Source organism: Microseira wollei NIES-4236 (assembly GCF_020521235.1).
Classification (GTDB): domain Bacteria; phylum Cyanobacteriota; class Cyanobacteriia; order Cyanobacteriales; family Aerosakkonemataceae; genus Microseira; species Microseira wollei.
The window spans coordinates 1-55,216 of record NZ_BLAY01000054.1; the positions used below are offsets into that span (position 1 = coordinate 1).

The 55,216-nt window shown below is 45.7% G+C and carries 61 protein-coding genes, 1 tRNA gene and 9 pseudogenes; 31 read left to right on the forward strand and 40 right to left on the reverse strand.

From position 1 onward, the window contains the following. A partial coding sequence (locus MiSe_RS18580) for a nuclease/transposase family protein (protein ID WP_507770150.1) occupies positions 1-968 on the forward strand: 968 nt, incomplete at its 5' end. A gap of 20 nt (positions 969-988) precedes the next feature. Beyond that, positions 989-1,114, forward strand: a complete 126-nt coding sequence (locus MiSe_RS51045; RefSeq protein ID WP_264196572.1) for a hypothetical protein — start codon at positions 989-991, stop codon at positions 1,112-1,114. Positions 1,115-1,439: 325 nt separating this feature from the next. Here the strand turns inward: MiSe_RS51045 and ltrA are convergent, their stop codons facing one another. Next, positions 1,440-2,864, reverse strand: a complete 1,425-nt coding sequence (ltrA, locus tag MiSe_RS18585; RefSeq protein ID WP_226583346.1) for a group II intron reverse transcriptase/maturase — start codon at positions 2,862-2,864, stop codon at positions 1,440-1,442. A 1,048-nt stretch (positions 2,865-3,912) separates the two neighbouring features. On the opposite strand from ltrA, the gene MiSe_RS18590 reads away from it, so the two are divergent. The 3 genes from MiSe_RS18590 to MiSe_RS18600 are packed head-to-tail and all read left to right on the forward strand — an operon-like array spanning position 3,913 to position 5,094. Next, complete coding sequence (locus MiSe_RS18590; protein ID WP_226583349.1) at positions 3,913-4,116, forward strand: caspase family protein; 204 nt, start codon at positions 3,913-3,915, stop codon at positions 4,114-4,116. Further along, complete coding sequence (locus tag MiSe_RS18595; protein WP_226583352.1) at positions 4,117-4,275, forward strand: hypothetical protein; 159 nt, start codon at positions 4,117-4,119, stop codon at positions 4,273-4,275. A gap of 18 nt (positions 4,276-4,293) precedes the next feature. After that, positions 4,294-5,094, forward strand: coding sequence for a caspase family protein (locus MiSe_RS18600; RefSeq protein WP_226583355.1), 801 nt, complete (start codon positions 4,294-4,296; stop codon positions 5,092-5,094). 203 nt (positions 5,095-5,297) lie between these two features. Here the strand turns inward: MiSe_RS18600 and MiSe_RS51050 are convergent, their stop codons facing one another. The 8 genes from MiSe_RS51050 to MiSe_RS18635 form a co-directional block, all read right to left on the reverse strand. Next, positions 5,298-5,420, reverse strand: a complete 123-nt coding sequence (locus MiSe_RS51050) for a hypothetical protein (RefSeq protein WP_264196573.1) — start codon at positions 5,418-5,420, stop codon at positions 5,298-5,300. A 61-nt stretch (positions 5,421-5,481) separates the two neighbouring features. Beyond that, positions 5,482-5,958: a hypothetical protein gene (locus MiSe_RS18605; protein ID WP_226583371.1), complete on the reverse strand. Its 477-nt coding sequence runs from the start codon at positions 5,956-5,958 to the stop codon at positions 5,482-5,484. 369 nt (positions 5,959-6,327) lie between these two features. Continuing rightward, positions 6,328-6,675 carry a hypothetical protein gene (locus tag MiSe_RS18610; protein ID WP_226583373.1) on the reverse strand — a complete coding sequence of 116 codons (348 nt, stop codon included), beginning with the start codon at positions 6,673-6,675 and terminating at the stop codon, positions 6,328-6,330. 1 nt (position 6,676) lies between these two features. Then, positions 6,677-7,396, reverse strand: coding sequence for a hypothetical protein (locus MiSe_RS18615; protein WP_226583376.1), 720 nt, complete (start codon positions 7,394-7,396; stop codon positions 6,677-6,679). Positions 7,397-8,105: 709 nt separating this feature from the next. Further along, positions 8,106-8,792: a hypothetical protein gene (locus MiSe_RS18620; protein ID WP_226583379.1), complete on the reverse strand. Its 687-nt coding sequence runs from the start codon at positions 8,790-8,792 to the stop codon at positions 8,106-8,108. Positions 8,793-8,865: 73 nt separating this feature from the next. After that, positions 8,866-9,177: a glycosyltransferase gene (locus tag MiSe_RS52750; protein WP_226583382.1), complete on the reverse strand. Its 312-nt coding sequence runs from the start codon at positions 9,175-9,177 to the stop codon at positions 8,866-8,868. Between the two features lie 65 nt (positions 9,178-9,242). Next, a complete protein-coding gene (locus tag MiSe_RS18630; protein WP_226583385.1) occupies positions 9,243-9,659 on the reverse strand; it encodes a hypothetical protein in 417 nt (138 codons plus the stop codon). A gap of 10 nt (positions 9,660-9,669) precedes the next feature. Further along, a complete protein-coding gene (locus MiSe_RS18635) occupies positions 9,670-10,032 on the reverse strand; it encodes a peptidoglycan-binding domain-containing protein (protein ID WP_226583388.1) in 363 nt (120 codons plus the stop codon). 826 nt (positions 10,033-10,858) lie between these two features. Between MiSe_RS18635 and MiSe_RS18640 the strand changes: the two genes are divergently transcribed. The 6 genes and pseudogenes from MiSe_RS18640 to MiSe_RS18665 all read left to right on the forward strand — a co-directional run bounded on the left by MiSe_RS18640 (position 10,859) and on the right by MiSe_RS18665 (position 14,371). Then, a complete protein-coding gene (locus MiSe_RS18640) occupies positions 10,859-11,254 on the forward strand; it encodes an HAD family hydrolase (protein ID WP_226583390.1) in 396 nt (131 codons plus the stop codon). Positions 11,255-11,589: 335 nt separating this feature from the next. After that, complete coding sequence (locus MiSe_RS53865) at positions 11,590-12,114, forward strand: hypothetical protein (RefSeq protein ID WP_444980518.1); 525 nt, start codon at positions 11,590-11,592, stop codon at positions 12,112-12,114. Beyond that, a pseudogene (locus MiSe_RS18650) lies at positions 12,030-12,236 on the forward strand (zinc ribbon domain-containing protein); the annotation flags it as partial. The gene MiSe_RS53865 and the pseudogene MiSe_RS18650, both read left to right, overlap by 85 nt. A 164-nt stretch (positions 12,237-12,400) precedes the next feature. Beyond that, positions 12,401-12,472: transfer RNA gene (locus tag MiSe_RS18655), tRNA-Gly, on the forward strand. 218 nt (positions 12,473-12,690) lie between these two features. Beyond that, positions 12,691-13,101, forward strand: a complete 411-nt coding sequence (locus MiSe_RS18660; protein ID WP_226583393.1) for a hypothetical protein — start codon at positions 12,691-12,693, stop codon at positions 13,099-13,101. Between the two features lie 4 nt (positions 13,102-13,105). Then, entirely contained in the window at positions 13,106-14,371 is a 1,266-nt protein-coding gene (locus tag MiSe_RS18665; RefSeq protein ID WP_226583396.1) for a glutamate-5-semialdehyde dehydrogenase, read from the forward strand. Between the two features lie 142 nt (positions 14,372-14,513). On the opposite strand, the gene MiSe_RS18670 is transcribed toward MiSe_RS18665, so the two are convergent. Then, entirely contained in the window at positions 14,514-15,350 is an 837-nt protein-coding gene (locus MiSe_RS18670; protein WP_226583399.1) for an acyl-CoA desaturase, read from the reverse strand. 80 nt (positions 15,351-15,430) lie between these two features. Between MiSe_RS18670 and MiSe_RS18675 the strand changes: the two genes are divergently transcribed. Further along, a complete protein-coding gene (locus MiSe_RS18675) occupies positions 15,431-16,660 on the forward strand; it encodes a methionine gamma-lyase family protein (protein WP_226583402.1) in 1,230 nt (409 codons plus the stop codon). A gap of 269 nt (positions 16,661-16,929) precedes the next feature. Here MiSe_RS18675 and MiSe_RS18680 read toward each other — a convergent pair whose 3' ends face one another. The 4 genes from MiSe_RS18680 to MiSe_RS18695 form a co-directional block, all read right to left on the reverse strand. Next, positions 16,930-17,334 (reverse strand): hypothetical protein, encoded by a 405-nt coding sequence (locus tag MiSe_RS18680; protein ID WP_226583405.1) that lies wholly within the window; start codon positions 17,332-17,334, stop codon positions 16,930-16,932. 129 nt (positions 17,335-17,463) lie between these two features. Continuing rightward, positions 17,464-17,802 carry a hypothetical protein gene (locus tag MiSe_RS18685; RefSeq protein WP_226583407.1) on the reverse strand — a complete coding sequence of 113 codons (339 nt, stop codon included), beginning with the start codon at positions 17,800-17,802 and terminating at the stop codon, positions 17,464-17,466. Between the two features lie 174 nt (positions 17,803-17,976). Continuing rightward, the gene (locus tag MiSe_RS18690; RefSeq protein WP_226583410.1) at positions 17,977-18,123 is read right to left on the reverse strand and encodes a hypothetical protein; all 147 of its coding nucleotides are present in this window, start codon (positions 18,121-18,123) and stop codon (positions 17,977-17,979) included. Positions 18,124-18,224: 101 nt separating this feature from the next. Then, positions 18,225-18,458: a helix-turn-helix domain-containing protein gene (locus tag MiSe_RS18695; protein ID WP_226583412.1), complete on the reverse strand. Its 234-nt coding sequence runs from the start codon at positions 18,456-18,458 to the stop codon at positions 18,225-18,227. Between the two features lie 260 nt (positions 18,459-18,718). Here MiSe_RS18695 and MiSe_RS18700 point away from each other — a divergent pair, with 260 nt between their 5' ends. The 3 genes from MiSe_RS18700 (at position 18,719) to MiSe_RS18710 (ending at position 19,848) form a co-directional block, all read left to right on the forward strand. Then, the gene (locus MiSe_RS18700) at positions 18,719-19,054 is read left to right on the forward strand and encodes a hypothetical protein (RefSeq protein WP_226583415.1); all 336 of its coding nucleotides are present in this window, start codon (positions 18,719-18,721) and stop codon (positions 19,052-19,054) included. Between the two features lie 162 nt (positions 19,055-19,216). Beyond that, a complete protein-coding gene (locus tag MiSe_RS18705) occupies positions 19,217-19,447 on the forward strand; it encodes a hypothetical protein (protein WP_226583418.1) in 231 nt (76 codons plus the stop codon). Further along, positions 19,447-19,848, forward strand: a complete 402-nt coding sequence (locus MiSe_RS18710; RefSeq protein WP_226583421.1) for a type II toxin-antitoxin system VapC family toxin — start codon at positions 19,447-19,449, stop codon at positions 19,846-19,848. Before MiSe_RS18705 ends, MiSe_RS18710 begins: the two co-directional genes overlap by 1 nt. Before the next feature lie 65 nt (positions 19,849-19,913). On the opposite strand, the gene MiSe_RS18715 is transcribed toward MiSe_RS18710, so the two are convergent. Continuing rightward, positions 19,914-20,324, reverse strand: coding sequence for a hypothetical protein (locus tag MiSe_RS18715; RefSeq protein WP_226583424.1), 411 nt, complete (start codon positions 20,322-20,324; stop codon positions 19,914-19,916). A 197-nt stretch (positions 20,325-20,521) separates the two neighbouring features. Here MiSe_RS18715 and MiSe_RS18720 point away from each other — a divergent pair, with 197 nt between their 5' ends. Next, positions 20,522-20,734: a helix-turn-helix transcriptional regulator gene (locus MiSe_RS18720; protein WP_226583427.1), complete on the forward strand. Its 213-nt coding sequence runs from the start codon at positions 20,522-20,524 to the stop codon at positions 20,732-20,734. A 132-nt stretch (positions 20,735-20,866) separates the two neighbouring features. On the opposite strand, the gene MiSe_RS18725 is transcribed toward MiSe_RS18720, so the two are convergent. Further along, positions 20,867-22,933 carry a pentapeptide repeat-containing protein gene (locus MiSe_RS18725; RefSeq protein WP_226583430.1) on the reverse strand — a complete coding sequence of 689 codons (2,067 nt, stop codon included), beginning with the start codon at positions 22,931-22,933 and terminating at the stop codon, positions 20,867-20,869. Between the two features lie 764 nt (positions 22,934-23,697). Here MiSe_RS18725 and MiSe_RS18730 point away from each other — a divergent pair. From MiSe_RS18730 to MiSe_RS18755, 6 genes and pseudogenes are all read left to right on the forward strand, one after another. Continuing rightward, positions 23,698-25,274, forward strand: a pseudogene (locus tag MiSe_RS18730) (cation:proton antiporter). A gap of 18 nt (positions 25,275-25,292) precedes the next feature. Further along, positions 25,293-25,616: a hypothetical protein gene (locus MiSe_RS18735; protein WP_226583431.1), complete on the forward strand. Its 324-nt coding sequence runs from the start codon at positions 25,293-25,295 to the stop codon at positions 25,614-25,616. An 80-nt stretch (positions 25,617-25,696) separates the two neighbouring features. Next, positions 25,697-26,974, forward strand: a complete 1,278-nt coding sequence (locus MiSe_RS18740) for a DUF389 domain-containing protein (RefSeq protein ID WP_226583434.1) — start codon at positions 25,697-25,699, stop codon at positions 26,972-26,974. A 20-nt stretch (positions 26,975-26,994) separates the two neighbouring features. Then, a pseudogene (locus tag MiSe_RS18745) lies at positions 26,995-27,456 on the forward strand (potassium channel protein); the annotation flags it as partial. 147 nt (positions 27,457-27,603) lie between these two features. Next, positions 27,604-27,951: pseudogene (locus tag MiSe_RS18750) on the forward strand (ion channel); the annotation flags it as partial. A gap of 70 nt (positions 27,952-28,021) precedes the next feature. Beyond that, the gene (locus MiSe_RS18755; protein WP_226583442.1) at positions 28,022-28,714 is read left to right on the forward strand and encodes a type 1 glutamine amidotransferase domain-containing protein; all 693 of its coding nucleotides are present in this window, start codon (positions 28,022-28,024) and stop codon (positions 28,712-28,714) included. Positions 28,715-29,100: 386 nt separating this feature from the next. Here the strand turns inward: MiSe_RS18755 and MiSe_RS18760 are convergent, their stop codons facing one another. From MiSe_RS18760 to MiSe_RS18780, 5 genes and pseudogenes are all read right to left on the reverse strand, one after another. Then, a complete protein-coding gene (locus MiSe_RS18760) occupies positions 29,101-29,544 on the reverse strand; it encodes a type II toxin-antitoxin system VapC family toxin (protein ID WP_226583445.1) in 444 nt (147 codons plus the stop codon). Next, positions 29,541-29,822 carry a hypothetical protein gene (locus MiSe_RS18765; RefSeq protein ID WP_226583448.1) on the reverse strand — a complete coding sequence of 94 codons (282 nt, stop codon included), beginning with the start codon at positions 29,820-29,822 and terminating at the stop codon, positions 29,541-29,543. The genes MiSe_RS18760 and MiSe_RS18765 overlap by 4 nt, the downstream gene beginning before the upstream one ends. 36 nt (positions 29,823-29,858) lie before the next feature. After that, positions 29,859-30,011: pseudogene (locus MiSe_RS18770) on the reverse strand (helix-turn-helix domain-containing protein); the annotation flags it as partial. Positions 30,012-30,313: 302 nt separating this feature from the next. Continuing rightward, the gene (locus MiSe_RS18775; protein ID WP_226583453.1) at positions 30,314-30,754 is read right to left on the reverse strand and encodes a hypothetical protein; all 441 of its coding nucleotides are present in this window, start codon (positions 30,752-30,754) and stop codon (positions 30,314-30,316) included. A gap of 415 nt (positions 30,755-31,169) precedes the next feature. Then, a pseudogene (locus MiSe_RS18780) lies at positions 31,170-31,319 on the reverse strand (zinc ribbon domain-containing protein); the annotation flags it as partial. An 84-nt stretch (positions 31,320-31,403) separates the two neighbouring features. Here MiSe_RS18780 and MiSe_RS18785 point away from each other — a divergent pair. After that, entirely contained in the window at positions 31,404-31,763 is a 360-nt protein-coding gene (locus MiSe_RS18785; RefSeq protein WP_226583456.1) for a CpcT/CpeT family chromophore lyase, read from the forward strand. A gap of 81 nt (positions 31,764-31,844) precedes the next feature. Beyond that, entirely contained in the window at positions 31,845-32,150 is a 306-nt protein-coding gene (locus MiSe_RS18790; protein WP_226583458.1) for a PEP-CTERM sorting domain-containing protein, read from the forward strand. Positions 32,151-32,239: 89 nt separating this feature from the next. Here MiSe_RS18790 and MiSe_RS18795 read toward each other — a convergent pair whose 3' ends face one another. After that, positions 32,240-32,830 carry an O-methyltransferase gene (locus MiSe_RS18795; protein ID WP_226583461.1) on the reverse strand — a complete coding sequence of 197 codons (591 nt, stop codon included), beginning with the start codon at positions 32,828-32,830 and terminating at the stop codon, positions 32,240-32,242. A 386-nt stretch (positions 32,831-33,216) separates the two neighbouring features. Between MiSe_RS18795 and MiSe_RS18800 the strand changes: the two genes are divergently transcribed. Together MiSe_RS18800 and MiSe_RS18805 are read left to right on the forward strand one after the other, a co-directional pair. Then, positions 33,217-34,065: an AraC family transcriptional regulator gene (locus MiSe_RS18800; protein WP_226583464.1), complete on the forward strand. Its 849-nt coding sequence runs from the start codon at positions 33,217-33,219 to the stop codon at positions 34,063-34,065. Positions 34,066-34,074: 9 nt separating this feature from the next. Beyond that, positions 34,075-34,662, forward strand: coding sequence for a YdeI/OmpD-associated family protein (locus MiSe_RS18805; RefSeq protein ID WP_226583467.1), 588 nt, complete (start codon positions 34,075-34,077; stop codon positions 34,660-34,662). A gap of 237 nt (positions 34,663-34,899) precedes the next feature. Here MiSe_RS18805 and MiSe_RS18810 read toward each other — a convergent pair whose 3' ends face one another. The 5 genes and pseudogenes from MiSe_RS18810 to MiSe_RS18830 all read right to left on the reverse strand — a co-directional run. Next, positions 34,900-35,778 (reverse strand): nucleotidyltransferase domain-containing protein, encoded by an 879-nt coding sequence (locus tag MiSe_RS18810; RefSeq protein ID WP_226583483.1) that lies wholly within the window; start codon positions 35,776-35,778, stop codon positions 34,900-34,902. Between the two features lie 130 nt (positions 35,779-35,908). Beyond that, positions 35,909-36,562 (reverse strand): Cap15 family cyclic dinucleotide receptor domain-containing protein, encoded by a 654-nt coding sequence (locus tag MiSe_RS18815; RefSeq protein WP_226583486.1) that lies wholly within the window; start codon positions 36,560-36,562, stop codon positions 35,909-35,911. 313 nt (positions 36,563-36,875) lie between these two features. Beyond that, on the reverse strand, positions 36,876-37,895 hold the full coding sequence (locus MiSe_RS18820; RefSeq protein WP_307731463.1) for an amidase: 1,020 nt from the start codon (positions 37,893-37,895) through the stop codon (positions 36,876-36,878). After that, the gene (locus tag MiSe_RS18825; protein ID WP_226583489.1) at positions 37,864-39,072 is read right to left on the reverse strand and encodes an RNA-guided endonuclease InsQ/TnpB family protein; all 1,209 of its coding nucleotides are present in this window, start codon (positions 39,070-39,072) and stop codon (positions 37,864-37,866) included. The genes MiSe_RS18820 and MiSe_RS18825 overlap by 32 nt, the downstream gene beginning before the upstream one ends. Positions 39,073-39,299: 227 nt before the next feature. After that, a pseudogene (locus MiSe_RS18830) lies at positions 39,300-39,809 on the reverse strand (amidase); the annotation flags it as partial. A 70-nt stretch (positions 39,810-39,879) separates the two neighbouring features. On the opposite strand from MiSe_RS18830, the gene MiSe_RS18835 reads away from it, so the two are divergent. The 3 genes from MiSe_RS18835 to MiSe_RS18845 all read left to right on the forward strand — a co-directional run bounded on the left by MiSe_RS18835 (position 39,880) and on the right by MiSe_RS18845 (position 41,602). Beyond that, the gene (locus MiSe_RS18835; RefSeq protein ID WP_226583495.1) at positions 39,880-40,482 is read left to right on the forward strand and encodes a TetR/AcrR family transcriptional regulator; all 603 of its coding nucleotides are present in this window, start codon (positions 39,880-39,882) and stop codon (positions 40,480-40,482) included. A 345-nt stretch (positions 40,483-40,827) separates the two neighbouring features. Further along, positions 40,828-41,370: a P-loop NTPase family protein gene (locus MiSe_RS18840; protein WP_226583498.1), complete on the forward strand. Its 543-nt coding sequence runs from the start codon at positions 40,828-40,830 to the stop codon at positions 41,368-41,370. Between the two features lie 28 nt (positions 41,371-41,398). Next, positions 41,399-41,602, forward strand: a complete 204-nt coding sequence (locus MiSe_RS18845) for a hypothetical protein (protein WP_226583502.1) — start codon at positions 41,399-41,401, stop codon at positions 41,600-41,602. A 130-nt stretch (positions 41,603-41,732) separates the two neighbouring features. Here MiSe_RS18845 and MiSe_RS18850 read toward each other — a convergent pair whose 3' ends face one another. After that, on the reverse strand, positions 41,733-42,284 hold the full coding sequence (locus MiSe_RS18850) for a GrpB family protein (RefSeq protein ID WP_226583505.1): 552 nt from the start codon (positions 42,282-42,284) through the stop codon (positions 41,733-41,735). Positions 42,285-42,486: 202 nt separating this feature from the next. Then, positions 42,487-42,987 (reverse strand): GNAT family N-acetyltransferase, encoded by a 501-nt coding sequence (locus tag MiSe_RS18855; RefSeq protein WP_226583507.1) that lies wholly within the window; start codon positions 42,985-42,987, stop codon positions 42,487-42,489. 298 nt (positions 42,988-43,285) lie between these two features. Here MiSe_RS18855 and MiSe_RS18860 point away from each other — a divergent pair, with 298 nt between their 5' ends. Continuing rightward, positions 43,286-43,882: a DUF2087 domain-containing protein gene (locus MiSe_RS18860; RefSeq protein WP_226583524.1), complete on the forward strand. Its 597-nt coding sequence runs from the start codon at positions 43,286-43,288 to the stop codon at positions 43,880-43,882. Positions 43,883-43,933: 51 nt separating this feature from the next. Here MiSe_RS18860 and MiSe_RS18865 read toward each other — a convergent pair. The 7 genes and pseudogenes from MiSe_RS18865 to MiSe_RS18895 all read right to left on the reverse strand — a co-directional run. Then, positions 43,934-44,566, reverse strand: a pseudogene (locus tag MiSe_RS18865) (N-formylglutamate amidohydrolase); the annotation flags it as partial. 15 nt (positions 44,567-44,581) lie between these two features. After that, entirely contained in the window at positions 44,582-44,836 is a 255-nt protein-coding gene (locus MiSe_RS18870; protein ID WP_226583552.1) for a hypothetical protein, read from the reverse strand. 45 nt (positions 44,837-44,881) lie between these two features. Continuing rightward, entirely contained in the window at positions 44,882-45,535 is a 654-nt protein-coding gene (locus MiSe_RS18875) for a Rieske (2Fe-2S) protein (RefSeq protein WP_226583527.1), read from the reverse strand. Between the two features lie 23 nt (positions 45,536-45,558). Beyond that, positions 45,559-46,224: a glutathione S-transferase family protein gene (locus MiSe_RS18880; protein ID WP_226583529.1), complete on the reverse strand. Its 666-nt coding sequence runs from the start codon at positions 46,222-46,224 to the stop codon at positions 45,559-45,561. A gap of 64 nt (positions 46,225-46,288) precedes the next feature. Then, complete coding sequence (locus MiSe_RS18885) at positions 46,289-46,879, reverse strand: TetR family transcriptional regulator C-terminal domain-containing protein (protein WP_226583532.1); 591 nt, start codon at positions 46,877-46,879, stop codon at positions 46,289-46,291. Between the two features lie 222 nt (positions 46,880-47,101). After that, positions 47,102-47,314: a hypothetical protein gene (locus MiSe_RS18890; protein WP_226583535.1), complete on the reverse strand. Its 213-nt coding sequence runs from the start codon at positions 47,312-47,314 to the stop codon at positions 47,102-47,104. Positions 47,315-47,322: 8 nt separating this feature from the next. Beyond that, positions 47,323-48,535 (reverse strand): annotated as a pseudogene (locus tag MiSe_RS18895) (RNA-guided endonuclease InsQ/TnpB family protein). A 64-nt stretch (positions 48,536-48,599) separates the two neighbouring features. Between MiSe_RS18895 and MiSe_RS18900 the strand changes: the two are divergent. Beyond that, positions 48,600-48,755: a ribbon-helix-helix domain-containing protein gene (locus MiSe_RS18900; RefSeq protein WP_226583538.1), complete on the forward strand. Its 156-nt coding sequence runs from the start codon at positions 48,600-48,602 to the stop codon at positions 48,753-48,755. 51 nt (positions 48,756-48,806) lie between these two features. On the opposite strand, the gene MiSe_RS18905 is transcribed toward MiSe_RS18900, so the two are convergent. From MiSe_RS18905 to MiSe_RS18920, 4 genes are all read right to left on the reverse strand, one after another. Further along, complete coding sequence (locus tag MiSe_RS18905; RefSeq protein WP_226583541.1) at positions 48,807-50,918, reverse strand: caspase family protein; 2,112 nt, start codon at positions 50,916-50,918, stop codon at positions 48,807-48,809. A 141-nt stretch (positions 50,919-51,059) separates the two neighbouring features. Next, positions 51,060-52,451, reverse strand: coding sequence for a CHAT domain-containing protein (locus MiSe_RS18910; RefSeq protein WP_226583545.1), 1,392 nt, complete (start codon positions 52,449-52,451; stop codon positions 51,060-51,062). Beyond that, positions 52,448-53,644, reverse strand: coding sequence for an RNA-guided endonuclease InsQ/TnpB family protein (locus MiSe_RS18915; protein WP_226583546.1), 1,197 nt, complete (start codon positions 53,642-53,644; stop codon positions 52,448-52,450). Before MiSe_RS18915 ends, MiSe_RS18910 begins: the two co-directional genes overlap by 4 nt. Before the next feature lie 151 nt (positions 53,645-53,795). Then, positions 53,796-55,216 (reverse strand): tetratricopeptide repeat protein (locus MiSe_RS18920; protein WP_226583549.1); only part of this gene is annotated, 1,421 nt, incomplete at its 5' end.

Sequence of the window (55,216 nt, forward strand, 5' to 3'; positions counted from 1 at the left end):
GAGAGTTGAATGGCAAACGACGTTGGTACATTCAACTAATTAACTCAGGAATGCCATATCAGAAAGAAAAAAACTATGTAGCTGATGGAGTCATTGGTTTAGATTTGAATATTTCCAATATTGCCTTTGTTGGAGATAACAAAGCTGGAATACTCCCATTCGCGGAGCAAGTGCCAACTTACGAACAAGAGATCAAAGCCTTACAGCGTCAAATGCAACGCTCCCAACGTTGTTCAAACCCTCAAAACTATGAACCAGACTTTACCGCTAGTGTAGGACGCAGGTCAGCGATCAAAAAAGGTAAGCACAAGAAAGGAAAACAACAATGGAAAAAGTCTAAAACCTATTCCCGGATCGCCAGGAAGAAGAGAGAGCTAGAACGCCGCAAGAGTGCCTATGCCAAGTCTCAAAACCGTAGAATTGTTAACGAAATCTTGAGGTGCGGTAAACATATCAAAACCGAAAATGTATCGGTGAGATCGTGGCAAAAGCGATATGGCAAGGCAATTAGAGCTAAATCTCCTGGTTTTGTCCAGTCGGAATTGGCTCGTAAAGCTGAAAATGCTGGCGGGTCATTCACTACTTTTTCTACCCAAAAAACGGCACTGTCACAAACCCATTTAACTGGTGAACGGATCAAAAAGAAGCTTTCAGATCGCGTTCATTACGACCAGACGGGATTTGCGATGCATCGCGATCTATGGAGTGCCTATTTGGGTAGATTTGTCAATGAGGAAGGTGTCCTTCTATTGCATCTCGCTGTGCAACAGTGGGAAAGGTCGGAGCCTTACTTGCACGAGGCTTGGAAGGATTTTCAAATAAACCGCGAACGATTAGGCGAGTCCGAAAGTAGGCAGTCTCATTCTCCCTCGGAGCGGTTCTCGGCACAGTCAGGAAATGTTAACCAGATAGCTATTGAAGGGCGAAAAGTTAACTTTAATTCCTGGCCTGAATCCCCGTCTCTTTAGAGCGGGGTGTGGCTCAAAAAATGTCACCCTTGATTGCCGAACAAGAGTTTAAACTCTGCGGTTTCCAACAAATATCTAAAAAATCTCTTGGACCAGTCGATGCACCGCAATACCAAAGCTTCTTTGTCTATGAGTTAGGGATTTAAAGTAACACTCGGTAAGACAATAGTACTGAAATGATTGAGTTTCTCAAGTATCGGACTTAGTTCGAGCAGAAAAGCTCGCTTAATGCTTGAGTTGATCGCGTTTTTCTTGCTCTTTATTGAAAATCGGGTAATGATTCGGTAGTAGTGGTGAGTCATATTGCTTACCTGGTAAGAAGTGTGTAAAATAACAGCCAAATTATTTGGTAACGAGTACGTTCTATGGGGTTAGATGCACTGGCTTTAGTTGATTTCTAGTTCCTCCACGCTCAGATGAGGAGCTATTTTTAATTGTCTAGACATATCGGCTGCGATCGCACAGTATTTTTCACACCCCGCCATGCACTACCGATGCCACCGGATATGATATTATTGGTAAGTCTCCGAGTTTCGTTAGGATTAGGTTTTTCCTCTTCCCACTTCTGTCGTTAACTATTGCGTGAAAGCTCCATTTCCTGCCGTTAGCAGTGATGAAATACTTTCCTGCTACCCACTTCTTCCCCTTGCTTGGGTGTCTGCTTAGTGACCATTTCCAGATTGCCTGGAAAATTTGGTGGTCAACATAGCTGAACACTTCGCTACTTGCCCCGTGTTTATAGTAGTTTCCCCATCCCCTGATTCGGGGGTTTAGGTATTGGATCACTGCTTCTGGGCTGGCGTGTTTGTTGGATTTGAGCCAATCCCTTATTTCTCTAAGGAATAGTTTTACTTTTTCCTTTTGAGGTTTTACTAGACAGCTTCCCTGGAAGTGGCGGACATTGAACCCCAGAAAATTGAATCCTTGTTCTACATGAACAATATTGGTTTTGTCCTCATTTAACTCCAGTCCTCTTGTTTTGAGGAGTTCCTTTACCGAGGGAATTATTTCCTCAATATCCTCTTTTGTTTCGGCGGTAATGATGAAATCGTCAGCGTACCTAACGAATCCATATTTGGGCGATCTAGGCGATTTGTTCTTCCCTTGCCTTTTCTTAAATTGGCTTAGGACTTGCTCGATTCCGTCCAGCGCGTTAGCTAATAGAGGTGAGATTATCCCCCCTTGTGGTGTTCCGCTTTCCGTTTCATGGAATATTTCGGATTCTACATAACCTGCTTTCAGCCACTGTTTAATTAACTCTCTTCCCGGTATTTCTCCGATAGCTTTGAGTATAAACTTGTGGCTGATGTTGTCGAATGCTCCCTTGATATCTGCGTCTAATACCCATCTGTCGTTGCCTTGTTTATTAAGGCGAACCCAGGTGTGTTCTATGGCATCATGACAGCTTCTACCAGGTCCCAAACCATAACTGCTGCCCTCCATTCGGGCTTCCCAACTAGGTTCTAATGCATTCTTGACTATTGCTTGTGCTACGCGGTTTTTGACTGTTGGAATCCCTAATGGTCTTTGTTTTCCGTTGGCTTTTGGAATATATACCCTTCTAGCGGGGTGAGCTTTCCATAGGGTGTAATCCTTCATTTCTTCGGCAAGTTTTACTCTTTCTGCGGGGGTGACTGCCGTCTGACCGTCGATGCCCGCCGTCTTCTTCCCCTCGTTTTCTTGATTTACTCTTCGCACAGACAATAGTAGATTGGAGTAGCTACGTATCATTAGCTTCATAAGGCTACGCACCTTATTCCACTGTCCATTCTGAGTTGCTCGATAAATTCTCTGTCTTAGGTTTTTAATCCGTCTATTCACGAGTTTCCAATTAATGGATTCCCATGTCTTTAGCGGTTCCTTCGTTCCGATGTCATTACTGACTCTATCTTTCACTAAGGTTCAATCGCTTTACTTTGATTTATCGTTGAAGACCCGCCAGAAGTCTGCCACCTTTCGGTGTGAGGCAAATTTTGCACCCCTATCCAAGGCATTACCCTTGACTTTCGCTTTCTCTGGCATCCTTTACCCCCTTGGCGGTTCCGTCTCCCTTGCGGTTGACCTACTTGGGCTTTTCGACCTTACCCAAGAGCCAGTGGGGTTTTCCGTGTTTCGTATGTGTGACCTGCGGAGGGTTCGGGTTCCATCTATACTCCGGCAGGAATTTTACTCCTTCGTTATTGAAAATCCGTACTTCAATAACTTACCTGCTTGCCTTTTGGCATGGCGTATCAGCTCTTTTCGCCCTAAATTTTCGTTTCACGGAGCTTACGATGATTCACTTGCGTTAACCCTTACCCTCCTTTCCCTTGCAGAATATATCAAACTCGCTGTCCGTATTTCCGCTTTTGTGCCTTGCATTCCCTTGATTTCATTACTTACTATCTTGGTAGGCGGGGTACTAGACCCTTTTACATGGGAATATAGGGAAGGAGTCCTATAGAGGAGACGGTTCCTCAGTCATTAATGCTGATGCACCTACACACGACTTTCACGTCGCGCACCCACGAAACGAGCAGTACGAATCATCTCGTCTAGGATGGCGTACTGCGAGTCTGTTCTGCGTAACTTGGCGTCGAATACTAACATGGCAGCTTTAACTCTATGTCAGTTATCCTAGAATAGGACGAAGAGATTGTAAAAAGCAGGTACACCCTTGTACCTGCTTTTTACTTGGGGGAGTCCATGTACCGGAGGCTTACTCCACTTCGTTCCGTTGAAGCCTCTGTCCTATAGCTCCCCCAAACCCCCACGTTACGATAGGGTAGGGGCGGGTTTAAACAGATATCTCTTTAAACCCGCCCCTACTATGCATGAACGCAACTTGGGATAAAAAAACCACTTTCTTTGCGAAACCGGGTTTCTAGATGTTTGCTTTCTGGACATCTAACGCGGTCATCAATTGAGCTAAAATACCGAACAAGCAGTTATAGAGAGAACTATCATGTCCCACCTCTCTCGTCGTCAGTTCTTCCAATTGGTTGGTTCTGCACTGGCAACTGTGGGATTCGGTCAGCTTAACTTTCAAAAACAAGCTGACAGCTACGGCAAGGTTTTGGCTCAAAGTACCCCGCGCAAACTGGCTTTACTTGTGGGGATTAATAGCTATCCCTCACACCCCTTACGCGGCTGCGTGAATGATGTGTAATTGCAGCGGCTGCTTTTAATTCACCGCTTTGGTTTTAATCCGAAATATCTTCTAATTTTAACTGATGAACAAGCCACTCGTCAAGGTATTTTAGCAGCATTTGAAGAACATTTGATTAAGCAAGCGAAGCCGGGAGATGTGGTTGTATATCACTATTGAGGACATGGTTCTCGCATTTTGGATCCAGACCCGATAGTTGTTAGTTCCACGACGGATAATAGCGGATTAAACGGTACTTTTGTTCCGGTTGATGGTAACTTACCGGCTGGCTATCCTGAACAAGGTGGGGTGGTTAAAGATATTATGGGACACACTTTGTTTTTGTTGATGTCAGCGGTCAAGAGTGAAAATATTACGGTTGTTCTCGATAGTTGTTTTTCTGGAGGTGCGACGCGAGATCGACGGGTGCGTTCCCGCGATGGCGGCAGGAATATCCGCACATCTCCGGAAGAGAAAGCTGCTCAACAAATGTGGCTGTCACGCCTGAATATTTCGCGGGAAGACTTTATTAAAGGATATCGGACGGGCGTTGCAAAAGGTGTTGTATTAGCGGCAACTGAGCCGAATCAATTCGCGATAGATGAACGTTTGAATGGTTTCGATGCAGGCGCTTTTACTTACCGTTTGACTCAGGCTCTGTGGCCAGAAAATAGCAATGTTGAAAGCGCGAGCGCTTACGTAAGAGAACAAATGCCTGAAATCTACAACCAAACTCCTATTTATGAAGTGAAAGTGGGCAGCGGCTATGAAAGACAACCGCTATATTTGATTAATAATCCACGTCCGACGGCTAATGCAGTGGTAACTGAAGTGACAGGAAATCGAGCAACTTTATGGTTGGGTGGATTTGATGCAAAAGGGTTGGCAAGTTTAGAGGATGGGACGGTGTTGGGGAGTGTTGGCGCGACGGGGAATCGTGGGGGGAAAGTGACGATGCGTTCGCGAAGCGTGCCGGAGGCATATCGCGCGATGGTTTAGTCGGAATAGGCATGGTGGAGGGAGTGGTAGCGCCAGGGACGCTGTTGCGGAAAGCGGATTGATTTTGTGCGGTCGCGCTTGCGGGTGGTATCGTAGTTTGAGGTGGCGAGACTCGTCGATCAAGTTCCCAGATTCGTTGGCGAACTGCAAAAACTCGTTGCTCAGATTTTTAGACTCAGGCACGAGTTTCTCAGACTCGTTGCTCAGATTCCTAGACTCGTTGATTGGTTTCCCAGACTCATAAATGAGATTTCTAGACTCAGGGGCGAGTTTCCCAGACTCATGGATGAGATTTTATGCCTCAACAACGAGTAGGGGCACGGCATTATCAATATTTTGGGTTTGCCCCTTGATATTATTCATGCCGTGCCCCTACCAAGCGACAACCTAAGCGGCAGTATTAACCTTGGTAGCTTTACTGCGAATTGCTTTAAAGCGTTCCCCTAACTGTTCGGCGATGATTTTTAGTTTGGGTCTCTTTTTCGCTGCTGTCTTAACGTAATCATAAACCGTCAAACTGCTGCTCATAGCTTCGCTGCTGACTGCCATTAGCGTGTCGTCTACTTTCTCAGTTAGTTGTTCGAGTCGAAAGAAGATATCGGTGAGAGTCGTAGCGAGTTTATAGTCTTGCGCAAACTCTTCCAAGTCAAAACTAGCAGGAAGGATGTCCGGGTTAGATTGGGCGGCGGTGAGACTGTTGTTGACGAAAGAAAGGCTTTTAGCGCCCATCTTGGAGAGTTTGCGTCGTTCTTCTGCTGACAGGGTAATCAGGAAGGGCAGCTTTTGTTCGATGGTTTGAAGTGCGGCTTTGATTGCTTGCACGTCGGCTTCTGAAACAGAGGCGGTAATGTTTTGATAGGGCATTTTAGGATTCCTATTAGGTTTGTATTAGAATGCCCAGGAAAGAGAGCGATCGCACATCTTGCCCCTGAAACAGACAGAACATTTTTGCCAGCAGTTTAATCCCAAAGCCTGCATCAGCTCCACGCTCCCAGAGATAATCTACCTCAGACGGCTAATGCAGGCGCTGGTTTAGTGGGAGTAGAGACTGCCCTATAGTGGTGTTTGATCGATTGATATCATGTCCGGTCGATTACCCTTAATCGGGTGTAGTGTAGGTCGTCACATGTCTTGAGACTCATTTCATATGGTTTGATTTTTCACATGATTTGAGACGATTTGTTATGATTTTTTGACACAGAGTATTGCCTTACTTTCAGTTTTATGGTATAATTATTGGTCTGGCTGCCAATCTTTCCATGCCTGCTGATTGATTTCTGGGTCTACTACGGTTTGTAAGTACAAGTAAAGCTGTTGATCAGGATCTAACCCTTGATTTTCCATCAAAGGCTTAGAGTACCATTTTTGAAAATCTTCTCCCTTTAGGGTATAAAGCAAGCTTTGCACTGGGTACAATTGCTGGTTGCTTGCGTCTTTGCTTAGGTATACATCCACGGTAAATAGTGCTTCTAGTTTAGATTTATTTACGTCAGAAATTCTGCCAATTTTAGCGTAGAAGCTTGAGCCGCTATGCCCATAGCGCTCGGTGTATATTTTCCCTATTTTGAGTATTAATCCCATATTAATTAAACAAATCGTGGTGATCTCTTAAAATAGTTATCAATGAATTTAGGGTGTTTATAACATCAGACAAGGAAGCGCTAATTTCAAGATTGTTGATAGCGGTTGATGATTTAGCGTTAACAACTCTATCGTTGTTAACAAAATAACCTTGCTCGGTGCGAAAACTAAATCCATGTGCCTCTACTCGACGAGCATGGTTAATTGACAACCGTTTAGTTCCTTGGACGGAAAAACACAAAATTCCATCCGCCTCAAGGTACATGCCGTCATCCTCTCCCCAATTCCAATAGAAACTGTAATGCGGTCGGGCTGGGTTGCCATACCCAGACAAACAACTTACTTGAATAACGTTTTGAGACGGTATTCTAAACGCTGCGATATTGTTTCGTTTAAAGATTAAATCAACGTTGTTCAGTGTGCCTACAAAGTGCTGATTGCTATCAACATTGTTATTCCCAGTACTGAGCCATCCGTTTGACTGATTGTCGGCACTAATGCTTAAAAATCTATTCCAACTTCGTGGGGGGTTTCCTCGTGTAGCTCTGCACCACAAACGATTGAAATTGTTCCAAAAACCTGCGGCAATTTGCAGGGCACATTCCGAATTATTACTGTAGCGACAATCGATTAAGTGCTGCCACGAGTTAGCACCTGGATAAAAATTAGAAGGAGAGTCTGTCTCAAAAAATCCACTTTGTTTAGCGTATAACGTTCCCACTGCGCCAGGGTTATCTTTTCTTTCTGTACGCGTGTTATTTAACCCCTAACCAATAGATCCGTTGTTTAAATCTAAATGGTATTCGGGAGCGAATCTGCCATTTAAACTAATTCCAGCCCTGTTTCCCAAATTGGTGGAGTAACCTGGTGCAACAATTGAGAGCAGCGTCTGCCAGTATTTTGAATACCTAAATGTGGGTTGAAATCCGTACTTTCTATGTAACCAATTTGAAAGTATCGCCCATAATTGGCTTGGGCAAAATTCCAATGCCTTGCGTTGCTGGAATTTTCTTGAATCAGTTCAGCAAAAGATAACCCATTTCCATGATTACCGTTTCCTGTTTGGTTGGAAACTAAATATATATGAGGATAAAATCCGGCAAAAACAAAATTTTTACGATGGTTTTCATCGATAGGATAGCCAAGGTTGTCAAAATTAAAATTAGTTTTGTGCGTGACAAATAAGCTTCGATTGAGCAGGTTTAGCGATATTTACAACGCTGGCTCGCAGTATTTGACCAGAGGTAATCAATTCATGCCTTGCAATCCCGCTCGTAGTTTTTATAATCGCTACAGGGTTGCGGTTGATCGAAGCATTACTATCTATCCCTAAATAATTGCCTTGAGTGACCAATTTGGGTTTTTGTATCTGTTGCTTCCTGCCTAAAGAAGCATTTCTAGTTAGCATCTTACGCCTTTGGAGCAGGCTATTAACGTCTGGCATTGGATGGTGTCCAAGTACTTATCCCTATTATTTTAGCGATCGCTTGCTGCGCTGGTCTAAGACCCGCCCCCCGGATTGGCACTGGAACTTCCACCTCTTCCCCCAGGTTGCAAGACTCAGACAACTGCTGCGGGTCTTCGAGGCGCGATCGCATCTTGACTTTTGCCGCAATCGCATCTTCGGATAGCCCCTCGATCAGCACCCTGTCCAGCGCTTTAGTTTCGCCTCCTTCTTGAGTGATTGGTTGATCCAGTTCGATTTTTGTAAATCGCATCCGTTTGATTACGTTTGTATGGTTCTTTGCGAAATCCTCCGATGATGCATATAGTTGTAAGCATGGATCTGAGACAGGAGGATTTTGATACGGTTGCGGCAATACCAGCCACTCAACCGACCAATCTTTCTGCCAGTCTAATATCTCTCCGTCAACCTCTGGGATGGGTACGGAATCAATCGCTTCGTACACTTGGGATTCAAGCTTTACCCGTTTGTTTGCGACATCTTCTGATGCGGTTGCCCTTAGTATTTTGCACCATACCTTCACGGGTTCGTCAAGCCTAAATCTTTGAATTTTAGCTCTAAGTGCCTTTCTCTCTTCATCGGAAATATCTCTTTGCCCAGATTTAACTGTTATTAACCCTTCATTGTCTTTCCAGCATAAACAGGGCATCATTGCAGCATCTCTTAGGATGAAAAATGGGTTTCTTCTCAAGCCATCAGCCAGCATTTAAATGCAAAACTCTGTTTTATTTGGCGGCATTAAGTAGACTATGATCAAAGTTAATTACCCGAATTTTAGAGTTAGGGAAGACCTGCAACAATCGCTCTATTATGATATCCGCCCAGATTGATACTTCAAGCTGGCTTTCTATTTTGTGGCGCCAAAGGTAATCATCTGCGTCCAACAACTGTACAAATTTAAAACCGTAATACTTCGCCCGATTAACCAAGGGTTGTCTGGTTGTTCCAACTCCGATGTTGCTACTGTTTTGTAATATCTCTATAGGGTATTCTTTGGCGATATCTAGTGAGATATCCCTAGAGGCATCATCACACAAAATTACAGGATATTCTTAGATTCTAAACACTGTCTAAGGTGAGGTGATGCATTGTAGCAAGGTTGTTACTGCCTCAAGTTTTCTGGAATCGATACACCGATGTATTTTCCTACTTCATAATCCTTCTCAAATGTTGGAATATTAAGCTTAAATACTTTGGTTTTTTGCGTTATCGATTGGTTGTTGTCCGGTTTTTGATAAGTGATATTAAGCGTTTGGTCGGTTGTTCGTAAAGCGTAGCTTATTGTCGGAACAGAGACAGGAAAATTGACAATGATTACCTCATGATTGTCTGGTAATAAAGCGCCGGGTGGCGCATAATCTATGGGTTGAATTCGATAATTTTTGACGTAAATATATCGGGTCGTACACCAGCCTCCTGTAACTCGCGTTCCGTAGTGGATCTTGAAGTGCCATTCTGCTATGTCTGCATCTCCTTTTCCGATTGAGTATTCAATAGAAAAAGGCTCGTTGATTCGCATCCTTAATAATTCAACAGGCGGGAAGATAGCTCCACTTATTGAGATAACGATTGGCTTTGACAACCACAAAATATTTCTTTGCTCGCATATATTTAACAATCCTGCTAGCCAAATCCTGCCCCAAGCTCAGCATAATATCTGTCTTCAATCCCAACAAATATTCAGCCGTTCGCACCCCTAAACCACTTTCATCAATCCGCATCCATCTTTGAAAATTCTTCAGATACTGTGCAGACATTGGCGCAAATTTACCATCAGCCGGAGGAGCGAGAAAGCCCAATCGCGTTAGTTGACTTTGAACCTCACTAGCAAGTGTTGAATTGTTAGTAAGCTCACTGAGAGAAATCACCTGCTCAATCTGGTTTAAATTCATATCGCTCCTAAGAATAAACAGTTAAGGAGCAATGTCAGCTTTGAGCTATTCATCTAAAACAGCAGTGCTGACTAACTTTTCAGCATCATCCTTATTTCGACCAGGAAAACCCTTGGGCGTGTAAATTATTTCTGAGGCATTATATCGTCCCCAAAACCCTGCCACAGTAGCAGCAACAATTCGGATAATTGCAAAAACATCTGCTCAAACCAAATACCCATCACTCAAAGCATCCTCTAGATGGCTTGCAACACCTTCAATCGCGAGAAAAAATACCGCCCAGAAAGTTGTGCTGCAAAAACAGCTTTTGTATCTAGAGCCAAGCAAAATATCAGTTGATTTCGATCTTGTTCGCATTTAAGTAGGATCAGAACACGTAGTAGTACGACATCCTCTACCTTCCCTGCACACTCGGCAAGAGAATTTAGCAGCAGCTTGAAAATCACCGCTCGGCTGAGTTTTAAAGTTTTTACTCTCTTCTAGTCGTTCCACTCGCTTTTTCAACGACTCAATTTGTTCAGTTTGATATTTAAGATCCTTGTCATGCAACATAGCAAAAACTTAACACCTCAAATAGTACTTGAAAGCCAACGAAAAGTTTTTATATTCAATAGGAGACAGCAATGAATATCTGATTCCTTGATATTGATGGTACAGTCACTGAAACTATTAGCAGAAACCAGTTTAAGCAACACCCGCATGACGTAAAACTGCTACCAGGGGCAGCAGAAGCGATCGCCCACTACCATTTACAAGGGTGGTTGATAATTGGAATTTATAATCAAGAAGAAATAACAGCCGGTTATAAAAATATTCAACAGAAGAAATGCGATTTATCTTAAATCTTGTTCCTGAATTGCCATCAGTATTTTTGGCCAGGATTAAAGGAAAAATTTGTTGTTATAAAATTCATATCATTTTTTTACCAATCAACTTCAATCTGGAATACACTAATCAAGCAGTCAACATAAATTTCCGCAAACCGAAAGCAGGCATGATAGAACTTGCTTATAACGAAATAGCAAGTATGAAAACGAATCCAATTCTTTTATCACAAAGTCAGAATTGGATGGTAGGCGACAGACCCGAAGACCAGCGCGCGGAAAGCGCAGGTATAAATTTCTGCCCAGCCGATGTATGGCGCCAGCATTTTTTGAAAGGAACGCAAGAGTTCAATGTCACGCCAGCGCAGTTAGAATTTTTAACAGGAGTAAAACTTTAATGAAAGTCAAAAACCTAAGCAAACAGGTAATCATAGACCAGAAGCAAATTCCACGCTGTACTTTACGTTCGCTTACAACATCTGAAGTTATTGAATTGAATAATATCTAGATTTGAAATAATTTTATGGTTAAATTTCAATTATCAAATCATTTGAAAAGCTCAAACCAAGTGAAAAATCGATTTCACACTTGCTCAAACCATTTGAAAAAGCGTCCAATTTGATAAAACGACTGAAAGTCTTACTATCCCAGCATTTCCCCCATTATCCCGCCTAGTCTCAAAAATCTCACACCATCTGAAGACCTACAGGCGCTAGAGTTCTACAATCAATCGTTGCCTCTATCCCGTGCCGTGGGCGACAAGACAGGGGAAGCTGTTACCCTGTATAATTTCGCCTACCTCGAACGCAACAGAGGCAATCTCAACGCAGCGCTGACTCAGATGGAAGCAGCCATTGAAATTATGGAAGACCTCCGCACCAAAATAGCCAGCCAGCAACTTTGCGCCTCCTACTTTGCCACCGTGCAGTTTTATTACCAGTTCTACATCGACCTGCTAATGCAATTGCACAAAACCAACCCCACCAAAGGTTACAACGCAATGGCACTGCACGCATCAGAACGCTCTAAAGCCCGCAGTCTCCTAGAACTCCTCGCCGAAGCTAGCGTTAACATTCGCTCAGGTGCAGACCCCCAATTACGAGAGCAAGAGCGCAACTTGCAACAGCAACTCAACGCCGCAGAACAAAGCCGAATCAAACTCCTAGAAGGTTCCTATACAGAAGAACTCATAGATGTCCTCATTGTGGGCATATACAAGACCGAGACCCGAATGCAGCTATCAACATACTTGAGTTAGCACTCCGTACCGTGGGGCACAGGGGAACGTTAAACGCCTCTTTTGACATCGACCTCTGCTTGGGTGGGGCAACTCCTCTAAGTAAGCCGAGTCGTGGAAAGAGGAGAGCCAGCAAGAAGTGATTCTTGGAATCCCCTTGCCTTCAGGCATGGGGAGGATGTCAAAAGAGAAAAAGTCTTTGTACCATGCTGTGCCCGCCCCTCATCCCTCAGCCAGCCAAATCTAAAATCCAAAAACCCTTGACAAATCAATTTGATTCTGAGATGCTAGATAAGGTAAAGCAAGTGCGGGCATAGCTCAGCGGTAGAGCGTCACCTTGCCAAGGTGAATGTCGCGCGTTCGAATCGCGTTGCCCGCTTTGAAATATAATAGGCAAAGGTTAAGGCTAAGCAAGCTGACAACCTAAAATAGTCATACAATTTTTAGCCACAAAAGTTTCAGGGCTAAAATAATAAAAATACCATCGTTGCCCGTTGGGGCAAAAGGAAACCCACGTAGCACTAGATGGGGAAAAGGACGGCTCTCGGCCTTTTTCGTTCTAGATTAATATAGAATCGGTTTAATATACGACCGCTTGTGTCATCTCCAAAATCTGAAAAAATTGATTTAAATACAGACTACCCCTGTCCCTGCGGACGGAGGGGGCGTTTAGTGCCGATAACGCTGACAGAAGCTTTTGGCTGTAATAAATGTCAGCAGATTTTTGTGGTGGAAGAGAATGGGCAAGTCATCGAGCAACTATCGACCACCTACCCGTACAAGAAAGCTTGGCTGTGGACGGGGAGTCGGTGGCAGCGCGCCCATTCGGGTTTAAAAGAGCACTATTTACCCTTGACGATTGTTATACTCTTAGTGCCGCTAGTGATATGGCTGCCGCTGGCGTGGCGCTCGGCTTCGGGGTCGGCGAATATCGTCCCCTGGGTATTGCTGGCGCTGATCTTAGCGGTATTGCCAGCGCTGATTCTCTGGCTAGCTTATAGGCGTTAGGGTTATGACGGGTGATTCATCGCGTGCTGCACCGGATCTGATCGCGATAGTTCGTCGCGCCTATCAAGCTGCTTTGGAATTGGGGACAACTAGAGGCGCGGATCGCTCCCGTGCGGTGCGATCGCTGGCGCAAGCGCTGAAGCATTCGGCAGATGATATTTTGGAAGCGAACACCCTAGACTTGGAAGCAAGTCGGGAAATGGCAGTGCCGGAGTTAATTTTAGACTGGCTGAAGTTGACGCCGGAACGCCTCCAGACGACGATTCAAATGCTGGAGAGGTTATCCGAGTTATCCGATCCGATCAGGAAGGTGATGAATGCGTCGTATCAGCTGGAACACTCGCAAACTTATTGTCAGCTAATGCCATTGGGAACGATCGCGTTAATCTACGAAGCGTTTCCGGAGTTAGGAGCGATCGCGGCGGGGTTATGCATCAAAACTGGGAATAGTCTAATTCTGCGAGGTGGTAGCGAGGCGAGCCATTCCAACGCGGCGATCGCCGAAGCGTTAAAATTAGCCTTGGATGATTGCGGGATGCCCCCAGGATGTCTGGAGTTGCTACCCGCCGAGCAAGGATCTTCCCTACAAGATTTAGTCACCCAAGATCGTTATGTGAATCTGGTGATTCCCTACGGTCGTCCTAGTTTAGTACAGCAAGTCGTGCGCTGTGCAACGACGCCCGTTTTAAGATCGGCAATGGGTAACTGTTACCTATATTGGTCGCCTTCCGGCAGTTTGGAACTCGCTCGCTGGATGATTTTAGACTCGCATCAAAGCGAACCCGATCCGGTGAATGCGATTGAAAAGGTTTTGATCCATAGCAACCAAAAACCCTCGTCCTTAGCGATGCTTTGGAATAATTTAAAGGAAAAAGGCTTTAAAATTCGAGGGGATGCCGAGCTGGTGGCTGAGTTCCCGGAATTAACCCTAGTAGATGATAAGGAATGGAGCGAACCTTATTTAACCAAGACGGTGGCGTTTAAGCGAGTCGAGAGTTTAGACGCAGCAATCGCCTGGATTAATCGATACAGCAGCGGTCATGCCGACTGCATCGTCACCGAATCTTACCAAGAAAATCGCCAATTTGCTCTAGGGGTCAATAGCGCTTCGACTTATATTAATGCCAGTCCGCGTTTTTCCCGCAATCCGTCGCGAGGCGACGCCGTTTTTTTAGGCATGTCGAATCAAAAAGGACAGCGGCGCGGGTTTATTAGCTTAGACGCTTTAACCACGCTCAAGCATATCGTGCAGGGAAATGGAAGATTTTAGCTAATGGCTAATGGCTAATGGCTAATGGCTAATGGCTAATGGCTAATGGCTAATGGCTAATGGCTAATGGGGCAAGGAAGAGGAAAATCCGAAATCTTCTACCTCTCCCTCTACCAATTAGCAATTAGCAATTAGCAATTACCTATTTTTCCACCAATTTGACTTTTGTTGCCAAACCGAGTGCTTGTAGCAATTGAATTGTCATCCAAGTGATGTCAATTTCCCACCATTGCATCCCGTGACGGGCAGAATATTGGAAGGTGTGGTGATTGTTGTGCCAACCTTCACCATAGGATACTAACGCCACCCACCAGCAATTTGTAGAGCGATCGCCAGATTCGTAAGTACGATAGCCAAACTTATGGGTAGCGCTATTAACGAACCAAGTGCAGTGAAATGTTACCACGAGGCGAACAAAAATGCCCCAAACTACGAAAGACCAACCGCCTAATAAGTAAAGGACAACCCCTAAGGCGACTTGAATCGGGATAAAATTTTTCTGGAAAAACTGATAAACTGGGTCATCAGCGATATCTTTGGTGTAGCGATCGATTTCCTGCTCGGCGTGGCTCTCATAAAACAACCAAAGAATGTGACTCCACCAAAAACCTTTATTAGAATCGTGCGGATCTAGACTTTGATCGGAATATAGGTGATGCTGACGGTGTTCGCCAACCCAATCAATCACTCCCCCTTGACAAGAGAGCGCGCCGCAGAATACAAAGAAATACTCCAACCACTTAGGGAGAACAAAACTGCGGTGAGTGACCAAACGATGCCATCCTAAAGTAATTCCCAATCCACCTGTAACCCAGTGGAACAGAACAGCTATCCCGACTGCTGTCCAACTAAAATTACTTGGCAATAAAGCGAACAACGCGGCGATGTGGATGGCTGCCATAAACAAAATAACACCCCATTTGGGGCGAGTTGGCAAAGTTGGGAGCGATTGTTCTTCAGTTGTAGTCGCGACAGTCATGCAATAACCTATAAACGATTTTTCCAGTTCCGTATGCGCGAACAGAAAATCCGCACACTTTTAGTTTGAATGAGGAATCAATGAACAGCTTTGAACAGCTGCTGGGAGCAGAACAGGCACTATCTCCAATTTTTTCTGGTATTGACGCTCAGGTCAAGCAAAATCTCAAAAGAGTTTTGGATGCTTTTCGCCGCCATCGGGTAGGCGCGCATCACTTCGCGGGTGTCAGCGGATACGGACACGATGACATGGGACGCGAGGTGCTGGATCAAGTTTTTGCGGATGTGATGGGGGCGGAGGCGGCGGCTGTACGGGTACAATTTGTTTCCGGTACCCACGCGATCGCTTGCGCCTTATACGGGGTTTTGCGTCCTGGGGACGAAATGCTATCGGTTGTGGGTTCTCCTTACGATACGTTAGAAGAAGTCATCGGCTTGCGGGGGCAAGGACAAGGTTCTTTAATCGATTTTGGCATCCAATACCGCGAATTGCCTCTAACTGGAGAAGGACTTGTCGATTGGAAAGCGCTTTCTACGGCAATTAAAGACAATACTCGTCTAGTTTTAATTCAGCGTTCTTGCGGTTATTCTTGGCGTCCGAGTTTATCAATTGCGGAAATCGAGAAGATAGTTTATTTGGTAAAACAACAAAATCCTAATACTGTTTGTTTTGTCGATAACTGTTACGGCGAATTCATCGAAACGCAAGAACCCACCCACGTTGGTGCCGATCTAATGGCGGGGTCGTTGATTAAAAATCCCGGCGGGACAATTGTAACGGCAGGTGGCTACGTTGCGGGTAAAGCAGATTTAGTCGAAGCTGCTGCTTGTCGCCTTACTGCACCGGGAATTGGCAGTGCTGGCGGAGCGACGTTTGACCAAAATCGATTGCTGTTTCAAGGATTATTTTTAGCACCTCAAATGGTGGGGGAAGCGATGAAAGGCAATCATTTAACCGCCTATGTTTTCGATAAATTGGGTTATCCAGTTAATCCATTGCCTTTAGCACCAAGGCGGGATGTAATTCAAGCGATTAAGTTGGGTTCTGCGGCAAAACTTATTGCTTTTTGTAAGACTATTCAACAGCATTCGCCGATTGATTCTTATGTAGAACCGATTCCTTGCGAAATGCCGGGTTATGAAAGTCAAGTCGTCATGGCGGGGGGTACGTTTATTGAAGGGAGTACGTTAGAATTTTCCGCCGATGGGCCGTTGCGGGAACCATATATTGCATTTTGTCAAGGGGGGACGCATTGGTCCCATGTTGCGATCGCATTAGAAGCTGCGATTGAAGCGATTGGGCCTGCGTAGATTTGAAAGAAACCGGGTTTGTTAAACTCACATCTTGCACCGTCCACAACCGCCAGAGAATAAATTCTCTGGCTAATAGCGAAAGTCCATTAAAATGGACTGAAATCCCATACACAGTCCACTTAAGTGGACTTAAGCTATGAGCCGTGGACTTGAGTCCACGGCGGGCGAAAAACACAGGTGCAAGATGTGGGTTAAAGACATCTGGTTTCTCAGTTGAAAATCGGCTATGCAGGCGAAATTGGGTCAACAAACGCGGTTTATGGGACTCAGTCAGCCGATTTAATTATCAAAGGAGAGTCGATATTTATCTGCCAATTTTCATCAACAAATTGCAGATTTTCATTATAAGTTATGGTCAGTTTGCCAAGATTTTGTGTCGCATTAGCATTTGACCAATCTTCAGAAGCTATTCTGTCAGCTTGGAGAACAAATTTAAGTTGAATCCAACGTTTTTTGCCTGTCCGACCAATCGAACTGCTGACTAACTCGGCAGACAGAGAACAAGGTAAGGAAATCTCTTGATAAAATTCATCTTGTTCATCCCAGTAACCGCAGACTTTATAATCGCATAATTCCAGATGTTCTGTTACAAGAGAGTTGGCATCTAGATTTTCTAATAGTTCAGTTAAATCTTGCCAAACTGGGTGATTTTTTAACTCAATTATCGTCATAATTCGTTGACGAATGGCATAATTTTCAGCCAGAAAGGTTAGCCATCTCTAAAGAGCGATCGATTGCGTTAAGCATGGGTTCTGGAGATAAAGCTTCTACATCCATAAGTTCTTTGACTTTCTCAAATATTAAAACTTCTTTTTTATCTGCTTATCGTAAAAATAGGGATCGGAAAACTGTTGAAATGCGTTTAATAAGCCATTATTAGAAACTTTAAACCTCCAATACTGAGACATTCTGTTGTCAACCATCTCAAATAAAGGGCCTGGAGTTTGTATTGGATAGTACCTAGAGTTATCGTCGCAAATATAATACCAAACATTTCGCTGCCATTGTTTGAGAGCATCAACAGTATATTCTTTGCCAACTGTTAGCGGAAACTCGGTTTCTTGTTTATACCCTCGTGCCGGAGCGATGTAACTTGAGGGAAGAGATTCACCAGTATTAGCTAGACAACGAATCCTCATAATTGAGTTACCTCATTGGTTTTTAGGTGCTGTTTTAGCCTACTGTCGTTTGAATTTAAATTCAACATCTTGGAGCGTTGTAATGTTGCCCAACCAATGCACTTGTACCGATGCTCCATCAATGACAAAGGCTTGGTCACTTGTCATTTTATACCAATCTTCAGGATTTCCCCCCTAGTTTGCTACCAATCTAGGAGCATCTCCGAGTGGATCGTCTATTCCACCCTGAATTGTTCTACCATTGCCAGCTTTAGCGTCTTGCAAGAGGAGTTGCTCTTTTAAGTTGCTAGGAGTCTCATCGGGAATTGCACCTATAGTCACGATGGGTTAATGATAAGGGTTTGGCGATCGCCCGTCTCAAAAAATATAGCGATGGTAAGAAAAAGGAAACGTCAACGGCAACCAGAGAATAAGTTGCCGTTTCAGAGACTAGGGAAATTTACCCCAAATTCAACACCTAACACCGCTTCAATCTTCCGCAGTGTTTCTTCTGGGACACTTTCATTCTTCTCTTGCTCGATTCTGTACCAGTTAGCTGTAGACATGCCAACTAAGCCGCAAATTTGCGTGAGCGATCGCTTGTCTGCTTCTCTAGCTTCCTTAATCTTGTTCCCCAGCCCAGGGACTTCCACCGCTTGAACTCTTTCTACTTTCATGATTTTTTTCCTTTCTTAAAATATGCATATAATATAGCATACAACAGTTGACAAGTGCAAAGCATTCAGTAGATAATCAGTCATAAGAGAGGGGCGATCGCTCCGGCCAAGAAGTGAATCGCCCACTCTCACCCCCATTATTAAAGGGCTTACCAATTATGCCTCAAAAACTCGAAGATAGTTGCACTTCCCATAACGGTCAAATCGAAATTAAGCTAGATTATCCCTTCACTTAGCCTTGGTTCTTTATCGGAGCGAGGGTGCAAGCGACTGCCGACACCAACTCGTTGCCAGGTCAAATCGTTGGGGTCAAACTCGCGGAACAGGGATGGTCTTATCTGATCCGCTGTCAGTGTTTAGAGTGCTGGTGCGCTGAGGAAAATCTCATCCCGGTTTTTGAAGGACAGGGAGGGATTAAATATAAACACCGATGGTTTATTACGGCTCAATCTTGGGGAGATGCGTTCGTCTACAAGATTTATGACCCCCAAACCGAACTGGAATCTACGGGATTGAGCCTTCATGGTAGTTATGCGGATGCGATCGCTGGGGCGAGGAAGTTCTTAGATCGAGAGTTTCTTTTTGTTGCTGCATAGCTAGCTTTGAAATCAGTGGAGCGATCGCGGTGGGAAAATGTGCGCGATATGCCTCCGGCACGCTACGCGAACGCGCACATTTTGATAAATAGCGAAGTGGCTGGATCGATAATGCTAAAATAGGCTATTCAAAAACTCAACTGTGAAGCGGACGGAAAAGTCATGACGCTACAAGAAGTTGTAAATCTCGTGAAGCAGCTTTCTCTGGTGGATAAAGTGCGCTTGATTAAGCAAGTAGTTCCTGAAATAGAAAAGGAATTAATTGCTAAGAGTTCTACTCCTCGTCGATCGTTATGGGGCTTATGTGCTGATTTAGGAAAAGCTCCATCTGCTGATGAAATTGATCGGGTTCGTCGGGAAGAATGGGCTAGTTTTCCAAGAGAGGATTTCTAATGCTCGGTGCTGTTGCTGATACTCATGTAGTTATCTGGTATATTTTTGCCGATCCGCGACTTTCTGCTACTGCCAGAACTACAATTGAACAGATAGCTGCTGATGGAAATCAGGTAGCTTTTTCATCGATTACGCTAGCTGAAATTGTCTACCTAACTGAGAGAGGACGTATTGATGTAACTACCCTCGATCGCTTGTTGGAAGCGCTTGAAGGGGATAATGCTCTACTGGTTGAAATTCCGTTTGACCGCAATATAGCTCAAGCTTTGAGGCAAGTTGACCGAGTGCAGATTCCAGACTTGCCCGATCGGATTATTGCTGCTACAGCAATGTATTTAAATGTGCCTATTATTAGTCGCGATCGCAGAATTCAGCTATCGGATATAGAAACAATTTGGTGAGAGCGATCGCCATCAATTTTAGGACAATGTTAGAGTTGCGATCGCTCTGGCAAACTAGGAGCAAATTAAGAGTCAACAGCAAAATATTTAACCAAGATGCTCATCACTTCACTCGGATTTTGAGTGGGGACAATAGGACTCCAGTCGGAAACCTGGGCAAAATTTGCGTGATGTAAAGAATGAATGGTACGGTTGACAACTTTTCGGGAGCTAATAATGAGAATTTTGAGCATTTCTCTGTTAACTGGTGCAGACAAGTTTGGCTTTTTAGCAGAGACTTGAGCAATATTGGGAGTGGGATTTTCCCAGCTGACCTCAAAAGCAAGTATTAACTGGGCATCTGGCAGCATTTGTCGAATGATTTTCAAGGAAGATTCTGCATCGTTGCGACTGCGAAATTGTGCGACTGGCAAACGTTGAAGGTTGGGCAAAAGTCGGTAAATTACCCAGGTATTGGATGTTTCTTGAGCGTTCATGACTGTATCCTAAATTGAGTATGCTTGCCCATAGCAAAGCGACAGGTCTACACCTTTTGTTTTTGGTGCAGTCTGTCCAATCTATGGCTGTGCCTACCATAAGCGCAATATTTAATCGCTTAATTTAGGCGATTAAACTAGGTTCCTATAATGGTATGGTAAGGAAAAGGAAACGTCAACGGCAACCAGAGAATGAGTTGCCGTTTCAGAGACTGCGGGAGGAGGCTAATTTGAGCCAAGAAGAGTTGGCGGTGCGGATCGGGGTATCTGCCTCGACTATCCGGCGATGGGAAAAAGGTGATGAACCAACGATGAGTGTGTGGCAAATGAGAGAGTTTTGCCGCGCTGTGGGGGTATCTTTTGATGAGTTACCTCCGTACCTCAGTCAGTGGGGAGATGAGGAGGGATAGCAAGGAATAAGTGGGGCGATCGCATTATAGTTTCTCATTTCTCATGGGGAAGCGATATGCCTCCGGCACGCTTCGCGAACGCATCTACTCAAACACCCTGCCATCTATTTCGCCTTCAAATGGTGCAAGATGTCAATTTCCTGTTTGCCACCCATCCAAAGCTGCTAGCAGGATATTAATTAACGGATGATCTACTAACTCTTTTATTGCTTCAACTCCACCTGATTTAATCGCGCCCAATACCCGTTCTTTCAAAGTTGGATTGCCTTCAATCTGCTTAATCGCTTCTGCGACGAATACCATTTTTTCAGATTGGGTGTTGGTGGGATAAGTTTGCTCCAATTGTTGTAGTAGCTGCTGAATATCTGCTGCGGCTTCTGCTAGATTTTGTTCAGCGGCGTAGTTATGCTGTGTACCTATTTGAGTGCCGTGGTTTGTCCCGATATTACTGCCTGATACTGTGGCATCTCGCAGGTTGTATTGATTGGTTTCTTGCACGGGGTTACTCTCCGATGTTGCTCTAACTTCATTATTAACATTAACTTGATGAGACTGGCTAGCTAATAATTTAACAATTTCGTGCATATCTGAATATTTTTTACGCTGATCTTCGTATAATTCTTTATATTTCTCTATCTCTTTAAGTGCAAGTTGGTAATTTTGCATAAAATCGCCATGAATCTTTTCCTTGTTGGCATCGGGAGGAACGCTGACTCTGACGACAACCACGCCATCGCCTTTGTTTTCAATACTCTGGATGGCGAGTTCGGTGTCTTCATTTTCGACTTGCACTTTTTTGAAGGCGGTGACAAAGGCTTTCCAGTCAACGCCATTTCGGAAAATTAAATCGACGGTATTTAAAACCTCTTCAAACAGCTTGGTAAATTCTCCCGGTTTAAATTCGCCGCTGCTGGGACGGCGTTCGCGGTCATCGGTTCCTGGTTTGGGGTTTTCTAGGAGATAAACAAATCGACAATCGACATTATCTAATTTGGTGCTATTTTCAATATTCCATGCTTCCAAACAAGCGCCAGTCATTTGAGCGTTGGTAAAGTCAGTGCCAATTGCTTGAGTCAGAGTCAGGTTTGCCCATTCTAAATTGGCTCCCTGGAATGTTGCTTCAACGATATCGGCTTCTTTGAGATTGGCATTTGTGAGGTTTGCACCTATCAGGTTAGCGCCTCTGAGATTAGCGTGAGTGTATGATTTATCTCTGCCATTGCCGCTGATGAGTAAATTGAAAATAGCTTGGTTTGCTAATATTGAATCGCCAAGTCTGGCAAGGTTAAGTTTTCGTGCCTCATAAAAGCGAGTGCGAGTCAGATTTGCGTTTCTAAAATCTGTGTTTTTTAGTATTGCTTGATTGAAATCGGCATCGGTTAAATAAGCACCGCGAAAACTTGTGCCACCTGTAGCAGCGAAGATAACAGCAATGGTGCGAACAAAGGCGTGTTTCTCATCTCCAGCTAAGGCACGCCAAGCTATGTAAATACCCACTACTACCATTACCGCTGCCACTGGTGTTGCCACTGCCGCTGCCGCTGCCACTACCCCTACCCATGTCAGTGTCGCTGCCGCTAACACTACCCCTACCGCTGTCAGTGTCGCTGCCACTAACACTGCCGCTAACTCAGTCACTGCCGCTGCCGTTGCCACTATCGCCGCCACTGCCACTGCCGCTGCCACTGCCGCTGCCACTATTATTGGCGTTAGGATTGTGATTGTCGCTGCCGCATCCCTTGGCACTATCGTTGCCAATGCTATTGACACTACCGCTGTCATCGGCACTGTCATTGCCCATAACACTACCACTGCCCTCAGACCTTTGCGAATAGTGGCAATAAAGAAAGCTGCAAGCACTATTAATATCAACACACCAGGAATAATCGTGTAGTCTTTCATCACGGTAGGAGTGAAGAAAAGTGCTACCAAAAAACCAGCCAAGACTGAAAGTAATCCCGATAGTACGGATAGAATTAATGAAATTATTAGCAGAACAATTGCCCAGCGGTGTTGCAGTCCCGCTTTGGCATGGCTGAAGTTTGCACCTTTTAAGATGGCATTGGTAAAATTTGCACCTCGGATATCTGCGTGGGAGAAGTTCGCACCTGTGAGGTCTTGACCTTTGAAATTGCGTCCTCGGAGATTTCTGCCGGAAAAGTCCTGGGGCATCGCTGAAGGGGGAAGACTGGATTGCATATTTATACAGGCAGACTCAGCGATAATCCGGAATGTTGTAGCGATCGCTTGCTTTTTGCAGGTTGGACGGGATCAATTCGGGACTTACGCACAGAAACCAGGTTTCTATGAAAAGTCGTCGCTTTGGGAACTAAAGATCTATGCAGAAACCCGGTTTCTAGGCTTCTCGTGGGTAAGTCCTGTTCATATTCAGCAGGTATAAAATCAAGGGCTGCACTTTGTTTAAGTATGAGAAAAAGTAAGCGATATGAGATCTTTCACCTGTGGCATTACCCCGCCAGGGAATAAATTCCCACAGCGAGTAGCAGAAGTCCACTTAAGTGGACTAAATACTTATGATTAAAGGCTGTCAGTCCATTTTAATGGACTTTCGCTACTCGCCTTGGAAATTAATTTCCGGGCGGGCTAATACCACAGGTGCAAGATCTGAGCGATCGCACAACAATCTGCTGAAGATATCCCAGCATAATTAATTATGTAAACTTTGATCGATTTTTCGCTCTTGACCCCTCTTTTGTTCTACTGAAATCCATCTCACATCTACGCCGACACCCTGAAGGGTGCGGCTACACAGACGAAGCCCGCCTGCGCGGGCTAAAGCTTTTAAAGCCTGCGAAGGCAGGCTTTGTTTGTGTAGCAACACCCTTAAGGGTGTCAGCTACTGGCAGATTCCTACCTTTAGAGGGTCGCCTGCAACGCAATGTTCTGATTAAAATCGGTGTTTGACACTCACCTGAAAACAGATCGTAGCAACTGAGAAAGCAATGAGCGAAGTCGCAATTGAAGAAAACCTGAAGCAATTTCTGCTAGTGTTGGCAGTTTCCCTAAGCGTCGCCACACTGCCACAAGTTTTTAGTTGGTTTCGCCGCATTCCCTATACCTTACTACTGGTAATCGTGGGATTGGGACTAGCATTGGTTGATGTGCGCTTAATCAATCTCTCACCTGGATTAATTTTGTTCATTTTTTTACCGCCGCTGTTGTTTGAATCGGCTTGGAATTTAAAATGGTCGGATGTCAAACACGATTTAGTGCCAATTTGCCTTTATGCGATTATTGGAGTTGTGATTTCAATTGCGGGTGTTGCTTTTGGTTTAAACCAACTCGCTGGTATTTCCCTCACTACTGCTTTGCTGATTGGGGCTAGCCTTTCTGCGACCGATCCGGTTTCGGTGACGGCGCTGTTTCGAGAGTTGGGAGTTGGAAAGCGCCTCTTAACATTAATGGAAGGCGAAAGCCTTTTTAATGATGGGATGGCAGTGGTTGCCTTTAATTTTTTGTTGGCGTTTTCTTTGAAAACAACCGACCTGACTCTGCAACCGATTCTGGTTGAGTTTTTTACTGTTGTGGGGATTGGGATTGGCGTCGGTAGTTTGATTGGTTTTGGGATTTCTTATTTAACCCAACGCTTTGATTTACCCTTAGTAGAACAGTCTTTTACTTTAGTTTCTGCCTATGGGACTTATTTAATTACCGAAAATTTGGGCGGTTCGGGGGTAATTGGGGTTGTCACGGCGGGGATGATTTTGGGTAATTTTGGTTCGCGGATTGGGATGAATCCCCGCACTCGACTTATTGTTACCGAGTTTTGGGAGTTTCTAGCTTTTTTTGTTAATTCGATTGTTTTTTTATTGATTGGCGATCAGATGCACTATGTGGTTTTAGGGGAAAACTTGCCTGCGATCGCTCTCACCATAGCCGGGATGATTGTAACGCGCGCGATCGCTATTTACCTACTCAGCAGTTTGAGCAATCGCCTCGTCGCGTCGTCCATTCCTATCCCCGAACAAACCGTGCTTTGGTGGGGAGGATTGCGCGGATCGGTGGCGTTCGCGAAGCGGAAGGGAGGCATATCGCTCTGGCATTAAGCGTCCCCGCCATTCTACCAGAGCGGGAAAAGATCGTTGCTACTGTCTTTGGTGCAGTGTTGTTTACCCTGCTGGTGCAAGGATTCACGATCGAACCTTTGTTAAAAAAGCTACAGCTATTGGGCGACCAACCATTGCGTCAGCGATATTTAGAAATAACTGCTCGTCAGGCTGCCTTAAATCGGGTGCTGCAATACCTCGCTCAAAGAGAAAAGCCTGCGGGTATTGAGCCAGAGTTCTATAACTACCAGGAGTCGCTAATTAAAGGAGAATTGGCACGCCTAGAAGCAGAAATTAAACAGTTACTCCTTGAATATCCGAATTTGCGAAACTTTACGGCTGAGCAACTAAAAGCGGAATTGCTGGCAATTGAAGCCGATACCTATGCTGAGTTTCTCCGTACTGGTCGGTTAAATAAAGAACTTGCTCCTTTTCTATCAGAGGAGTTGGTAGAAAGCGAGAAACCCAGTTGAAAAATCAGGATTTATAAGATGTCCGTTCAATTGCCGATAATTAAAAAAATTCCACCGCGTCGTTGCGTAGGGACACGGCATCATAGATATCTCGGACAAACAGATAACGTTAATAATGCCGTGTCCCGGCTGATGATTATGGGTAATCTTAAGGACATGATATTACGCAAGAAGATCCCAGAAACCGGGTTTTTTCGCAGACGATTTTTCCTAGAAACCCGGTTTCTTTGCCTAAGTCCGCAAAATATTCCCTTAGTTAGGAGACTTGGCTGCAAAAATCCGCGAACCTTACAGCTGATTGCACTCTTTGTAAGGTACAGCCTTAAGGCTTCGTTTGTGTAGCGGCACCCTTAAGGGTGCCGCTACACAAACGAAGGTTTACCCGATCCGACTGAAATCCGCTGTAGCGGCAGGAGGGCGATATGCGTCAGCTAATTATCGAAGTGCCACCCGGTTGCGGACAAACGGTTCTCGATATCGCTAAGTCTCACAATGCCGCTAACGTGGCACTATTTGAGGCAAAAGGTAGCCATCAGCCAATCGACTTAGCAATTGTCCACGTTTCTAACCGACAGGTCGAGAAGCTTTTGGCAGAGTTGCAAGACTTGCCCTCATTACACATTACCCTGCTTCCTACGGGCGTAATAGCATTAAAACCCCCCGCAAACGAAGCACCGCAGCAAGTCACCAATGTTGAGGAACGCAGTCCGATTGAAATTTTTCTCTCCGGGTTGCAAAGTGTTGGCTCTTGGCGCGGGTTTTTGGGGTATGCAGTCGTTGCAGGTTTTGTGGTCTGGATTGGGTTGTATACGAATACAAGTTACCTGCTGGTAGCGGCGATGCTGATTGCGCCTTTTGCAGGTCCGGCGATGAATACAGCCATTGCTACCCCACGAGGCGATCGCATCCTCTTAGGTCGCAGTCTTCTCCGTTATTTTGCGGCATTTGCTGTCACAATTGCGACAACTTGTTTACTGAGCCTGATACTGCGGCAAGAAATCCCTACGAGTCTGATGCTCGATAGCAGCCCGGTTTCAGCGGTAGCGGTGCTTTTACCGTTAACTGCTGGGGCTGCTGGGGCGCTGAATTTGGTACAGTCAGAGCGCAGTAGTCTGGTATCTGGGGCAGCTGCTGGGATGTTAGTTGCGGCATCTTTGGCTCCTCCGGCGGGTATTGTCGGCATGGGGACTGCGCTTGGCAGGTGGGATTTGGTAATCGATGCGCTGTTTTTGCTTTTGCTGCAATTAGGCGGTATAAATTTATCCGCTGCTTTATTATTCCGAATTTATGGATTATCCACTCAAGGAACTCGCTATCAACGCGGTCAAAAATGGGTGACCCGTTCTGCGCTTGCGATTACCGTTATAGCACTAATCGGTCTTTTAACCTGGCAGTTTTCTAATTCTCCTAATCTAGAACGTTCTAGCCGCGCCCAACAAGCTAATGCAGCAGTTGAAAACGCGGTCGAGCAAGTTGGTTTAGCACAATTAGTGGAGTCGAATGTGCGGTTTACTCGGCGCAATATTCCAGGACAAAATACCCTACTTAGCGTCGTTTATGTCCAGCGTAAACCGGGTGTTAAGCAATCGGATGAAGAGATTAGTAACCGGATTAAGAGTGCAGTTCAAAAGCGCTTAAAAGAGCAAGGGTTTAATGTGACACCGTTGATTGATGTAACTGTGTTGGAGCCTGGTAGATGAGATTTGCGATCGCGTAAAATATGACCAACCCAAACCTTGCCGAAAAACAAGCCTTAGAACAAGAGCGCAACGAGATTTTACAACAGCTAGAAGATTGGCTGGAAACTCCGATGCTGGTGCTGGCATTTGTGTGGCTAGCCCTATTTATTATTGAATTAATTTGGGGATTAAACCCGCTGCTAGAAGTCGTTAGCACTACTATTTGGGTTATCTTTATTGCAGATTTTATAGTTAAATTCGCCTTGGCTCCCCGCAAGATTTCCTATATCAAAAGCCATTGGCTCACCGCTTTTTCTTTGCTGTTGCCTGCTTTGCGTACCTTTCGGATTGTACAAGTTGTGCGAGCCTTCAAAACAACAAGGGCTGTGCGAAGTTTGCAGCTGTTGCGAGTCATGACTGGTACTAATCGAGGGATGCGGGCATTAGCTGCGAGTGTTAGCCGTCGCGGATTTGGTTATGTCGTAGCACTAACGATAATTATTAACGCAAGTTGCTAGTTATCTTTATTAGGGCTGCTAACAGCTAATGGCTAATAGCTAATGGCTGGTAGAACTCAAAAATATGCCCACGATCAATTAGCAATTAGCAATTAGCAAGACCGAATTTTATAACTAGCAACTTGAGTTATTACCTTGGTAGGTGCAGCGGGAATGTATGCATTTGAAAAAGATGTTGCCGATGGTTCCTCTGGGTTAAATAATTACGGCACTGCCTTATGGTGGACGGCAATGCTGATGATGACAATGGGTTCGGAATATTGGCCCAAAACGCCTGAAGGTCGCATACTTTGCCTTGTTTTGGCACTCTATGCTTTTGCGGTTTTTGGTTATGTTACTGCTACTATTGCGACGTTTTTTATTGGTCGCGATGCAGAGGATGACGCAGCAGAATTAGCAGGAGCAAAATCAATTGCAGCACTTCAAAGTGAAATCGCTGCTTTGCGGGCTGAAATTCAGCAATTGTTGAATCAGCGGTGACGGTGCGTTACACTTCTCTTGAATCAGCGGTGACTACAATCAGCCCAGAGCAAAACAGTGAGGTGACATCATGTGCCAGAAAATACTTGTTGTTCTAACCAGCATTGAAAAATATCCAAACATGAACCGGGCTACCGGATTGTGGCTGGGAGAAGCTGTCCATTTTGTCAAGAAAGTCGAAGAGGCTGGCTATAAAGTTGACTATGTCAGTCCTCTAGGCGGATATACACCGATTGACCCACACAGTCTGGCGATGGCAGATCCAACTGATTGGGAGTGGTATCAGAAGAAAGAATTTATGAATCGTCTTGGGACTACGCTAAAACCAAGCGAGGTTAATCCGGATGATTACGTTGCGATCTACTATGCTGGTGGTCATGGTGTAATATGGGATTTCCCTGAGAACGAGGCACTACAGTCTATCAGCCAAAAAATTTATGAAAATGGTGGGTTTGTCTCTTCGGTATGTCATGGTGCCGTAGGCTTGCTTAATATCAAATTGTCAGATGGAAGGCTGCTGGTTAAAGACAAAGAAGTAACTGGTTTTTCAAATGAAGAAGAAAAACTTGCCGGACTGGATGACTTTGTTCCTTTCTTGACGGAAACCGAATTATTAGCGCGAGGAGCTATTTACAAAAAAGCCGATGAACCTTGGGCTGCTTTTGCTGTTGAAGATACGAGGATCGTCACTGGTCAAAATCCAGCATCTGGCGGTGCTGTTGCTGACTTACTGATTGCGGCATTAAAGCGAGATAAAATTTAGAACTTAGGCTCAAATGGATCGCTCGTTCCAAGGTTCCACCTTGGAATGCGGCTTTTTTTATTGGTCGCGATGCAGAGGATGATGAAGCAGAATGAGCTGATATCAAATCCGGCTCGACAACCCCTATAATCTTCTTCTTGGCGTTCTACTCAACGAGTGCGCCTCTGAAAGCGTCTATGGCGTCTACCCTACGGGAAGTCGCGCTTCGCGCCTATGGCGGTTCATTTAAAAAGGGGGTCATGGAAGCGGATTTGGTATGAGATTCAGCAATTATTGAATCAGCGGTGACTTAGCAGATCTTGCTTCCAAGTCTTTTGATAGGTGAATAGCTCATTGGGAATGATTGAACTGCGATCGCACATGCATCGTTTAACCTCCTATGATATTCAGCCTGAAATCTGACGAGGATCGACTGTGGTAATTTCAGTGAATCGTTGGAAATCATCGGTATTGAAGGTGAGCAGATGGGTGATTTGATGAACGACCATTGCAGCCACCAGTCGTGTATCGTGAACTTGTTTACCCATCACCTGATGAGCGATAACAAGTTGCTCCCATATCGGCAAGATTTCTGGGGTGTCGGGTTGAAGCACAAATAGCTGTTTCATCTGAGTTATTTCGCCAGATGCGAGATCGATCGATAACCCTAACCCGTTGACATTGACAGGTCTAGTAGCAACTGCCCAGAACTCAACAATATTTTGCGGCACAATGGTCAGTGTTTCACCTGGCGATCGCAATGTTGAGTAGGCATTACGAGCATATTGCTGTAATGGACTGGTACTCTGAGCCAAACGCAGCAGGAAATTCGGATCAACCAAATAGCTCATAGCTGGCTATCTTCCCGTTCGCGATAGATGCTTTCGCGGCTAATGGCTTCGTCTGATAGAGGTGGAACATTTGCCAGAGCAGGATTGTTGCAAAATGCTTCTAGTAGCTCAACCCACTCTTGTGTGGTTTCTGTTTGGGGTAGCGATCGCTCTATTTCAGGTGTTAAGTTAGTTTCAATCCAAGATTCGAGATATTGCTCTACAGAGATACCTTTTGCAGTAGCTTGGGCTATCAAATGGGCTTCCATTTCTGGCTTCAGATTAAGTTGAATGGTCATTACTGTTACCTCCTGGCTATCCAGCTTAATTGTAAATCAACGCTGACGGTAGGCTTTGGGAGTCATCCCCGTAAATTTGCGCAAGTGTTTATTCAAATGGGTTTGATTGGCAAATCCACACTCTAAAGCAATATCTACGATCGCTCTCTCTTCCTCTTTCAACAATTGCTTTGCCCGTTCCACAGATTGTTAACTAATGCTGGTAAGTTGTAGGTTGGCATGAGGGACGAAACCCAACTTGTTAGCCCGGAGAAGGTTGGGTAACGCTATGCTCAACCTACATATACAGGACTTACGCAAGGGCGTTGCCAGAAACCCGGTTTCGACCTTGATTTCTCGTTCCCAAACCCAGGATTTTTTGGATCACCAAAGTTTCTTTGCCTAAGTCCTGATATAAATTTATCAACCTCAGTACGGGAGAGCTAGTCTTTATTCAACGGTGACGGTGCCGTACACCGCTGATAACGCACCCTACATGCTACTACATGCTACTAACGTGTTGCGGCGGCTTTGTTGCCATTTTTGTTGCCGTTGGTGCTGCGGTTATCATTCCCAGTGGCGATTACTTGCTCAGAACTGGGGGTTGGCGACTCGCCTCGCAGTCTCTTGCGGCGCTGGTTTTTGGGTACTCCTCCTGCCATGCCATACTCGACGCTGCTTTTGCCATAGCGGGTAGCTACACCCAATAGCATGTGTTCTGCCATATCTGCCAACTCGCGCTCGGTTTGGAGCATTTCACGGTAGAGTTTATCCAGGGTTGAAAGGGCGGTGTTGTATGCATTTTCTTTGGTTTGCATGGTTTCGATTAGGGTTGAGAATTCAGCAAGGGTGAGTGAGTTGCCTAAATCTAAATTGGGGTCAATCGAACTTATGCTAGCCAGACGACGCACAGCTTTTTCTAAAACTTGAGAGGTTCTTTTTCGACGAGCCATAATAGGTAATTTGCCATTCAATAGGGTTAATAGTCTCTACGGTAAAAAACCTCTGTATCGATCAACCTGAGCAAATATCGCTATATTTTGCATGGCTTTTGCTACATAGCGATAGTTGTGATGCTTGCGGCAATTACTGAAATTAGAAAGCCAAAGGGTAAACTGAGAAAGCAAACTGCCGTTTCGCTTGCGTCAAACACCAAAATATATGCGCGAATTACTGAAATGAGAAAGCCAACGGGCAAAATCAGAAAGTAAATTGCCATAAAGCTTGGGGAAAATACCAAAATGAATGCGCGAATTACTGAAATCAGAAAGCGAACGGGCTTCATGAGAAAGCAGATTGCCTTTGTTGTTACCCTAAGCCACCATTGACATAAATCCCAGGGTTATACCGAAAGTTTCAGTAGAATAAAAGGCATACATGACAGGTTTTTGAGCTAGGGAAAAATCTATCTACTTCTTGATAAATCTTCCCTGACATTTCTGCCTTATATTTCAGCATGGTACAAAACATACCCCAACCAACTTGATGGATAGATTTGGCTAGTTTGTGCTTCTGCATCACATATGAGCAACCCAAACAGCAATCATGTTATAGTTTTTCTACGTTGGTAGACATTTTCCGCTCAGGTTGAGGCATTGAGTTATGAATAAACTAAGAGCTTACACTCTCACAGTCTTACTGGCAACTTTAATATTTCCCCAACAAAGTCGTGCTGCTACCCTTGCTGCACCACCCATACAGACTCAGGTTCAGGAGGTAGCGAGGTGGTTTACCGGCTTATTCAACAATGGTCAACAGGTGGCAAGCAACCCTGCTGTGCCATTTATCAGTATGACAAATTGTAATGTGCAACTGGCTGGTGGAACACCAGGTGCTGGAGTTGAAAACATCTATCTGGAACAGCAAAGTACTGCTTTTGAGCGCCTGCGCTTCTATTCTTTTAGTCCAAATAATTCCACAGTCGGGCTAAGCGTTCGTAGTTTCGTCAACAGCGATATTTGACGCGGACTGTGCAATCTTCCACAGCCGCAGCGGGTGATTAACATTAACAACATAGCCACAATTAGCTGTGACATTCAATTAATGTGGGAACCCCTTCGCTACGTAGGAAGTAACGCCCCCAATGGCTGTCCTACTTTTGCTGGTGGTAAAGTAGTTTCTAACTTCAGCATCTTGGAAAACGACATTTTCTCATTAGATACCATCTTCAATGCCAGAGGCGATATACTTGTCAGCACTCCCATCGAATTTCTTCGAATTAGTTCTATCCCCGAACCATCCTCTACTTTAGGACTTCTCGCTCTGGGTATAGGTCTGGCTGGTGTATCATTCTCCAGAAAACTGCAACAGAAATCCACAGCTAAGGAGAAAGTTTTAAGCAATTGTTGAATCAGCGGTGAAGGTGCGTTACACTGCGTTAACGCACCCTAGCTTTCAACAACTCGCTTTGGGTGATTCTGTAACACAAACACCAGAACCTATGATTTTTTCTTTGTCGCTATAACAATTCCACTCGCCCAAGCCAATTTGGTGACGCTCAAATTCTGCCTGTTCTCCAGGTCTACTATCAATGTCAAGACATTAGACTCATGACCTTCAATCCAGTTTTTTTGGGGCAGCATGTCGTCAATCACATACAAGCCACCGAGTTTGAGGAGACTCAGTGAGTCTTCAAGGCAAGTGTATTTTCCTATCCAGGTATCCGCAAAGATTAGATCAAATTTTTGGTTCTGCGCTATAAGACGCTCCATAAAAACGCCTGCATCTTCAGTATGAAAACTGACTCGTCGATCTTGCGCTAAATACTTCTGAGCGATCGATGCGATAAGACTATCATTTTCTACTGTGAGCAGCTGGGATTCTTCATCCATCCCATCCAGCAACCAGGCTGTGGAAATTCTTGTACCTGTCCCCAATTCTAGAAAACATCCTGACGGTTTGCTTGCAGCCAAGGTTCTGAGGAGGGAACCTGTTTGTGGCTCAGATGCCATTTGGAAGCCTGCTGCTACCGTTGCAGACAAAATCTGATTGAGAACAGGTGGAGCCTGGAGATGCTCTTTATCATTCATCGCTTGAATCTTTCCATGCACTGCTAATTAACTCAAGTTGCTAGTTATCTCTCTGGGAGCGGCTAATGGCTAATGGCTAATGGCGAAATTGGTAAAAATCCAAGATTAGCAATTAGCAATTAGCAATTAGCAATTAGCAATTAGCAATTAGCAACGCCCTTGTTTATAACTAGCAACTTGCGTTAATTAGACTAATTCATTCTTGCTCGGATTGCTCTATGCAAAATCTAGTCATACTATAGAGATTGTACAAACAATCTTGCTTTCATCTGCCCACCAGCCGCAGAAGCCCACCTGCGGTTTAGTGTGAGTATGTAAACGGAAGGGATCTGATTATTTGGTAGTATATAAATTAACAAGGGTAAATATTCCTGCCCCAAATCTTTATGCTGTTTCCCAAAACCAAGCAAACCGCAGCGATTTTGAGACGTGAGTGGGATGGTTTGACAGTCGAGTATGGTCGGCTTGATGCCGTGGGGGAATTTGATTTTGCCATGCCTAAGCACGTTTTAAGTGTTGCCTTTGCACCGCACGAGCAGGTTACCTGGTCAGTGGATGGTGGTCAGCGTCAAAGTACAAGCTTACCGGCTGGTAGTGTATTTGTATATGGGCAACGAGAGTTTGTTTGGCATCGTCGGGTAAAACCAAGTGAGTATATAAATTTGGCACTCGATCCGGCTTTGTTACAGACTATCGCCACAGAGAACGGGTTATCCTCAACGACGGAAATCGAGCATCGAGTCATCTTTCAAGATCCAACTATTCTGCATGTGGCGCAATTGTTGAAAGCCGAGGTTCTGAATGGAGGGCTGGCTGGTAATCTATATGTGGAGTCGTTGCGAAATTTATTAGCCGTTCATTTGCTCAGAAACCATACCAGAGTCTTAGTTAAGCCGACGGTTGAAGCGGGTCATCGAGATGGTTTGAAACTCAAGCAACTGAAGGATTATATAGAAGAACATTTGGCTCAAGAGTTAGCGATCGCTACCCTAGCCGCCCAAATTCCCATGAGTCAGTTTCACTTTGCTCGCGCTTTCAAAGCTGCGACTGGAGAATCACCCCATCGTTATATTATGCAGCGCCGGATCGAACGCGCCAAAATTTTGCTTTCGGTAGCGCGGCTGACGGTAGCAGAAGTCGCCTATCAGGTTGGATTTTCCAATCAAAGCCATTTTACGGCGCAGTTTCGTAAAGCAATTGGGATGACTCCAAAGCAGTTCCGAGAGTGTGCCTGATAGAACAATATGCCCAAATTTGAACACCAACTTGACATCGTTTATGCCAGCGATCGCAATCACTGGCGACGATGGTTAGAACAAAACCATCAAGACGCGATCGGAGTTTGGCTAGTCTATTACAAAATCAAAAGTGGAAAACCCAGCGTGCAATACAGCGAAGCCGTCCAAGAAGCACTCTGCTTTGGTTGGATTGACAGCAAAATCCAATCCCTGGATGAAGAGCGTTATCGACAAATCTTCACGCCTCGAAAGCCAAAAAGTGTGTGGTCAAAATTAAACAAGCAGTATGTCGAAGAATTGATTAACCAGGGAAAGATGACCGAGGCCGGGTTAGCAAAAATTGCAGTGGCAAAACAAGATGGTTCCTGGACGAGTTTAGATGAGGTTGAAGCACTCGTCGTTCCAGTAGACTTAAAAAAAGCTTTAGAAACAGATGATGCTGCAAACAGAAACTTTGAGTCATTCAGCAACACAATTAAAAAAAATATCCTGTTTTGGATTCAAAGTGCTAAACGTCCAGAGACAAGGTTACTGAGAATTGAGAAAACCGCGATCGCAGCGGCTCAAAACAAAAATCCATTACTGCGATCGTGATAGCTCTAAAAGAAATTACGTCACTTTGTGTTGGGATTGGCAGCATACTTGTTATCTGGGAATTACTATCAACCGCTAGAGCAGCTAACTTATCATAAAAACCACGCTGCACTTCAAATCCCAAGACTTTGAGTTTAGATTGATAGACTTGATTAATTACTAATATAATATCGTTACCGTGTTACGTTACCACAATTACAGTGAGATCATGAGGTTGTTTGACTGCTGGCTAAACCACTAATTATTCCACATCGCTACTAATCTTGATACATATTCACGAGCATCAATAACGTTCCATTGAACTGTTGAATTGCCAAATAGATAATTCATTTTGTTTTGACATAAAAATCCTTGCCAACCATCGTTATATAGTTGAGTATTTAGCCAATTTATAGAATTAACAAATGTTGACTGATAGCTGGTACTAAATTTACTGTTGGGAACATTAAAGAGAAGACATTCAATAAAATAAGATGGAAAGCGCCCTGACAAAAGAGTATTTGTCTCAATAATTCGATTTCGGGCATTCTTAAATACTCTGACGTTGGGCTTGTATAAGCCTTTTGTCTGTTGTTGTGAGTTTTTGTTTGTGCCGTTTTCATAATGCAACTTTGGGAAGTTATAGATCTGATGCGATCCAGAAAGCGTCCAAAAGGTCATGCCCTCTGCTACTAACCTCATGTTTTCATAGTGTTTATACTTTACTGCTACAACTACATCTGCCTTGAGCCGTCCACTATTAGGCAGTAGCTTAATCGATTTACTACCTGACTTGTCAACATATTGAGAGCCATAGTAACTGGATAGAGCATTAATGACCTCTTGGCGAAACTCAGACCAACCATAAGCAGCAGGTGTTATCCCTAGTTTACTTTTCTCCCGCTCAGAAAGATTTGAGTAGAAAACAGAGGTAAGTTCAACTACAAGATCTACATCACTATCGCCACGAATATTTGTTGAATTTCGATATGAGCCTTGCAGATAAGTGTCATAGGTAATGCCAGAAGACCAGTTATAAGCTGCTAAGGCATTTCTAATAGATTCATGAGTCAGTTTAGCTGATACAACTGCCCCTTGATTAGACCATGTTTGAAGTTGAGATTCAGAGATAGGCATACTACACTGTTTAATTGAGAATTAACAAAGAATTAAGTTGATTTTGTACTTGTTATGCTGAACTATCTAATGCAATGCACAAAAATCTTATATAGTAATAGTTTTGTGCCTTATTTTAAATTACCTAGTGCTAAGGTTTTGGCCTTAAGAGAGGTGCTGCCCTATTTATAGCGTCTGCCCGTTTCAAGTATTTACGAGAGATAAGCTTAAACTCCATAGTTCCAAGATTTTGTCTACCACGCCCAGTAAAGTAGTCTCCTGCTAATTCATTTCCATCTGAGGAAAGTTGTAAATTAGCTGTTCCTCTATGAGCATTCATCGTATTTACACTTAAAGCAGACGGCTCATTCATGTACTCGTACTTCAAGCAAGGTTCAGAAGATTCATACGTATTAACGGCTGCCATAATCGAATAAGAACTCGAATTATGAGTAACCAATCGCACATTTATGTGCGTCCATGTTTGACGGATATATAAGACAACATTTGGCACATCTGTACCACTGCCGTAAGACGAATGGATTGTTCCCACCCAAGTTCCTTGAAGATTTGGAATCGCGGAAAATGAAACAAAAGAAAATTTTTGAAACCATAGACATTTGTCAAACCACTGGTAAATCAAGCCGTAAAATCCCATTACGGAAGGTGCATCAACCCACCAAGGAACCTCTAATTTCATAATCTTTAAAGCAGAACTCAAACTTAGAGCAGCAACCACAGCAATAAATGCCAACCAAATAGGAGTGGATTCTCGCTCTGAAGCGTCTGTTGCGTAAGTGTGCATGAAAAGCTTGCCTCGATCTTATTCTTTATGAGGTACGCTCTTTAGAACTTGTAGATGGATCTTTATATAGTGCAATATTTGATAAATTGACACTATAGAAAAAATCTGTACCCTATTTTAACACCTGAACAGTATTTATGTACTATATAAAATATAGTGATAACCGTACATACCTTTGCTTTAGTTAATATATAGCTTCGCTTAGCAGTAAAATGGCTACGGCACGATTTCGGTGAATGTACTTGCCTGAGTCAGAATCGCCAAGACTGGGAGGAAGGCAACACTCAGCTTTGAAATAAATTGAGTTGCGTTTTCAATACCCCGGTGGATGCTGGAAATTGCCAACTACTTTGTCAAGTTCTTGCGCGATCGCTAACAATTCCATCTCTCGCCAACGCTTGCCTACAATTTGCAATCCGATCGGTAATCCAGCCTGAGTTTGTCCAATCGGAATCACCACCGCAGGATGACCGCTCAAATTAAACGGCATCGTGTAAGCGCCATTGGCAAGGCCATGGGGGTAAGACTTGCCTGCAATATCAATCGCACTCCAAGCGGGACGATGGGTAAACGCAGGAGTTGCCGCCACAGGCATGAGCCAAACATCCCACGGTTCCAATGCTGCGTCAATTTGAGCCGTGAAGCGATCGCGTTGCGTCAATGTCTCGAAATAACCCCTCAAACTGGGATTGATAAATTCGGGTAAAAAGCGGCTAAAATTTGCCAATTCTCGGAGTTTCTTGTCGCCTTGAGTGGCTGTGCGCCAGAGTAACGTCAGGCTGCGCCGTATGTTGTAGCGATCTTTGGGTTGGGCATAGTTGTTAATATATGCCGCCATGCGCCCGTAGAGCGTCCAAATCATCGATAGATCGAAATCCTTGGGCAGCCAACGTTCGATCTGCATCCCCGTTTGAGCTAATTTTTGCGCGATCGCACCCATTGCAACTCGAATTTCCGGATCGACAGGTACTTCTGCCCACTCATCAATCCAGGCAATTTTGAGATCCTCTAAAGTCTTACCAGACGCCGTGTCCAGGGGAATAGGCGGAACATCGGGACGGCGAGGATCGGCACCTGCGATTAAGGAAAAACAGAGGCGAATATCTTCAATCGATCGGGCAAAACATCCCACCGTCATCATTTGCCGCAAACAGTAAGGCATTCCTGGGGTTTCTGGAATTTGTCCAGCTGTAGAGATGCGGCGATCGGTCGGTTTCAAACCGTATACTCCACAAAAGTGGGCAGGTTGACGCACCGAACCCCCTAAGTCATTGCCAATATGTGAACTACCTACACTGATGCTACCGCATACAGTGTAGGCTTCCCAATTCATCAGCAACCGCCTCCGCAGTCGTAGACTTACGCCCAAACCGCTTTGGTCTTACATTGCCTCCAAGGGCAGTAGCGCTGGTTCCCAACGCCAAGATCCGCAAGCCTTCATTTCGGATATTTATTGCTGCGTTAACGTCTCTGTCATGATGCAAGTTGCAATGAGGACAGAGGAAAGAACGCACCGAGAGATCCATCTTTGGAATCGGTAGCAGTGTCACATTACAGAGGTGTGATGACGGAAAAAATCGCCCAATTTCGAGGTAGATTTTGCCATCTTGCTCTGCTTTGTACTTCAGCATGGTTTGGAACATCCCCCAGCCCGCATCAGAAATTGATTTGGCTAGGTTATGGTTCTTGACCATGTTTTTCACCGCTAGATCTTCCACCACAATCACTTGGTTCTCGTTCACTATCTTGCGGGATAGCTTGTGCAGGAAGTCTTCTCTCACTCTTGAAATTAAGACATGCACTTTGGCGAGTGCAACTTTTGCTTTACGCCGTTTGTTTGTCGTCAATTCCTTCTTTCTGGATAGCTTACGCTGCTTCCGTTTTAGGTTGCGATCGTGCTTTTTGAGATGTTTCGGATTGTTGAACTTGGAGCCGTCAGAAGTCACGGCAAAATCAATCAATCCCAAGTCAATCCCAACCGCTTTACCTTCACTGCTTGGATCTGGTTTAGCGGTTTCATCATCCAGCAATAGAGACGCATAGTAACGACCATCAGGCAGTTTCGATACGGTAACAGTCTTCAGCTTCCCAACACAATCGCGATGAATTTTCGCCTTCACCGTTCCCAGATTGCCAGGGAATTTGATTGCAGAATCGCTCAAAACCTTGACGTTCTGAGGATACTGGATCGACTGCCGACCATAGCGAGATTTGAAAGTAGGATATTGCGCCCGACCGTCAAAGAAGTTAATAAACGCACCAGACAGATTCAGTACCGATTGCTGCAAGCATTGGGAATAGCATTCTTTTAGCCATTCATGCTCTTGCTTCCAGACTGGGATCTGTTTCTTCATGCTGAGAGCAGAAATGCCTTTACCCGTCTCTTTGTAAGTTGCTGACATTACAGCAAGAGACTGATTCCACACCCATCGCACACACCCGAAAGCTTGTGCTAGATGGATTTTCTGGGCATCAGTTGGATAAATTCTGACTTTGACTGCCTTCAACACGAGAGCGACCCTTATCACGCTTCTATAACCATGATAACAAATCCGGTCGGAAAGTTCCCAATTCCAGAAAATTCGCTTCGTTGGTAAGAGATTTGTTCGTTTCGTCGTTGCAGATTTCCCAAGCTTTCAGTTCCTTCAGCATTGGTCAACCTGCACTCCAAGGGCTCACTCGCATTCATCCCACGCTCAATCAAAGATTAGAGCGTGGGGCTACGGCACGCTTGAGCTAAAGGTGAAAGGAAAGCCGCAACTGCCGCCGCACTTCCCCCAGAACTTCCGCCTGCTGTATAGTCCAGATTCCAAGGATTATTCACTCGCGGGAAAAGTGAATTAGTACTTTGGTAATCTCCCGCCAATTCCGCCATATTCGTTTTGCCGAGAATAACGGCACCTGCTGCCCGCAGCCTTGCAACAGCCGTGGCATCTTGTTGAGGAATGTAGTCTTTGAGGGGAATGTAACCTGCGGTTGTGCGAAGGGAAGCCGTTTCATAGATGTCTTTAATTGTGACGGGAACCCCATGCAAAGCACCCCAGTTTTCTCCTCTAGCTAGCGCTTCATCGGCTTGTTTAGCTCTGGTGCGGGCGTTGTTTTCATCCAATGTGCAAATGGCATTGAGCTGCGAATTATGTTGAGCGATTTGAGCAAGATTTGCATCGAGAACTTCCACCGCAGAAACTTCGCGATCGCGAATCATCCCAGCAAGCTGATGCGCCGAGGCAATTGTCAGATTCGTCATGCGCCACCACCCAAAGAAGGTTAGTGTAAATTATAGTCGTTTTTAGTTAATATAGTTAACTAAATACTTTATGGGTCGTCCGACGAAAGAAAACTCGCTGACGCAGCAAGACGTAATTGAGGCGGCGATCGCCTGTCTCGATCGAGAGGGGGAGACAGCTTTGGGGGTGAATCGGGTGGCGAGGGAATTGGGCATTAAGCCTCCGGCGATCTATAAGCATTTGGATGGTAACGCGGGGCTACAACGCGCCGTCGCGCTGCGAATTTGGCGAGACTATTTAACCGATCTCCAACGGCACACCGCAAATTTAACTGACTCTAAAACCTTGCTGCGAGTCGGCGCACAAGCAACCCGAAACTTTGCGCGATCGCATCCCGCCCGGTTTAGAGCGATCTCAAACTATCAAATGCGCCCCACCGATCCTGAAGAAGCGGAACTGATTCAAGCATCCTTGCGTTTTTTCCAAGCCTCATTGCAACTTTACGATTTAAGTAACGATGCCTTAATTGATGTGATGCGAATGGTGAATGCTGCAATTTACGGATTTATTATTAAAGAACAGTCAGACTTAATGACGCTCGCTCGTTCGACCGATGCCAGTTTTGAAGTGATGTTGGATGCGTTGCTGGTAGCGATCGAATATATTCGGAATGGTAATAACGCAAGTTGCTAGTTATAAATATTGTAGGTTGCGATCCCCCCTAATATCGTGTCCGGTTGCATCGGTTGCGTTTGGAGAGCAAAGGGGATGGGGGAGCAAAGGGGATGGGGGAGAAAAAACGCTTTTTCGCACAATCAACTATACACAACTGATCTCTCGCGGACATGATATAACCCCCCAAAACAGCGGGGGGAACCGGATTCGGATTCAAAGTCCCCCTTTTTAAGGGGGGAACCGGATTCGGATTCAAAGTCCCCCTTTTTAAGGGGGATGCGAGGGGGAGCGAAAATGCTTAACCTCATAACTAGCAACTTGGGTTAATATTTAATTACATACTCCCTGAAAAGGAGAATAGCCATGAAAAAAGTAGCAGTATTTGGCAATGCTGGAGGCGGTAAATCAACTTTAAGTAAAAGATTATCAGAAATCACAGGTTTGCCACTTCACATCTTAGACAAAATTCAATATCGACCGGGAGGTGCTGAGGTTCCACACGAAGAATATAAGCGCACCCATCAGAAAATTCTGGATACTGACCGATGGATTATTGACGGGTTCGGTTGCATGGAAACCCTCTGGCTGCGACTTGATGAGGCGGATAGTTTAGTTTTTGTCGATCTACCGTTATTTGTACATTTCTGGTGGGTGACTAAACGACTGATTGTAGGTCACTTTAAACCGCCAGAAGGCTGGCCCGAAAATAGTCCAATCTTGGAGAGTTCGCTGAGTAGCTACCGCGTGCTTTGGCTATGTCACAAATATTTGACCCCAAGATATCGCGAGTATATCAAGCCAGCTGAAAGTACAAAAAGCGTTTATCACATCAGATCGCCTCAACAGATTTCGCAATTTATTGAATTAATTGAAAACCAGGCTAACGTTGAAGATACTAGGAACTAGGGACTAGGGGAAGAAGGGCGTTTTATCAATGGTTTTACCAATTAAGAACTTCCTAACTGCCTTAGCTGTTGCTATAGCTGACCAATTTAACAACAGGACTTTACGCAAAGAAACCGGATTTATGTGCAAAATCGTCGCTTTGAAATTAAATGGTGTCCGGTCAATTGCCCGTAATAAAAAAATGTTTGTAGTAAAAACTGAAGTTTTTAAGAGGATGATGGATAAGGACTAAAGTCCTGACTACGAACTGATGCTTGGTCATAGGATCGGACACGATATCATCCATAATGCACATCGATTTATATTATGGGTGATTTTCCGGACATCATATTAGAGATCGACGAAGAAACCCGGTTTCTGACTCACGATCGCTCAACCCAACCCGCTTGCTGAAGACTTTCTTCTATGAATTTTTGCTTACCTTGAATATACAAATCTATATCGTGCGGAAATTGAGCGGCAAGTCGTTGTTTCAAATATCCATAAGCTAAAGCTCGCTCTGGATTAGCTCTCAGAAAATCTCGAAAAGTAATATGTCTGGCAAGTTCTCGACTATGAGCTTCACAAACATAAAGATGGTGATTTATCCACGTCTTTCTAGCTTCACAATACGGTACATCTTCTCCTACCCGTCGAAACGCCTCTCTTCCAGCAATACCCAGATCCCCTTCATGTTCGTAGCCTAATATTGCAAGATGATGAATCACATCAGGAAGAACTTGGCGCGCAGGAACTACCACGTCTAAATCAATTATTGGTTTTGCAGCTAGACCGGGAACCGAGGTGCTACCTACATGTTCAATTTTCAAGATCGAATTGCCAAGACATTCAGCGATGATAAGGCTTATTTCGCTAAACGATTGCGCCCAGATCGCACTGTATTCGACAACTTCAATTTTTCTCTTTGGTATCATTAGTGTTGCATGGCGAAAAGTTCAATCTCGCCCAACTTATGGTTTTGAGTTCAATTTGAGTGGAATGGAAATGAGCCAGTTTTAAAGTGATATTGGATGCTTTGCTTGTCGCGCTCGCGCAAATTCGCAATAGGAATACTTGATTACCACCGATACTTTGTTTAAATTAGATTGTTTTTATCTCCTGCGAGCGCCATCTCAATTACAAAAATCGTTCGATCATAACTTCATCCACATACGCTCCGTCGATCTTAGCATGTCTTCGCGCTATGCCAATTTCCTGAAATCCCTGGCTCATATAAGCTGCTAATGCTGCCGGATTGTCCGCACGAACATAAGCAAACAGCTTCTCGTATCCTTTACAGCGAGCCGCCTCAAACGTCGCTGCGAACAAACTTTTACCTACACCTTTTCGTCGATAGTCAAGATCGACAAAGGTGCCAATTACTCCTACATGATTGAATGCAGGTGTATAGGTAGCAAATGGCTCTACGTTCTGACATCCTACAATTCTTTGTTCCTGGCGACAGACGGCGACATGAAAGATACCTTGCTGGGGGAAGTTCAAAATAAATGCTCGTTCAGCCTCGAGCGAAAACGGGGTTGTCAGTGCCGTGTACGATCCAGTTTTGATGATGGGATTCAAGATGTTGATAATCGCTGCCGCATCATCTGGTTGAGCTTCTCGAACGAATACATCCATATAGTTAACTCAAGTTGCTAGTTATCTCTCTGGGAGCGGCTAATGGCTAATGGCTAATGGCGAAATTGGTAAAAATCCAAGATTAGCAATTAGCAATTAGCAATTAGCAATTAGCAATTAGCAACGCCCTTGTTTATAACTAGCAACTTGCGTTAGTTACAAGTTTGATAGACTACCCCGTGCAGCTTTTCCGCTCCCTATGCTAAACGATCGCACGCACCAACCCGATTGAGGAAGCATGGGCGATCGCCAAACTAATTTGATATACTTCTAATTAGAGACTCATCTAATTAGCTCTATGTCATCTCAAAATCTGCAAACCCTACTGGATTTTTTCAAAGCTCTAAGCAACGAGAGTCGGCTCAAGCTGTTGGGGGTTCTGGCTCAGCGCGAGTGTAGTGTGGAAGAGTTGGCTGCATTGTTAGATCTGAAGCCTCCGACAGTCTCCCACCATCTAGCCAAGCTGAAAGCTCTCAACCTGGTCAGCCTCAGTCCGCAGGGTAATACGCATCTTTATCGCCTCAACCTAGAGCAACTGCAACATCTCAGTCGAAACGTACTCACCCCAGAGCAGATGCAAACCCTAGCCCAGGATGTGGAGCCAAAGAATTGGGAAACAACGGTATTGCAGTCCTTTATCGTAGGCGATCGCATTACCAGCATTCCCGTCAGCCGCAAAAAACGGTTTGTGTTGTTGAAATGGCTGGTAGAAAAGTTTGAGTGCGATCGCGACTATTCTGAGAAAGAAGTCAATACCATACTGAAGCGACACCATGAGGACTGCGCCACCCTGCGACGCGAGTTTATTGGGTATCAGCTGATGACGCGCGATCGCGATGTTTATCGCCGTTTACCTGAAACGGAATGGTTGAGCGAGGTGGGAAATTTCAATTAATGAAGCGAATCACCGCACTTTTAGGGCGGTGAGTATATCAAATTTAAGTTATTAGCTTGCTGTCAAATTATCCGCACATGAAGCTGCGATTTTACTGAATATAGCCTCAAAGTTAAATTTTGCCCGCTCGAACTCCGCCACATTCCAACCTGGAACATAATCTCGATCGAGTTGTGTTGGCTTTAAGTAAGTCGGGTATCGAATCTCAATCTGTAAAACCTCGACTTGGGGCATCTGCCCGTAATGTCGTGTAATATAACCCCCGTTAAAAACTTTGTTACGAACGACTTGATAGCCTTTTGATGAAAAGGCAGACTCAACTGTAGAAATCAAAAATTCGGAACAACTTCGCCCGTTGACATTGCCCAAGCAAACATCCTCAACAATTAGCCCCATAAAACTGTGTAGGTCTAACAAGTAAACTCAACCAAATCGGTCAATCATCTGATTTAAAAGCCTTTCTAGTTGCTGATGGTATGGATGGTAAAACTGCTGAATTCGATATTCAATTTGTTCTTGAGATAGGGAAATTCGGTAGAGCGGTGCATCAAACGCCGCTCTCCAAAAATCACCAAATAATGGCTCTTGAACGGGGCGATTGAGGTCTACAACGTAGCGACTAAACACAGCTTGTAGAACTGTAATTCCTAGATTGGGAAGAAAATCATACAACTTATCGAGATGCCAATCCTGGTTATGCTACCAATCGCGATAAAGCTTTTCAGCGTCAAACATAATTTCCTCATTTGGGAGTCGAATTTTGGGTTGTTGACGAGGGTACAGGCTCTCCAGGCAGCGGGTATCTTGAGCCACGACAACCGCCGCAGTCTCTAGTAAAGAATCTTTTAGTATTGCTTTCAGCTCAGGAGTCTTAAATTTTGCATACAAGACAATGAAAGTTTTAGTTCGATTCTCTGCTTCGGGATAAAGGATATGCCCTTGATAAGTTTGAATATCTGGGGTATTTAGACAGAAGAACTGAGAAGACGGAAAGACGTACTATAGGAAATTTTGCATCACTTTTGGAAACGTACCAAGTGTTGGATTAGCTGCGATTTCCTCTGGTGTATAGTCTGCAACTTCAACCGTTTGAGCTACTTTGGCATAAATTCCATCCTGCTCAACAAACTCAGCGCGACAGGATTTCACCCTGAACATTTCTCGATGCGTTCCATTTTGATGATTGTGGTCGTAGTTGATCAGCAGGCTGCTAAGAAAGTCGCGTTGAATGCTTTTCTCAGCAGTTATACCAATGAAATCGTACTCCGCAGCAATGCGTTGATGTAAGTCTGGAATCGGCAGACGAGGTTCAAAGCCACCGTATGTCCAAATCAGATCGCCTGTCACGATTAATTCCAGAGGTTCAGCGATCGCTTGGATACTCGGCTTACCTGCTTGATGAAGCCTACCACTTCCATCAAATTCCAGTGCATGAAACGGGCAAACGATAGTATTCCGTTCTTCGCAAATCCAACCTTCTGATAAAGCAGCTTGCATATGAGGGCAAACATTATTTAGGGCGTGGACTTCCCCATCCATGCTCTGCCACAGCACGTAATCTTGACCATTGAGCGCGATTTTGTGGGGTCTATTAATTCCCAGCATGGAACGGTGCGCGATCAACCAAGGCGCACCAGGAAGGATGGGTTCCATAGAGTCAATCTCTCCAGGATGAACTAAACGGTTCTTGTGAGGAAATCGCTCCTCTTCACCATTAATTGTATCCACCGCCGCCAGCGATCAAAGTCATCGGCTGAGGGTTCTGTTTGTTGCCAACTCGGGCGATCGCACAGACGATCCATCCACTGTTCTAGCTGGGGATAGTCGCTAAAATCGACTCCTAGCCGTCGTAGCAGGGGTAATGTTGCTCCGGCAACGCAGTCTGCCAGATCGATCGCTTCGCCACCAAAATAATGGCGATCGCCTAGTTGTGCCTGTAAAAACGTCAAGGCTGTGGTTAAGGTTTGGGCTTTAGGATGCGCTGGGGAACGTTGCCCTTCGGCGACAACGATCGCCGGAAAAGTGGGCATTAATTCGTTAACGATCGCCATTTGCACCATCCGCATTTTGCCCAAGGCGGCTGGATTGTCGAGGCTCATCGGTGGTGTGGGATAGGCGCGATCTAAGTAATCGAGAATCGCGATCGACTCAATGAGCTTGACATCGCGATCGACAATAACTGGAACGTGATGAAAGGGATTGAGGGCAAGGAATTCTGGCTCAAACTGCTCTTTCTGCTGAAGTTGAACGATTTTAGGTTCAAAGGGAATCTGTTTTTCTAACAGGCAGATCCAGACGCGGCGAGCAATGGGAGAGAGTGGGTGGTAGAAAAAGGTGAGCATGGAATTTCTCCTTGAATTCTGCACAGACCAATCGGTCTTTTTTTATTCAAAAAAAAATGGGATGTTAATTGGACAACTGCTGGAAATACTGCCGCAGGTGTTCGGCAGAGCGCTGAAGATAGATGCGATCGCCGTAAAGCTGACTGAGCATCAGACCTCCTTCTAGAGTGCCGATCGTCAGGGTGGCGATCTCATCGGGATGGACGCGGGGAGAGATTTCACCACGATCGATACCGCGAGCGACTATCTTACATAGAAAATCGCGCCATTGATTCATTGCTGCGATCGCGCGCTCGTGGAGAGCCGCCTGATGACTATCCTGCTCGATCGCCGCGTTCATAATCGGACAACCACCTTTGAGGGGTGGATCGTCGTAGATTTCGCAGAAGGCATCAATGAAGGCTAACAGCCGAGAGATGCTATTGGGCGACGAGCGCAGCACTTGCCGATAACGCTGATGGAGCAGATCGACAGCATAGTCGAAAGACGCAATTGCCAGTTCCTCCTTACTCTGAAAATGGTTGTAGATCCCGCCCTTCTGTAGCCCGGTTGCTTTCATCACATCCGCCATCGAAGATCCGGCGAATCCCTTTTGGTTGAAGAGTTCCGCTGCCTTCATAATGATGTATGCTCTGGTATCGCTGGCTTTGGACATGGATAAAACCGATCGGTCTTTTCTTAGATTAGCACGCAATCTGCCCAATGTTGGAATATTGATCGCGGTAGTCTATCCTCAAAAAAAACATTTATACACTTGAATCGCGATCGCGTCTTTGTCGATCGAGCAGAGCCAATCCAGATTCACATCAAAAATTAGCTCGCTGGCGAACTTAATTTTGAATATCTTCGATCGCCCCGAACAGCAAATTAATTGCTGTCAAACTCCAGATCGTTCGCGAATCTCGATTGCAGTTGAAAAGGCTGCCAAAACATTTGCATCTGCTGGCGTTTGATTATTATTTTGTACGGCGCCAATCGTGGCGGATTCTCCTCTCCGACTCCGGGATAGGTTATCCAAATCGCCCAGCAATCCAGCAATTAAGTCTAAGGGTTCATCCCCTTCCACCTGAAGAAATCCACGGGTTGACACTCTCCTGTCTAAAGACGAGGAGATTCTGTAATCAACGTCAGAGTTTGCTCTAGCAGGTTTGCACCAACTAGCGTAGTGACCCCAACTCCGGAGCGCGTTACTTTGGGGATGCCCTCCCCTAGCTTGCTCCTGCAAGATTTAAAATATTTATTGCTGCATTTTCATCTCTATTCAATCGACATCCACACTTACAAGCATGGGTGCGAACTGATAGAGACTTTTTCACAACAGTGCCACAATTACTGCATTTCTGACTTGTATAATGTGGCTGAACGGCAACAATTTCTCGGTTAAATTTGCCAGCAAAATATTCAAGCCACTCTCTAAACTGCGTCCAACTAGCGTCACTAATTGACTTAGCTAAACAGTGGTTCTTGACCAGGTTGCGAACATTTAAATCTTCATAGGCTACTAGGTCGTTAGTCCTGATTACGCAACGCGCCAGTCTAAGTGCGTGTTCATTACGTTGCCTGCTTACTTTTAAATGCTTCTTGGCAAATCTTTTCCGTGCTTTGCAGCGTCCGTTTTTGCCTTTTTGCTTTTTATAGATGCGGCGTTGAGCATGTTTAATCGCTCGTTCAGCTTTCCTTAAAAAGCGCGGATTTTCCTCCTGATGTCCATTAGAATCGGTATAGAAAAACTCAAGTCCTACATCCAATCCGATGACGTTTCCGGTTGGCTCTAGTTGTTCCTTGACTTCAGTATCAACAGCAAATTGACAATAGTAGCCATCAGCACGTCGTACCAACCTAACACGTTTGATTGACTTGACCGGATAAGTGTGAATATCCCACTTTCCTAATAGCTTTAACTCACCAATCCCTTTCTTATCGGTAAAGGTGATGCGGGCGTTGCGGTCGGGTGCAACTTCCATCCGCTAGTCTTGTATTCAACTGAGCGGTTATCTTTCTGGAAGCGTGGAAAGCCCTTTTTACCTGGTTTTTTAGCTTTGCAGTTGTCGTAAAACCAGGAAATTGCAAACCATCCGCGCTCAGCCGCCGCTTGCACCGCCATTGAGTTTAGGTTTTTAACAAATGAGAATTCGTTGCGTAGTTCTGTTGAATACTTGTTTAAGGCAAAACCGTTTATTTTTGCCTCTCTGGGTGCATCCATCCAGTAACGGATGCATTTGTTTCTGACAAATTGAGTTGTCCGAATAGCTTCCTCAATCGCTTGATATTGTTTTGGCTTGCCTTTGACTTTGTATTCCAGAACTAGCACGTCCGACCTCCATTGCTATATTTCTAGTATACTGTTGGTACAGTCGTTTGTCCGTATATTTTCAATGAAAGATCGCAGATTGGATATAAAACTTACTGATTACGAGATGCGCCAACTAGAAGCAGAAGCTATCAGACGAGGGATGAACAAGTCTGAACTGATTCGTAGTTTGATAGCCAAGTTCCCCGAACCTTCGCCCAAAGAACATTCGCGAGACTAAAGTCTCGCGCGGTCACCCCGGTCTCTTGACGCGGGGTTTTCGCGGATTATTCTATAAGCCTCGCCTGCGGGCGATCGTCTTCAATCCCCGCAGCACGTTTCGCAGCGGCTGCGTGCTAACCAGCGTCAGCAGTTGGATCTGTCCGGAACCCGAGAGCGCAAACTTCAGCTCGTCCTGGGGACGCGGCACGATTAAGCTGCCCCCAGCATCAATCTGAGAGGCATCTTCTGGGGATTCAAAATCTGCCGGATAAAGCACGATTAAATTGTTAAAAGCGTCGATCGCCAAACAGCTAAGATAGAGTTTTCGGTCTTCCTGGTTCTCAACCTTAATTTGAATCGCATCTCCTGAAGCAAAGGGTTCAGCCCCCAGAACGATCGACTGAAGGATAGATCTTTGGTTTTCTGCTCCCCGGCTGGCGAGTGGGACAGGCGACCCTACCCCACTCGCCGAAAAAATTTCACCCACAACTTGCAGCTCGGATGTTGTAGATGCAATGCTCTCCAACACTTTCCCAACTAGCAACAAGCGAAACTGGGGTTTGAGTCGGTTCGCCGCCGCTGTAGCCGATTCATTGATTCGTCCAAAAGAAAACCGTAGCGGCGACAGCGATGTCGTAAACAGTCCGATGGTATTCAGGGGCGGCAAATCGGTTTCTTCGGCTTCGGTGAGTTGTTGCTGATAGGCTTCGGTCATGCGCCCCAAAATGCAGTCAAGGGGGGCCTTACCCACGGGTGCTGTTTGAATCCGGTTGATATTTCCCGCTATCAATGCGCCTTGCAAGGTCGATCGCGCCTGGTCTAGCCCATCCCCAAGGGAGTTATCTAACCTGATGGTCAGCATCGGATTGGTGGGAATCCCAACAATGCGTTCCCGTAGCAGCATCCCCTCCCGCAACTGTCCGACATCGCCAGCGATCGCGTTTCCTCTACCAACCAGCCCCAAGCGTTCCTGCTGCTGAACTTCAACGGGTTTTCCATTTGGGGTAACGAGCATCTGTCCAGATGGATTCAGCACCGTAAACACCGTATTGGTTGAGGTAATGTTTTGGGCTGAAACACCGCCCAGCCAAAACTCGATTTGCCCATTCTGTATATTGGTAATCACGGCCTCGGCAGCAGGATTGACAGGGGTGGCAAAATAAACCGGCTGTTCTTCATAATTGCGATTCGGTTGATATTCAATAATTGGTTCCTGATTATGCCGCTGCCTTTCTCCCAGCGATCGCGTACTCCGAGCCAAGTTAATGTAGGTCTTGCTAGCCGCTTCAGTACCCGGAAGCTGCCACAAATACCGGGTTAACAAATAAGTGAAAGCTCCCGCAGAAAAGCCATCAAAGGCACAATCCAATGCCTCCTGGTTGCGTCGGGCCGAACCCAAGGCAATGCCCTTGGCAATGCCGAGTTGTCTCCGTTGTTCAAACGTGGTTTCCAGTCCTAGCTTCGAGATCAGGGCTTTTTGCAACTCAATCTCCGCTGCTTGGGGAATGGCCGATTTGTTCCGCGATGTCCGTTGAGCCGATCGCACCACCGTATTGCCTCGCGTTGCCGCACCGGAGTGACAACTATCTAAGACAACGGTGACATTTTCGGTTTCGAGGGCTTGGACGAGCAAAAAGAGCGATCGCCCCATGATATCTGGAACAATCAGAGTCGATTCGTCTCGTCGCTCGATCGGATCGTTGGGTACCATCGTGCCATTCAGGTGACAATTCTTATTGGCGCGACACTCTTTGGAGTCAAGCGGACTAGGATCGTTGACCAACGATCCATGCCCCGAAAAGTGAAACACAACCACATCGCCCGGTTTGGCCTGAGCAATCAGATGTTCTTGAAAGGTTCGGAGAATGTTGGCGCGGGTAGGTTGCAAGTCAGGGGTTTCGGCATTTTCCCAAACCGCAACGATATCGCGGGGATTGAAACCAAAACGGTGAATCAGCAGTTCGCGTTGCAGTTCGACATCGGTAACGCAACCTTGCAAATCCCTGGCGGCTCCTTTGTAACTGTTAATCCCCACCAGCAGAGCCAGCTTGCGGGGCGTACCGCTAGCCAGGACGCGCCCGTATTGGTTGGCTTGCCGGAGGAAATCCAATTGGCTCAGACCGATGGCAGCGAGGGTAGAACCAGCAGCTTGAAGGAAATGACGGCGTTTGATTTGAGACATGGCAGCAGGGCAGAGGGGCAGAGGTGCAGAGGGGCAGAGGTGCAGAGGGGCTTCAGGAGAGTTTGGATCTATATTCTCCCCTGCTCCCCTGCTCCCCTGCTCCCCTGTTCCCTCAGTTCCCCATGTACAAATTAGAACAGCTTATCGCTCTTTGATGGGTCGCCAGTCGCCGGAGAAGAGGAAAGAGGCCCAGTAATAGGGATGCTCGTAAGCGGGGGCAGCCAGCAGGTCGAGCTGAACTTGCCGCAATGCTTCGCTGCGTTCTTCACCTTTGAGGATGCGGCTATAATACAGCTCCATCAGTTCGGCAGTGCTGTAGTCATCGACTTGCCACAAGCTCATCAGTTGGCTTTCCGCACCGGCGATCGCGAAGGCGGGGCGCAGTCCGTAGACTCCCTCGCCGTTGGCAACCGCACCCACCCCAGTTTCGCAGGCACTCATGACGACGAGACGGGTGCCGCGTAGCGATAATCCAGCAGCTTCCAGGGCGGTGAGTACCCCGTCTTCTCCGGCGCTGGCTCGCACATTGAAACCCGCCAGCGCTAAACCCGATCGCAGCAATGGATTTTCGGTGCTGGAGGGGCGTGCTGGGGAACCGGAGAGGTTTCCGGTGGGCGTGGGAATGATGGTGGCAGAACGAGTGCCATCGCGCGGCAGGGCAAACTCGACATCTGCGAGAAAGAAGCCGTGGGTGGCAATGTGCAAAATTTCGGGGGCTGGAGTTTGTTTGATCGCGTTTTCGGTGGCCTTGTCGCCGGTGAGGAGGGTGGCGTTGGGCAGGAGACCGCGCAGGGCTTCAGCTTCGGCAGCGGCTCCAGGGAGGGGGCCAAACCGGAGATTGCTGAGGTCTTGAGAACGTTGGGCGGCACGAGTCGAGCGGCTGCTGCCCGGTTGGTCGTAGTTGGGGTCGGCGAGGATCAGGGGCGGGGATTGGGCTGGGCGCGATCGCTCTAAGTTCCGCAGGTCGCGACCTGTCGTGAGATAGGTGATTTTGTGGGTTTGAATCAGGTATCGTTCCTGCTCGTCAACGAGGGCGGCGAAAGGAACGAGATTGAGCTGACTATCGGGAGAGATCAGCAGGTGTTCGACATTGCCCAGTCGGGCGCGGATCGGTTCCATGACCAGGGCATCGAGTTCGCGGGCGCGTTGACGAGCGGCCTTGAGGTTGTTGGGGTTGTTGAGTTCTTGGCGGAATCGGCGAGCAGCGGTGTCGATCGGTTCTACATCTCCCAGATCGACCCATTCCGGCGTGCCGCTGGCGTTGAGGATGTAGGCGGCATAGCGGGCAGCACCGAAACGCCGATCCAACGACGCTTTAAAGTCAACAGGTCGGTAATGGACGATCTCAATCAGAGCTGCATTGCTGGGAATGAGAGCTTGGATGCCTTCAAGCGTGACGGGTTGTTGGTCTGTGCGGAATTCGGCACTGGCGCGGGCGAGTTGGGTTTCGAGTTGCTCGGCTTCACCTTTGAGGGTGGCGAGGTGTTTGCGTTGACACTCTCCCGCATAAATGACGGGAGATTCTTGGCTCAATGAGTGACCTTGCCCAAACTTGTTTCCAAGCAAAGGTAGAGGGCCTTCTCTCCCCAAGCGTTAAAAGTTGACCTGGGCCCCACGGTACTTAACTGACAACCAGTCTGTTTTAGCGCTTTCTCTAGAATATTTATTGCCGCATTATGGTCACGATCTAGTACACATCCACACTTGCAAACATGAGTGCGAACGGATAAAGACTTTTTCACTGTTTCGCCACAGCTAGAGCAATTTTGGCTGGTATACTGGGGCGGCACAGAAACCACAACCCGACCATATACTTTGCCCAAATACTCTAACCACTGGGTGAATTGTGACCATCCAGCATCACTGATGGACTTAGCTAAATGACGGTTCCTAACCATGTTACGAACTTGAAGTTTCTCAAACGCCACGAAATCGTTAGATTTCACCACGCACAATGCAGTTTTTACCGCAAAGTCTTTACGCTGACGGGAAACTTTTAGGTGTTTACGCCCCAGACTAGAAATAGCTTTTGAGCGGTTGTTAGAGCCTTTTTCCCGTCTGGAAACACGACGCTGCAACCGTTTTAAAGCCTTCTCGGACTTACGTAGGTGACGAGGATTTTCTACCTTATTTCCTTGAGAATCGGTATAGAAAGCAGACAATCCAACGTCCAATCCCACAGTTTTACCAGTAGGATTGGTGTCGATATTGCGGTCGGCTTTTATGCAGAACTGAACATAATATCCATCGCTGCGTTTAACGATTCTAACCCGCTTAATCTGGTCAATCTGGTAATAGTGCAAATCTAATGTTCCCATCAGTTTCAATTGACCAATACCGCACCTATCAATAAAGTTTATGTACTTGCGGTCATCTGAAAGCTTCCATCCTGTGACCTTGTATTCCACAGAACGATTATTTTTTTGGAACTTGGGATACCCTTTTTTACCAGGTTTACCAGACTTGCAGTTCTCGTAAAATCGTTGAATCGAAAACGATGCCCGCTCAGTAGCAGCCTGTCTAGCTTGAGAGTTTAATTGATTAGCAAATGCGAACTCTTTAGCTAAAACAGCACCAAGCTTGCTCAGTTCCGACAATTTAACACCGCGATTGTCCATCCAAAACCTGATTGTTTTATTGCGGATAAACTGAAAAGTCCGGATAGCTTCATCAACCTTCCGGTACTGCTCAATTCTTCCTTTGGCTTTGAATTCGTAAACAATCATGGCGTCAGCTTTTGTTCGACCTATAATTATTATACAAACCTGGTTTAGGGTATCCATAGCCCCTAAACCAAATTGTCACAAAACTTCACATACAACTGCAACTAAAGTTGCTCGTGTCCGCTTTCATCCCTGCTCTAAAGAGACAGGGCTTTCACCGTCCCGCAAGCTTCAGGTAAGAAGCGTCGGCGATATCTGGGGGCGGATTGAAAATTGCGGCAGCGAGTTCGCTGCGTTTGGTACTGAGTCGATCGAGGAGTTGGCGGTTTTCGGGGGTTAAGTTTTGCCGCAGGATTTGCATATTGTCGGCGACGGCATCAAGGATGCGACCTTTCCGCCGCAAGAGTGTGGTGAAGGCGAGGTTTGCCGCTTCGGAGTTATTGGGAGCCGCTTGCAAGTGGAGCGAGAGGGCAAGGTCGAGGGAATCGGCAATTGTACCGAGATATTGGCGTTTTTGGCGTTCGGAGCCGGTAATCAGGAGGTTTGAAAGATTTACTTCCTCAATCGACAAGCCCTGGTTAAGCGAGTCAAGGGCAGTATCCGTTCGGTTTCGGGCCGCATACAGGGTTGCAAGATGATTGGCTGTGCTGGCTAGATTGGGGTGTTCGTTGCCTCGTTGCTGGCGATCGATCGCGAGGGCTTCTTTGTAGAGTGGTTCCGCTTCGGCGTAGCGACCTTGCGCGTGCAGCAGCAGCGCAAGATTATTGAGGACATTGGCAACATCTGGATGTTCGCGACCCAATCGGCTGCGGAACGCAGCTAAAGCCTCTCGGTAAAGCGGTTCGGCTTCGTTGTATCGCCCTTGAAAATAATAGAGTTGTGCCAGTTTGTTGCTGGCGAAGGCGACATTCGGGGAGATGCGATCGCCTTCATTGTTCGAGGGACGCGATCGGATTATGCGCGTTCTCTCGTAGCGACGATACCCTTCTAAGGCTGCTCGATCCAAGCGACGATACAGGTCTAGCGCTGCTTGATAGAGCGGTTCGGCTTCGTTGTAGCGACCTTGGAGCAGGTATGAATTTGCCAGATTGCCGAGGCTTTGGGCAACTCGGGGGTGTTCCTCGCCGAACTGACTGCGACGTACATCTAGAGCTTCTTTGTGGAGCTTTTCGGCTTCGCTGTAGCGACCTAATGACTCGTACAACAAGGCCAAATTGCTAAATGAAGCAGAGTTACTGAGGTTTTCGCGACCCAGACGGCGGTCGATCGCTAATGCTTCTTCAAGAAGCTGTTCTGCTTCATCATAACGACCTTGAGAAGCATAGAGAATAGCCAGATTGCCGAGATTTTGAACGACTTTGGGGTGTGCGTTCCCCACTTGGCGGCGACGCAGGGCAACCAGTTGTTCGGCTAGCGGCGTTGCTTCTTTGAATTGACCGGATCGATAGAGTCGATTGACTTGCAAGAAGAGTTGTTCTGCGGGATCGGACTGAGTGCTTGCGACTGCATTATAGAGAAGTTCGCGAAAACCCCGCGTATTTATACCGGGGTAACCGCGCGAGACTTCAGTCTCGCGAACGTTCTTTAGGCAAAAATTCACGAAGTATTGATATAATAAACCAAAAACATTGACAG

Bases quoted from the DNA above. Each gene is read 5' to 3' on its own strand.
- MiSe_RS51045 (WP_264196572.1), top strand. From the start codon at position 989: ATGTCACCCTTGATTGCCGAACAAGAGTTTAAACTCTGCGGTTTCCAA.
- MiSe_RS18590 (WP_226583349.1), top strand. From the start codon at position 3,913: ATGTCCCACCTCTCTCGTCGTCAGTTCTTCCAATTGGTTGGTTCTGCA.
- MiSe_RS51050 (WP_264196573.1), bottom strand. From the start codon at position 5,420: ATGCCGTGCCCCTACTCGTTGTTGAGGCATAAAATCTCATCCATGAGT.
- MiSe_RS18605 (WP_226583371.1), bottom strand. From the start codon at position 5,958: ATGCCCTATCAAAACATTACCGCCTCTGTTTCAGAAGCCGACGTGCAA.
- MiSe_RS18610 (WP_226583373.1), bottom strand. From the start codon at position 6,675: ATGGGATTAATACTCAAAATAGGGAAAATATACACCGAGCGCTATGGG.
- MiSe_RS18620 (WP_226583379.1), bottom strand. From the start codon at position 8,792: ATGATGCCCTGTTTATGCTGGAAAGACAATGAAGGGTTAATAACAGTT.
- MiSe_RS18630 (WP_226583385.1), bottom strand. From the start codon at position 9,659: ATGCGAATCAACGAGCCTTTTTCTATTGAATACTCAATCGGAAAAGGA.
- MiSe_RS18635 (WP_226583388.1), bottom strand. From the start codon at position 10,032: ATGAATTTAAACCAGATTGAGCAGGTGATTTCTCTCAGTGAGCTTACT.
- MiSe_RS18640 (WP_226583390.1), top strand. From the start codon at position 10,859: ATGCGATTTATCTTAAATCTTGTTCCTGAATTGCCATCAGTATTTTTG.
- MiSe_RS18665 (WP_226583396.1), top strand. From the start codon at position 13,106: ATGACGGGTGATTCATCGCGTGCTGCACCGGATCTGATCGCGATAGTT.
- MiSe_RS18670 (WP_226583399.1), bottom strand. From the start codon at position 15,350: ATGACTGTCGCGACTACAACTGAAGAACAATCGCTCCCAACTTTGCCA.
- MiSe_RS18675 (WP_226583402.1), top strand. From the start codon at position 15,431: ATGAACAGCTTTGAACAGCTGCTGGGAGCAGAACAGGCACTATCTCCA.
- MiSe_RS18680 (WP_226583405.1), bottom strand. From the start codon at position 17,334: ATGACGATAATTGAGTTAAAAAATCACCCAGTTTGGCAAGATTTAACT.
- MiSe_RS18685 (WP_226583407.1), bottom strand. From the start codon at position 17,802: ATGAGGATTCGTTGTCTAGCTAATACTGGTGAATCTCTTCCCTCAAGT.
- MiSe_RS18695 (WP_226583412.1), bottom strand. From the start codon at position 18,458: ATGAAAGTAGAAAGAGTTCAAGCGGTGGAAGTCCCTGGGCTGGGGAAC.
- MiSe_RS18705 (WP_226583418.1), top strand. From the start codon at position 19,217: ATGACGCTACAAGAAGTTGTAAATCTCGTGAAGCAGCTTTCTCTGGTG.
- MiSe_RS18710 (WP_226583421.1), top strand. From the start codon at position 19,447: ATGCTCGGTGCTGTTGCTGATACTCATGTAGTTATCTGGTATATTTTT.
- MiSe_RS18715 (WP_226583424.1), bottom strand. From the start codon at position 20,324: ATGAACGCTCAAGAAACATCCAATACCTGGGTAATTTACCGACTTTTG.
- MiSe_RS18725 (WP_226583430.1), bottom strand. From the start codon at position 22,933: ATGCAATCCAGTCTTCCCCCTTCAGCGATGCCCCAGGACTTTTCCGGC.
- MiSe_RS18735 (WP_226583431.1), top strand. From the start codon at position 25,293: ATGTCCGTTCAATTGCCGATAATTAAAAAAATTCCACCGCGTCGTTGC.
- MiSe_RS18740 (WP_226583434.1), top strand. From the start codon at position 25,697: ATGCGTCAGCTAATTATCGAAGTGCCACCCGGTTGCGGACAAACGGTT.
- MiSe_RS18755 (WP_226583442.1), top strand. From the start codon at position 28,022: ATGTGCCAGAAAATACTTGTTGTTCTAACCAGCATTGAAAAATATCCA.
- MiSe_RS18760 (WP_226583445.1), bottom strand. From the start codon at position 29,544: ATGAGCTATTTGGTTGATCCGAATTTCCTGCTGCGTTTGGCTCAGAGT.
- MiSe_RS18765 (WP_226583448.1), bottom strand. From the start codon at position 29,822: ATGACCATTCAACTTAATCTGAAGCCAGAAATGGAAGCCCATTTGATA.
- MiSe_RS18775 (WP_226583453.1), bottom strand. From the start codon at position 30,754: ATGGCTCGTCGAAAAAGAACCTCTCAAGTTTTAGAAAAAGCTGTGCGT.
- MiSe_RS18785 (WP_226583456.1), top strand. From the start codon at position 31,404: ATGAATAAACTAAGAGCTTACACTCTCACAGTCTTACTGGCAACTTTA.
- MiSe_RS18790 (WP_226583458.1), top strand. From the start codon at position 31,845: ATGTGGGAACCCCTTCGCTACGTAGGAAGTAACGCCCCCAATGGCTGT.
- MiSe_RS18795 (WP_226583461.1), bottom strand. From the start codon at position 32,830: ATGAATGATAAAGAGCATCTCCAGGCTCCACCTGTTCTCAATCAGATT.
- MiSe_RS18800 (WP_226583464.1), top strand. From the start codon at position 33,217: ATGCTGTTTCCCAAAACCAAGCAAACCGCAGCGATTTTGAGACGTGAG.
- MiSe_RS18805 (WP_226583467.1), top strand. From the start codon at position 34,075: ATGCCCAAATTTGAACACCAACTTGACATCGTTTATGCCAGCGATCGC.
- MiSe_RS18810 (WP_226583483.1), bottom strand. From the start codon at position 35,778: ATGCCTATCTCTGAATCTCAACTTCAAACATGGTCTAATCAAGGGGCA.
- MiSe_RS18815 (WP_226583486.1), bottom strand. From the start codon at position 36,562: ATGCACACTTACGCAACAGACGCTTCAGAGCGAGAATCCACTCCTATT.
- MiSe_RS18820 (WP_307731463.1), bottom strand. From the start codon at position 37,895: ATGAATTGGGAAGCCTACACTGTATGCGGTAGCATCAGTGTAGGTAGT.
- MiSe_RS18835 (WP_226583495.1), top strand. From the start codon at position 39,880: ATGGGTCGTCCGACGAAAGAAAACTCGCTGACGCAGCAAGACGTAATT.
- MiSe_RS18840 (WP_226583498.1), top strand. From the start codon at position 40,828: ATGAAAAAAGTAGCAGTATTTGGCAATGCTGGAGGCGGTAAATCAACT.
- MiSe_RS18845 (WP_226583502.1), top strand. From the start codon at position 41,399: ATGGTTTTACCAATTAAGAACTTCCTAACTGCCTTAGCTGTTGCTATA.
- MiSe_RS18850 (WP_226583505.1), bottom strand. From the start codon at position 42,284: ATGATACCAAAGAGAAAAATTGAAGTTGTCGAATACAGTGCGATCTGG.
- MiSe_RS18855 (WP_226583507.1), bottom strand. From the start codon at position 42,987: ATGGATGTATTCGTTCGAGAAGCTCAACCAGATGATGCGGCAGCGATT.
- MiSe_RS18860 (WP_226583524.1), top strand. From the start codon at position 43,286: ATGTCATCTCAAAATCTGCAAACCCTACTGGATTTTTTCAAAGCTCTA.
- MiSe_RS18875 (WP_226583527.1), bottom strand. From the start codon at position 45,535: ATGGAACCCATCCTTCCTGGTGCGCCTTGGTTGATCGCGCACCGTTCC.
- MiSe_RS18880 (WP_226583529.1), bottom strand. From the start codon at position 46,224: ATGCTCACCTTTTTCTACCACCCACTCTCTCCCATTGCTCGCCGCGTC.
- MiSe_RS18885 (WP_226583532.1), bottom strand. From the start codon at position 46,879: ATGTCCAAAGCCAGCGATACCAGAGCATACATCATTATGAAGGCAGCG.
- MiSe_RS18900 (WP_226583538.1), top strand. From the start codon at position 48,600: ATGAAAGATCGCAGATTGGATATAAAACTTACTGATTACGAGATGCGC.
- MiSe_RS18905 (WP_226583541.1), bottom strand. From the start codon at position 50,918: ATGTCTCAAATCAAACGCCGTCATTTCCTTCAAGCTGCTGGTTCTACC.
- MiSe_RS18915 (WP_226583546.1), bottom strand. From the start codon at position 53,644: ATGATTGTTTACGAATTCAAAGCCAAAGGAAGAATTGAGCAGTACCGG.